Source organism: Pseudarthrobacter sp. MDT1-40-2, assembly GCF_059383595.1.
Genome location: NZ_JBWZCL010000001.1, coordinates 57,672 through 115,342, shown reverse-complemented (window position 1 = coordinate 115,342; position 57,671 = coordinate 57,672). Strand labels below are relative to the sequence as shown.

51 protein-coding genes and 3 pseudogenes (2 of these 54 cut by a window edge) are annotated in these 57,671 nt (G+C 63.9%); 44 read left to right on the top strand and 10 right to left on the bottom strand.

Going from position 1 to position 57,671, the window contains the following annotated elements; genetic code table 11:
* From AC50X5_RS00525 to AC50X5_RS00445, 17 genes and pseudogenes are all read left to right on the top strand, one after another.
* Positions 1-1,226, top strand: the 3' portion of a protein-coding gene (locus AC50X5_RS00525; RefSeq protein WP_494974259.1) for a replication-associated recombination protein A. The gene continues 208 nt to the left of window position 1, outside the view; only the last 1,226 of its 1,434 coding nucleotides appear in the window; the start codon falls outside the window, past its left edge; the stop codon is at positions 1,224-1,226.
* 189 nt (positions 1,227-1,415) lie between these two features.
* Positions 1,416-2,042: a 30S ribosomal protein S4 gene (gene rpsD, locus AC50X5_RS00520; RefSeq protein WP_463933612.1), complete on the top strand. Its 627-nt coding sequence runs from the start codon at positions 1,416-1,418 to the stop codon at positions 2,040-2,042.
* Between the two features lie 143 nt (positions 2,043-2,185).
* Complete coding sequence (locus AC50X5_RS00515; RefSeq protein WP_463933610.1) at positions 2,186-2,560, top strand: DUF948 domain-containing protein; 375 nt, start codon at positions 2,186-2,188, stop codon at positions 2,558-2,560.
* 18 nt (positions 2,561-2,578) lie between these two features.
* The gene (locus AC50X5_RS00510; protein ID WP_494974258.1) at positions 2,579-2,809 is read left to right on the top strand and encodes a hypothetical protein; all 231 of its coding nucleotides are present in this window, start codon (positions 2,579-2,581) and stop codon (positions 2,807-2,809) included.
* A 99-nt stretch (positions 2,810-2,908) separates the two neighbouring features.
* Positions 2,909-5,587, top strand: a complete 2,679-nt coding sequence (alaS, locus tag AC50X5_RS00505) for an alanine--tRNA ligase (RefSeq protein WP_494974257.1) — start codon at positions 2,909-2,911, stop codon at positions 5,585-5,587.
* Positions 5,588-5,597: 10 nt separating this feature from the next.
* Entirely contained in the window at positions 5,598-6,158 is a 561-nt protein-coding gene (gene ruvX / locus AC50X5_RS00500; RefSeq protein ID WP_494974256.1) for a Holliday junction resolvase RuvX, read from the top strand.
* The gene (gene mltG, locus AC50X5_RS00495) at positions 6,155-7,738 is read left to right on the top strand and encodes an endolytic transglycosylase MltG (protein ID WP_494974255.1); all 1,584 of its coding nucleotides are present in this window, start codon (positions 6,155-6,157) and stop codon (positions 7,736-7,738) included. The genes ruvX and mltG overlap by 4 nt, the downstream gene beginning before the upstream one ends.
* Positions 7,735-8,595, top strand: coding sequence for a shikimate dehydrogenase (locus tag AC50X5_RS00490; RefSeq protein WP_494974254.1), 861 nt, complete (start codon positions 7,735-7,737; stop codon positions 8,593-8,595). The genes mltG and AC50X5_RS00490 overlap by 4 nt, the downstream gene beginning before the upstream one ends.
* Positions 8,596-8,621: 26 nt before the next feature.
* Positions 8,622-9,821 (top strand): chorismate synthase, encoded by a 1,200-nt coding sequence (aroC, locus tag AC50X5_RS00485; RefSeq protein ID WP_463933599.1) that lies wholly within the window; start codon positions 8,622-8,624, stop codon positions 9,819-9,821.
* A gap of 59 nt (positions 9,822-9,880) precedes the next feature.
* Complete coding sequence (locus AC50X5_RS00480) at positions 9,881-10,384, top strand: shikimate kinase (protein ID WP_494975186.1); 504 nt, start codon at positions 9,881-9,883, stop codon at positions 10,382-10,384.
* Positions 10,381-11,472: a 3-dehydroquinate synthase gene (aroB, locus tag AC50X5_RS00475; protein ID WP_494974253.1), complete on the top strand. Its 1,092-nt coding sequence runs from the start codon at positions 10,381-10,383 to the stop codon at positions 11,470-11,472. Before AC50X5_RS00480 ends, aroB begins: the two co-directional genes overlap by 4 nt.
* Positions 11,472-11,990, top strand: coding sequence for a tetratricopeptide repeat protein (locus AC50X5_RS00470; RefSeq protein ID WP_494974252.1), 519 nt, complete (start codon positions 11,472-11,474; stop codon positions 11,988-11,990). Before aroB ends, AC50X5_RS00470 begins: the two co-directional genes overlap by 1 nt.
* 131 nt (positions 11,991-12,121) lie before the next feature.
* On the top strand, positions 12,122-12,685 hold the full coding sequence (gene efp, locus AC50X5_RS00465; RefSeq protein ID WP_275214236.1) for an elongation factor P: 564 nt from the start codon (positions 12,122-12,124) through the stop codon (positions 12,683-12,685).
* Positions 12,685-13,095: a transcription antitermination factor NusB gene (nusB, locus tag AC50X5_RS00460; RefSeq protein WP_493985406.1), complete on the top strand. Its 411-nt coding sequence runs from the start codon at positions 12,685-12,687 to the stop codon at positions 13,093-13,095. Before efp ends, nusB begins: the two co-directional genes overlap by 1 nt.
* Before the next feature lie 109 nt (positions 13,096-13,204).
* Positions 13,205-13,477: pseudogene (locus AC50X5_RS00455) on the top strand (FCD domain-containing protein); the annotation flags it as partial.
* Positions 13,478-13,570: 93 nt separating this feature from the next.
* Positions 13,571-13,720, top strand: a pseudogene (locus AC50X5_RS00450) (MFS transporter); the annotation flags it as partial.
* 38 nt (positions 13,721-13,758) lie between these two features.
* Positions 13,759-14,537: pseudogene (locus AC50X5_RS00445) on the top strand (triose-phosphate isomerase family protein).
* On the opposite strand, the gene AC50X5_RS00440 reads toward AC50X5_RS00445, so the two are convergent.
* A complete protein-coding gene (locus AC50X5_RS00440) occupies positions 14,509-15,780 on the bottom strand; it encodes a PrsW family intramembrane metalloprotease (RefSeq protein ID WP_494974251.1) in 1,272 nt (423 codons plus the stop codon). The pseudogene AC50X5_RS00445 and the gene AC50X5_RS00440 overlap by 29 nt on opposite strands.
* Positions 15,781-15,913: 133 nt before the next feature.
* On the opposite strand from AC50X5_RS00440, the gene pyrR reads away from it, so the two are divergent.
* The 13 genes from pyrR to AC50X5_RS00375 all read left to right on the top strand — a co-directional run bounded on the left by pyrR (position 15,914) and on the right by AC50X5_RS00375 (position 31,169).
* The gene (pyrR, locus tag AC50X5_RS00435; RefSeq protein ID WP_494974250.1) at positions 15,914-16,498 is read left to right on the top strand and encodes a bifunctional pyr operon transcriptional regulator/uracil phosphoribosyltransferase PyrR; all 585 of its coding nucleotides are present in this window, start codon (positions 15,914-15,916) and stop codon (positions 16,496-16,498) included.
* Positions 16,495-17,550, top strand: coding sequence for an aspartate carbamoyltransferase catalytic subunit (locus AC50X5_RS00430; protein WP_494974249.1), 1,056 nt, complete (start codon positions 16,495-16,497; stop codon positions 17,548-17,550). The genes pyrR and AC50X5_RS00430 overlap by 4 nt, the downstream gene beginning before the upstream one ends.
* The gene (locus tag AC50X5_RS00425; protein ID WP_494974248.1) at positions 17,551-18,903 is read left to right on the top strand and encodes a dihydroorotase; all 1,353 of its coding nucleotides are present in this window, start codon (positions 17,551-17,553) and stop codon (positions 18,901-18,903) included. It abuts the gene before it with no gap.
* Entirely contained in the window at positions 18,903-19,424 is a 522-nt protein-coding gene (locus AC50X5_RS00420) for a PH-like domain-containing protein (RefSeq protein WP_494974247.1), read from the top strand. Before AC50X5_RS00425 ends, AC50X5_RS00420 begins: the two co-directional genes overlap by 1 nt.
* A gap of 79 nt (positions 19,425-19,503) precedes the next feature.
* On the top strand, positions 19,504-20,775 hold the full coding sequence (gene carA, locus AC50X5_RS00415; protein WP_494974246.1) for a glutamine-hydrolyzing carbamoyl-phosphate synthase small subunit: 1,272 nt from the start codon (positions 19,504-19,506) through the stop codon (positions 20,773-20,775).
* The gene (gene carB / locus AC50X5_RS00410; protein WP_494974245.1) at positions 20,775-24,104 is read left to right on the top strand and encodes a carbamoyl-phosphate synthase large subunit; all 3,330 of its coding nucleotides are present in this window, start codon (positions 20,775-20,777) and stop codon (positions 24,102-24,104) included. Before carA ends, carB begins: the two co-directional genes overlap by 1 nt.
* Positions 24,097-25,005: an orotidine-5'-phosphate decarboxylase gene (pyrF, locus tag AC50X5_RS00405; RefSeq protein ID WP_494974244.1), complete on the top strand. Its 909-nt coding sequence runs from the start codon at positions 24,097-24,099 to the stop codon at positions 25,003-25,005. The genes carB and pyrF overlap by 8 nt, the downstream gene beginning before the upstream one ends.
* A gap of 87 nt (positions 25,006-25,092) precedes the next feature.
* Positions 25,093-25,410, top strand: a complete 318-nt coding sequence (mihF, locus tag AC50X5_RS00400; RefSeq protein ID WP_463933569.1) for an integration host factor, actinobacterial type — start codon at positions 25,093-25,095, stop codon at positions 25,408-25,410.
* A 49-nt stretch (positions 25,411-25,459) separates the two neighbouring features.
* Positions 25,460-26,032: a guanylate kinase gene (gene gmk, locus AC50X5_RS00395; protein WP_494974243.1), complete on the top strand. Its 573-nt coding sequence runs from the start codon at positions 25,460-25,462 to the stop codon at positions 26,030-26,032.
* A gap of 39 nt (positions 26,033-26,071) precedes the next feature.
* Positions 26,072-26,332, top strand: a complete 261-nt coding sequence (gene rpoZ, locus AC50X5_RS00390) for a DNA-directed RNA polymerase subunit omega (protein WP_463933565.1) — start codon at positions 26,072-26,074, stop codon at positions 26,330-26,332.
* 10 nt (positions 26,333-26,342) lie between these two features.
* Entirely contained in the window at positions 26,343-27,608 is a 1,266-nt protein-coding gene (gene coaBC / locus AC50X5_RS00385; RefSeq protein WP_494974242.1) for a bifunctional phosphopantothenoylcysteine decarboxylase/phosphopantothenate--cysteine ligase CoaBC, read from the top strand.
* 79 nt (positions 27,609-27,687) lie between these two features.
* Positions 27,688-28,923 carry a methionine adenosyltransferase gene (metK, locus tag AC50X5_RS00380; RefSeq protein ID WP_494974241.1) on the top strand — a complete coding sequence of 412 codons (1,236 nt, stop codon included), beginning with the start codon at positions 27,688-27,690 and terminating at the stop codon, positions 28,921-28,923.
* Between the two features lie 86 nt (positions 28,924-29,009).
* Positions 29,010-31,169 carry a primosomal protein N' gene (locus tag AC50X5_RS00375; protein WP_494974240.1) on the top strand — a complete coding sequence of 720 codons (2,160 nt, stop codon included), beginning with the start codon at positions 29,010-29,012 and terminating at the stop codon, positions 31,167-31,169.
* Here AC50X5_RS00375 and AC50X5_RS00370 read toward each other — a convergent pair.
* From AC50X5_RS00370 to AC50X5_RS00355, 4 genes are read right to left on the bottom strand one after another with little or no spacing between them, the layout of a single operon-like run.
* Positions 31,166-32,263 (bottom strand): glycosyltransferase family 4 protein, encoded by a 1,098-nt coding sequence (locus AC50X5_RS00370; protein WP_494974239.1) that lies wholly within the window; start codon positions 32,261-32,263, stop codon positions 31,166-31,168. The two genes, AC50X5_RS00375 and AC50X5_RS00370, sit on opposite strands and share 4 nt — an antisense overlap.
* Positions 32,260-33,168 (bottom strand): alpha/beta fold hydrolase, encoded by a 909-nt coding sequence (locus AC50X5_RS00365; protein ID WP_494974238.1) that lies wholly within the window; start codon positions 33,166-33,168, stop codon positions 32,260-32,262. The genes AC50X5_RS00370 and AC50X5_RS00365 overlap by 4 nt, the downstream gene beginning before the upstream one ends.
* Before the next feature lie 13 nt (positions 33,169-33,181).
* Positions 33,182-34,051 carry an aldo/keto reductase gene (locus tag AC50X5_RS00360; RefSeq protein WP_494974237.1) on the bottom strand — a complete coding sequence of 290 codons (870 nt, stop codon included), beginning with the start codon at positions 34,049-34,051 and terminating at the stop codon, positions 33,182-33,184.
* A gap of 10 nt (positions 34,052-34,061) precedes the next feature.
* The gene (locus AC50X5_RS00355) at positions 34,062-35,036 is read right to left on the bottom strand and encodes a sugar-binding transcriptional regulator (RefSeq protein WP_494974236.1); all 975 of its coding nucleotides are present in this window, start codon (positions 35,034-35,036) and stop codon (positions 34,062-34,064) included.
* A gap of 140 nt (positions 35,037-35,176) precedes the next feature.
* On the opposite strand from AC50X5_RS00355, the gene AC50X5_RS00350 reads away from it, so the two are divergent.
* The 8 genes from AC50X5_RS00350 to holA all read left to right on the top strand — a co-directional run bounded on the left by AC50X5_RS00350 (position 35,177) and on the right by holA (position 47,186).
* The gene (locus AC50X5_RS00350; RefSeq protein ID WP_494974235.1) at positions 35,177-36,925 is read left to right on the top strand and encodes a glycerol-3-phosphate dehydrogenase/oxidase; all 1,749 of its coding nucleotides are present in this window, start codon (positions 35,177-35,179) and stop codon (positions 36,923-36,925) included.
* Positions 36,926-37,022: 97 nt separating this feature from the next.
* Positions 37,023-37,772, top strand: coding sequence for an MIP/aquaporin family protein (locus tag AC50X5_RS00345; protein WP_494974234.1), 750 nt, complete (start codon positions 37,023-37,025; stop codon positions 37,770-37,772).
* A 52-nt stretch (positions 37,773-37,824) separates the two neighbouring features.
* Positions 37,825-39,339 carry a glycerol kinase GlpK gene (glpK, locus tag AC50X5_RS00340; RefSeq protein ID WP_494975185.1) on the top strand — a complete coding sequence of 505 codons (1,515 nt, stop codon included), beginning with the start codon at positions 37,825-37,827 and terminating at the stop codon, positions 39,337-39,339.
* A gap of 397 nt (positions 39,340-39,736) precedes the next feature.
* Positions 39,737-42,259 carry a leucine--tRNA ligase gene (gene leuS, locus AC50X5_RS00335; protein ID WP_494974233.1) on the top strand — a complete coding sequence of 841 codons (2,523 nt, stop codon included), beginning with the start codon at positions 39,737-39,739 and terminating at the stop codon, positions 42,257-42,259.
* A gap of 57 nt (positions 42,260-42,316) precedes the next feature.
* A complete protein-coding gene (locus AC50X5_RS00330; RefSeq protein ID WP_494974232.1) occupies positions 42,317-43,315 on the top strand; it encodes a DegV family protein in 999 nt (332 codons plus the stop codon).
* A 48-nt stretch (positions 43,316-43,363) separates the two neighbouring features.
* Complete coding sequence (locus AC50X5_RS00325) at positions 43,364-44,236, top strand: helix-hairpin-helix domain-containing protein (protein ID WP_494974231.1); 873 nt, start codon at positions 43,364-43,366, stop codon at positions 44,234-44,236.
* Entirely contained in the window at positions 44,233-46,383 is a 2,151-nt protein-coding gene (locus AC50X5_RS00320) for a ComEC/Rec2 family competence protein (protein ID WP_494974230.1), read from the top strand. Before AC50X5_RS00325 ends, AC50X5_RS00320 begins: the two co-directional genes overlap by 4 nt.
* Positions 46,293-47,186 (top strand): DNA polymerase III subunit delta, encoded by an 894-nt coding sequence (holA, locus tag AC50X5_RS00315; protein ID WP_494974229.1) that lies wholly within the window; start codon positions 46,293-46,295, stop codon positions 47,184-47,186. Before AC50X5_RS00320 ends, holA begins: the two co-directional genes overlap by 91 nt.
* A gap of 107 nt (positions 47,187-47,293) precedes the next feature.
* Here the strand turns inward: holA and rpsT are convergent, their stop codons facing one another.
* Both rpsT and AC50X5_RS00305 read right to left on the bottom strand, forming a co-directional pair.
* The gene (rpsT, locus tag AC50X5_RS00310) at positions 47,294-47,554 is read right to left on the bottom strand and encodes a 30S ribosomal protein S20 (RefSeq protein WP_463933537.1); all 261 of its coding nucleotides are present in this window, start codon (positions 47,552-47,554) and stop codon (positions 47,294-47,296) included.
* 169 nt (positions 47,555-47,723) lie between these two features.
* On the bottom strand, positions 47,724-48,308 hold the full coding sequence (locus AC50X5_RS00305) for a type II toxin-antitoxin system PemK/MazF family toxin (protein ID WP_494974228.1): 585 nt from the start codon (positions 48,306-48,308) through the stop codon (positions 47,724-47,726).
* A gap of 140 nt (positions 48,309-48,448) precedes the next feature.
* Between AC50X5_RS00305 and lepA the strand changes: the two genes are divergently transcribed.
* Both lepA and hemW read left to right on the top strand, forming a co-directional pair.
* A complete protein-coding gene (gene lepA / locus AC50X5_RS00300; protein WP_494974227.1) occupies positions 48,449-50,302 on the top strand; it encodes a translation elongation factor 4 in 1,854 nt (617 codons plus the stop codon).
* 48 nt (positions 50,303-50,350) lie between these two features.
* Positions 50,351-51,577 carry a radical SAM family heme chaperone HemW gene (gene hemW / locus AC50X5_RS00295; protein ID WP_494974226.1) on the top strand — a complete coding sequence of 409 codons (1,227 nt, stop codon included), beginning with the start codon at positions 50,351-50,353 and terminating at the stop codon, positions 51,575-51,577.
* Between the two features lie 34 nt (positions 51,578-51,611).
* Here hemW and AC50X5_RS00290 read toward each other — a convergent pair whose 3' ends face one another.
* Both AC50X5_RS00290 and AC50X5_RS00285 read right to left on the bottom strand, forming a co-directional pair.
* Positions 51,612-52,031: a DUF4870 domain-containing protein gene (locus tag AC50X5_RS00290; RefSeq protein ID WP_493985440.1), complete on the bottom strand. Its 420-nt coding sequence runs from the start codon at positions 52,029-52,031 to the stop codon at positions 51,612-51,614.
* Positions 52,032-52,108: 77 nt separating this feature from the next.
* Positions 52,109-52,963, bottom strand: a complete 855-nt coding sequence (locus AC50X5_RS00285; RefSeq protein WP_494974225.1) for a DUF3097 domain-containing protein — start codon at positions 52,961-52,963, stop codon at positions 52,109-52,111.
* 168 nt (positions 52,964-53,131) lie between these two features.
* Between AC50X5_RS00285 and hrcA the strand changes: the two genes are divergently transcribed.
* Genes hrcA through AC50X5_RS00270 form a run of 3 tightly spaced genes read left to right on the top strand, consistent with a single transcriptional unit; the run spans position 53,132 to position 56,094 of the window.
* On the top strand, positions 53,132-54,145 hold the full coding sequence (gene hrcA / locus AC50X5_RS00280; RefSeq protein WP_494974224.1) for a heat-inducible transcriptional repressor HrcA: 1,014 nt from the start codon (positions 53,132-53,134) through the stop codon (positions 54,143-54,145).
* A gap of 51 nt (positions 54,146-54,196) precedes the next feature.
* A complete protein-coding gene (gene dnaJ, locus AC50X5_RS00275; protein WP_494974223.1) occupies positions 54,197-55,324 on the top strand; it encodes a molecular chaperone DnaJ in 1,128 nt (375 codons plus the stop codon).
* A 2-nt stretch (positions 55,325-55,326) separates the two neighbouring features.
* Complete coding sequence (locus AC50X5_RS00270; RefSeq protein WP_494974222.1) at positions 55,327-56,094, top strand: 16S rRNA (uracil(1498)-N(3))-methyltransferase; 768 nt, start codon at positions 55,327-55,329, stop codon at positions 56,092-56,094.
* A 14-nt stretch (positions 56,095-56,108) separates the two neighbouring features.
* Here AC50X5_RS00270 and AC50X5_RS00265 read toward each other — a convergent pair whose 3' ends face one another.
* Positions 56,109-57,059, bottom strand: a complete 951-nt coding sequence (locus AC50X5_RS00265; RefSeq protein ID WP_494974221.1) for a GerMN domain-containing protein — start codon at positions 57,057-57,059, stop codon at positions 56,109-56,111.
* A gap of 345 nt (positions 57,060-57,404) precedes the next feature.
* Between AC50X5_RS00265 and AC50X5_RS00260 the strand changes: the two genes are divergently transcribed.
* Positions 57,405-57,671 carry the start of a PhoH family protein gene (locus AC50X5_RS00260; protein WP_494974220.1) on the top strand. 819 nt of this gene lie beyond the right edge of the window, so only the first 267 of its 1,086 coding nucleotides appear in the window; its start codon is at positions 57,405-57,407; its stop codon lies beyond the right edge, outside the window.

Sequence of the window (57,671 nt, the reverse complement as noted above, 5' to 3'; positions counted from 1 at the left end):
TGGCCGAAGGCAGCAGCGCCGGGGGACCGGCAGGACCCAGCTCGGTGATTCTTTGGGGTCCGCCCGGGACCGGGAAAACCACCTTGGCCCACGTTATCGCCAGAGGTCCGGGCCGCAAGTTCGTTGAGCTCTCAGCCATAACCGCAGGGGTAAAGGACGTCCGGCGGGTGATGGACGAGGCCCTGACAGCCCGCGATCTGTACAAGACCACCACAGTCCTGTTCCTCGACGAGATCCACCGGTTCAACAAGGCCCAACAGGACGGACTGCTCCCCGGCGTCGAAAACCGCTGGGTGGTGCTGGTGGCTGCCACCACCGAAAACCCCTCTTTCTCGGTGGTCTCCCCGCTGCTGTCCCGTTCTTTGCTGTTGACCCTCCGGCCACTCACCGACTCCGACATTGAAGGACTGATCCTGAGGGCCGTCGAGGACGAGCGCGGCTTCAACGGCACCGTCGTCCTCGACGACGAAGCACTGGAGCATCTGGTGCGGCTGTCGGGGGGAGACGCCCGCCGCGCCCTGACGGCACTCGAGGCGGCGGCCGGCGTCGCTTTCGGTGATCCGGGGGAAGAAAAGTCCGACGGCGGCCGGATGCGGCTGCAGCTGCGCCACACCGAGCAGGCGGTTGACGCTGCGGCGGTCCGGTATGACCGGGCAGGGGACCAGCACTACGACGTCATCAGCGCCTTTATCAAGTCGATCCGCGGTTCCGATGTTGACGCTTCCCTGCACTACCTCGCCAGGATGCTGGAAGCGGGGGAAGATGCCCGGTTCATCGCCCGCCGGTTGGTGATTTCGGCATCTGAAGACGTAGGCATGGCCGACCCCACAGCCCTGCAGACCGCCGTGGCCGCAGCCCAGGCCGTGCAGCTGATCGGCATGCCCGAGGGCCGGATCATCCTGGCTGAAGCTGTGGTGCACCTGGCAACGGCTCCTAAATCCAATGCCGCCTACATGGGGCTGAACAAGGCCGTGGCGGACGTCCGGGCCGGCCTGGGCACCGGGATCCCTGCACATTTGCGCGACGCTCACTATCCGGGAGCCAAGCAGTTGGGCCATGGCAAGGGCTATGTCTATGCCCACGATGCTCCCCATGGTGTGGCCCCGCAGCAGTACCCGCCGGACGACCTGGTGGGCAAGGACTACTACACACCAACGTCCAACGGAGCTGAACGGGAGATTGCGCCCCGGCTGGAACGGCTGCGCAGGATTATCCGGGGCAAGTAGCCGCCGTGGTAGGATTGATCCTTGTCTGGCAAGGCACAGGCGCACATTTCCCCACTTGTTTCGGTGTTCAACCGGATTGCAGTGGTGGACGTATGCCCTGCGCCCAGTAGCAAAAGGCAGCGGTTGGCCCATGCTCTCCATCGTGGAGGCCAGTAACACTGACACACCGCAGATATTGGAAGGACACAAGTGGCTAACAACACTCGTGCTCGCCGTACCGCACGCCTCTCGCGTGCACTCGGCATTGCTCTGACCCCCAAGGCCGCCAAGTACATGGAGCGCCGTCCGTACGGCCCCGGTGAGCATGGCCGTGCCCGCAAGAAGCAGGATTCCGACTACGCCGTACGTCTGCGCGAAAAGCAGCGTCTGCGCGCCCAGTACGGTATCCGCGAAGCACAGATGACCCGTGCCTTCGAAGAAGCCCGCCGCACCAAGGGCCTCACCGGTGAAAACCTGATCGAACTGCTTGAGATGCGTCTTGACGCCCTCGTGCTGCGTGCAGGCTTTGCCCGCACCATCGCCCAGGCCCGCCAGCTGGTTGTCCACCGCCACATCATGGTAGACGGCGTCCGCGTGGACCGCCCGTCCTTCCGCGTTGGCGAAGGCCAGCTCGTGCACGTGCACAGCCGCAGCGAGTCCATGGCTCCGCTGCAGGTTGCTGCTGCCGGCGCGCACCGCGATGTCCTGCCTGCCGTTCCCGCTTACCTGGACGTCAAGCTCGAAGCCCTGCAGGCCCGCCTTGTGCGCCGCCCCAAGCGCTCCGAGGTTCCGGTGACCTGCGAAGAGCAGCTCGTCGTCGAATTCTACGCACGCTAAGCATCAGCAGCGTCTGCAAAGAAGCCCGTGGCAAGCGCCGCGGGCTTCTTTGTATGTAAGGTACTTGGGGGACACCTTCGGGAGGCATCGTTGCGCCCGTGGGGAATGACAGGAACACCAAGGTTTCAAGGAGAAGAACGTCTATGTCTGGTGGCGATATCGCCGGCCTGATTGCTGCCGGAGTATTTGCGATCCTGGTGCTGCTGCTCGCTGTGCCCATCCTCAAGTTAGGCCGTGTGCTGGATGAAGTCAGGACTTCCATCCGTTCCCTCAGCGACGGCGCAACACCCCTGATGGACGAGGTCACAGCGACCGTCTCCACCACCAACCAGCAGCTGAAAAAGGTGGACGGCATCGCGTCGAACGTTTCGGACGCCTCCGCCAACCTGTCGGCCCTGTCTTCCCTGATGGCTGCCACGGTAGGTTCGCCGCTGATCAAGGTCGCCGCCTTCAGTTACGGAGTCCGCTCGGCCCTGGGGAACCGTAAGAAACCCGCCGCCGGCCGTCGCAGCCGCTGAGACCCCGGAGAATCCGCAATGAAGAGAATTATCTGGATGGGCATTGGCGTCACCATCGGCGTTATCGCAGTCCGTAAAATTAATGACACCCGTGCCACGCTTGGACCCCATGGGCTCAACAGGGCTGCAGCCATGGTGGCCGATGGCCTCTATGAGTTTGCTGACGCTGTCCGCGCCGGAATGAACCAGCGCGAAGGTGAGCTCCGCTCAGCGCTTGGCATCGATGCCCAGGATTCTGCCCAAGGCTGACCTGCCCGCAGTGGGATTCCGGAACCCCATCAGGGTTCCACGTTAGAAACATGCTCGCGCGGCACCACGCGTGAACCGAGAAGGGTAAGTAATCAGCTCATGAAGTCGCAGGAGATCACCAAGCGCTGGATCGACTTTTTTGTCAGCAAGGGCCACACTGCGGTGCCTTCGGCGTCGCTGGTCTCCAGCGATCCCTCCCTGCTGTTCACCGTCGCCGGCATGGTGCCTTTCATCCCGTATCTGACTGCCCGGGAAGAAGCGCCCTACCCGCGGGCAACCAGCGTGCAGAAGTGCATCCGCACCGGAGACATTGAGGAAGTGGGCAAGACCGCCCGCCATGGCACGTTCTTCCAGATGTGCGGCAACTTCTCCTTCGGTGACTACTTCAAGGAAGACGCCATCAGGTTCGCCTGGGAGCTGCTGACCAAGAGCACTGAGGACGGCGGCTACGGCCTGGCGCCTGAACTCCTGTGGGTGACTGTCTACGAAGAGGACGACGAAGCCAAGGAACTCTGGTTGAAGAACACCGGAGTCCCCGCCGAGCGCATCCAGAAGATGGGCAAGGCAGACAATTACTGGCACACCGGACAGCCCGGACCGGCCGGCCCTTGCTCAGAGATCTACTACGACCGCGGCCCGGCATACGGAGTGGAAGGCGGTCCGCTGGCTGACGAGACCAGGTACATCGAAATCTGGAACCTGGTGTTCATGCAGTACCAGATCGACAATGTCCGTTCCAAGGAGGACTTCGATGTTGTGGGCGAACTGCCCAAGCGCAACATCGATACCGGTCTGGGCATGGAACGCCTGGCCATGATCCTCCAGGGTGTCGAGAACATGTACGAGACCGACCAGGTCCGGCCGGTCATCGACAAGGCAGCTGAACTTTCCGGCCGGGAATACACCTCTGCTGAGACCCCCGAGGATCCGCACCACACGGACGATGTCCGGATGCGCGTCGTCGGTGACCACGTCCGTTCGGCACTGATGCTCATCGCGGACGGCGTGACGCCCTCGAACGAAGGCCGAGGTTACGTGCTGCGCCGCCTGATCCGCCGCGCCGTCCGCTCCATGCGGCTCCTCGGCGTCGAAGAAGCCTGCCTTCCGCACCTGCTTCCGGCTTCCCGCGACGCCATGAAGGGTGTCTACCCGCTGGTCGAGACGGATTTTGCCCGCATCAGCCGCATTGCCTACGCCGAAGAGAAGGCGTTCCTGCGCACCATCGCCTCCGGAACGGCAAGACTGGAAGACGCAGTCAAAGAATCCAAGGCTGCCGGCCAGCCGCTTTCCGGGGCCGATGCCTTTGCGCTCCATGACACCTATGGCTTCCCGATTGACCTCACCCTCGAGATGGCCGAAGAAGCCGGGCTGAAGGTCGACGAGCAGGGCTTCCGTTCGCTGATGCTGGAACAGCGCCAGCGTGCCCAGGCTGATGCCAAAGGCAAGAAGGGTGCACACGCGGACGTCACCGCCTTCCAGGAACTCCTGGCAAAGGGCGAAACCGTCTTCACGGGGTACACGGAGTTGGAAGGCGAATCGCGGGTGCACGGCATCGTCAGCGGCGGTCGCCCGGTCCAGCAGGCCTCAACCGGCGATGAAATTGAGCTGGTCCTTGCCGAAACTCCCTTCTACGCGGAAGCGGGCGGCCAGGCCGCAGACACCGGGCTGATTACCGGCGACGGTTTCGTTGTCGAAGTCCTTGACGTGCAGCGGCCCATCAAAGGGCTCAGCGTCCACAAGGCCATTGTCCGTGAGGGTGAGATCGCATCCGACGCTGTGGTCCGTGCCGCTGTGGACCGGGAACGCCGGCATGCCGCCGAGCAGGCCCACACGGGCACCCACATTGTGCACGCGGCACTCCACCAGATCCTGGGCCCGGACGCCACCCAGCGGGGCTCCTTCAACAAGGCAGGCTACCTGCGCTTCGACTTTGCCTGGGGTGAAGGCCTGAGTACCGCCACCCGTTCGGAGATCGAAGAGGTCTCCAACATCGCCATCCGGAATAACTACGAGGTCGAAACAAAGGTTATGGCTCTGGCTGAAGCCAAGGCCCTCGGCGCCATGGCGCTTTTCGGTGAAAACTACGGCAATGAAGTCCGGGTGGTGGAGATCGACGGCGCGTGGTCCCGCGAGCTGTGCGGTGGAACCCATGTGGCCAATACATCACTGATCGGCAGCCTGTCGCTCTTGGGCGAACAGTCTGTCGGATCCGGAAACCGGCGTCTGGAGGCATTTGTTGGTATGGAGGCATTCCGCCACCTTGCCGCCGAGCGTGCCCTGGTCACGGAACTGACCGAGATGCTGAAGGTGCCTTCGGGCCAGCTCACGGACCGCATCGCAGCCACGTTGAGCAAGCTCAAGAGCGTGGAGAAGGAACTGGAACGGCTTCGCAAGGAACAGCTCGCCGGTGCCGCCGTCCGGATATCGGAAACCGCCAAGGATGCCGGTGGGGTCCGGGTCATCGCGCACGATGCCGGCCAGGTAGGCGGAGCGGACGATCTCCGTGGCCTGGCCCTTGACCTGCGTAACAGGCTGGGCGCCGAAGCCGCAACCGTGGCAGTTGCCGGCGTCAGCAATGACCGTCCGGTCATTCTTGTTGCCACGAACGAGGCTGCCCGCGCTGCCGGCGTCAAGGCTGGTGCACTGGTACGCCTAGCAGCCGGGATCCTCGGCGGTGGTGGCGGCGGCAAGGACGACGTCGCCCAAGGTGGTGGCACCGACGCATCAAAGGTCGGACAGGCCCTGACCGCCGTCGTAAGCGCCATCAGTGGACGCTGACGGAGGCCTGGTGACTCTGCCCCCCTCGGCATCAGCTGACCCCGGGAACTTTCCGCGGGGCGTAAAGCTCGGTGTTGACGTCGGAACCGTGCGGGTTGGCGTAGCCGTCTGTGACCGGGACTCGATCCTCGCCACTCCGTTAAGAACGCTGCAACGGAATCCCAAAAAGAACATCGACGTGCGGATACTGGCCAGCTTGGCAGAGGAATATGCGGTAGTCCAGATTATCGTGGGCCTGCCGCGTACCATGAAAGGCGAGGAACATGCTTCAGCCCGAATGGCCGGAGAATACGCTGAACTGTTGGTCCGTGAACTCCAGAACCGTGGACTTGACATCCCGGTCCACCTCGTGGATGAGCGGCTCAGCAGCGTCACCGCGCACCGCAAACTGCATGAGGCAGGCATGAGCAGCAAGGACCACCGCCAGGTGGTGGACCAGATGGCTGCAGCAGGAATACTGCAGCACGCCATCGATATCCAGAAAGCCCGTGGAGCCGACGTCGGAGAGCGCGTTCGCGTGTCCGACGCCACCGGGGCGGATCCTACTTCAGGAACGGGAGGGCCTGTATGAGCCCCGCGAGTAGCCAGGACGACGGCGAGAAGCTGACGCGCAAGGAGATCCGGGCACGCGAGCGTGCCCGGCTTGAAGCGGAGGCCAACGCAGCCGGCGCAACGTCCGCCGCTCCGGAGCAGGAGCCGGAGCCGCACGTTGAGCCGGAGCCGCACGTCGAGCCGGTCCATCACGCAGAGCCGGTCCATCACGTCGAGCCGGTCCATGACGCAGAGCCGGTCCATGACGTCGAGCCGGTCCATCACGCAGAGCCGGTCCATCACGTCGAGCAGGAGCAGTACTTCGATTCCGGGCACGTCGTGCCGGAGCCGGTGCATGCGCCGGCAGAACATTACTACGTCCCCGCCCATGAGGGTGAGCAGTACGTTCCGGTCCATCAGGGCGAACATGAGCAGCACTATGCGCAGGACGATCACTACGGGCAGCCTGTGCATGCGGACGCTGGCCACTACGTCTACGACGATGCCCCTGACCACGAGGACCAGGGGGCGTTCCTCGGTGCGACTGCCGTGCCGGCACCCTCACGGAAGGTCCGTGTCCGCCGTCGTTTGCTTGCCTTGCTGCTCACGCTGGCAGTATTCGTGACCGCGATCGTTGTAGGCGTGCAGTTCCTCAAGCCATTGCTGGGCATGGATAAGGTGGCCGACTTCCCGGGCCCGGGAACCGGCCAGGTGCAAGTGGCAGTGGATGCCGGGGAAGGCACCCGCTCGTTTGCAGCGAAGCTGGAAGCTGCCGGTGTCATTGCCGACGCCGGTACGTTCGAAGGCGCTTTCACGTCTTCGGGAAACACCCTCAGCCCCGGTGAGTACACTTTCCGCCAGGAAATGAGCAGTAAAGAGGCTGTCCAGGTGCTTGCGGGTGAAGGCAGCGCCGGCGTCGTGTACTTCGCACTGAATGCCGGGCTTCGCATCAATGAATCACTTACCCAGATTGCAGACGGCGCACGGGTGAACTTCTCCGAACTGGAGGCTCTCAGCAATGACCCGGCGCAGTTCGGACTGCCGGCCTCCGCCAAAAACCTTGAGGGATTCCTGGCTCCCGGAGAATACCGCTTTGAGGTTGGCACGCCGGCCAAGGACATCCTTCAGGAATTGGTGAACGTCACCGTGAACGAGCTGGTTGCCCAGGGAATCAGCGATCCCGCCAAGCAGTACGAGGCAGTCATTGTCGCCAGTATTGTGCAGGCGGAGGGCGGTCTGGCCGACTACAGCAACGTGGCCGGTGCTATCTACAACCGGCTTGAGCCCAACGATGAAACCAATGGCTACCTGCAGGTGGATTCAGCAGTCACCTACGGCCTGGGCACCAAGAGCTTCAACTTCACCGATGAACAGCGTGCGGATAAGTCCAATCCGTACAACACCTACGCAAACCCGGGCCTGCCGCCGGGGCCCATCGGGTCGCCGGGCAAAACCGCCATTGACGCTGCCGCAAAGCCTGCCGCCAATGACTACCTGTACTGGGTAACGATCAACCTCGATTCGAAGGAAACGAAGTTTTCCAGCACGCTTGCCGAGCACAACCGCTACGTGGAGCAGTACAACACGTGGTGCCGTGCCAACGCGGGACGCTGTACGTGACCCGATTCGCGGCTGTCCTTGGGCATCCGGTCGGCCACTCGAAATCCCCGGCTATGCATCAGGCCGCCTACCGCGTGCTCGGAGTGGACATCGATTACGCGGCTATTGACGTCACGGAGGAAGGCCTCCCGGCGTTTATGGGACGGGTAGCTGAGGAACCCGGCTGGACCGGCTTGTCCGTGACCATGCCCCTGAAGACCGCGATGATTGCGGAGGTTCATGAGGTCCGTGGCGTAGGCAGGACCCTGGGCGTGGTGAACACCGTTGCTTTCGAAGGCAGTGCAGCAGGAGTCAGGAGAATTGCCTACAATACTGACGTTGATGGCATCGTTAACGCGGTGCGGCATGCCGGAATTCAAAACGCCCGGGGGGCCGTGGTGATCGGAGCCGGGGCCACATCGGCCGCGGCGGTAGCAGCCCTCAGCTCCCTGGGTGCACGCTCCGTGCAGATATTTGCCCGCGATACCGGACGGGCCGCCGATGCACGTGCGGCCGCGGCAGCACTTGGCCTGGCTTTGGAAGTACGCCCGTTGGCCGCTGCCGCGCAGAGTGCTGCGGCAGCCGACGTCGTGATTTCCACAGTGCCGCCCAGGGCGGCAGACGACCTTGCCGCGCAACTGGAACAGCAGGGTATCGCCACTCCGGGAGTGCTCCTGGATGTCGCTTACGATCCGTGGCCGAGCCGTATGGCCGAAGCCTGGCGCAAGGGCGGCGGAGCAGTGGTTCCGGGACTGGAAATGTTGCTGTACCAGGCAGTTGAACAGGTGCGTCTCTTTACCGGCAGGGGCGAGGACGTTAATGCGTCTGTCATAGATGTGATGTGTGACGCAGTCGGCCTACCCCGACGGGCAAACTGACCGCCATACATGGCAGGATGGAAGTTATGTTGCGTTGGTTGACTGCCGGTGAATCCCATGGCCCGGCTTTGATGGGAATTATCGAAGGCGTCCCCGCAGGTGTGGAGCTTTCGAGCAAGCAAATTGCGGACTCACTGGCCCGGCGCCGCCTGGGCTACGGCCGCGGTGCACGCATGAAGTTTGAACAAGATGCCGTTACCATCCTTGGCGGCGTCCGCCACGGCATTACCCAGGGCGGTCCCGTAGCCATCCAGGTCGGCAACACCGAATGGCCCAAATGGGAGCAGATCATGTCTGCTGACGCCGTGGACCCTGCACTGCTGGCGGAACAGGCCCGCAACGCCCCGTTGACCCGCCCCCGGCCCGGCCACGCTGACTTCACCGGGATGCAGAAGTATGGATTTGACGAAGCCCGGCCTGTCCTGGAGCGTGCCAGTGCCCGCGAGACGGCCACCCGCGTTGCCCTGGGCACGGTGGCGGCGCAGTTCCTGAAGCAGTTGGGTATCGAACTGGTAAGCCACACGGTATCCATTGCCAGTGTCACCGTTCCCGAAGGGCGCCCACTGCCGCTTCCGTCCAACGTCCTGGCCCTTGACGCGGATCCGTTGCGCTGTTTCGACCGGGAAACCTCGGATGCCATGGTCGCCGAGGTAGACGCCGCCCACAAGGAAGGCGAAACCCTGGGCGGCATCGTGGAGGTTCTGGCGTACGGGCTGCCGCCAGGACTCGGCAGCTACGTGCATTGGGACCGCCGCCTCGATTCCAGGCTGGCTGCCGCCCTCATGGGCATCCAGGCCATCAAGGGAGTGGAGGTCGGCGACGGCTTCCTTACTGCGGCCCGCCGTGGTTCCGCTGCCCACGATGAGATTGTCAAGGACGCAGACGGCCGGATCATCCGGACCAGCAACCGTGCCGGCGGCATCGAAGGCGGCATGAGCATCGGCGATGTCCTGCGCGTCCGGGCCGCCATGAAGCCGATCGCTACCGTTCCACGCGCCCTCAAGACCATTGACGTCAGCACCGGTGAACCCGCCAAGGCCCACCACCAGCGCTCAGATGTCTGCGCAGTCCCGGCAGCCGGGGTCGTGGCCGAAGCCATGGTTGCCCTGGTTCTCGCGGACGCCGTCAAGGAGAAGTTCGGCGGCGATTCCGTCGCGGAGACCTCACGCAACATGAAGGGGTACCTCGAAAACATCCCCGCGGCACTGGACTCGATCGGCCTGTAGTGTCCTTCAGCAATAGTGCCGGCGGGTCCGGAGCAACGCCCGTTGTGCTGATCGGGCCCATGGCCGTTGGCAAGAGCGCCATCGGGTACCAGCTGGCGCAGCGCCTGGGCCGCGCGTTCGTGGACACGGACGTACTGATCGTGGCAGCACATGGCAGCATCCCCGGGATATTTGCGGCCCGGGGGGAGCATGGCTTCCGGGAAATCGAGGCCAAGACTGTAGCTGCAGCGATTGAGGAAGGCACCGGCCGGGTTATTTCCCTTGGCGGCGGTGCCGTGCTTGATTCCGGGACGCAGCAACTGCTGGAACCATGCACCGTGGTGTACCTGGAAGGCGACGTCGACACCGTGGCGGCGCGGATCGCCAGGACTTCCGGGCGCCCGTTACTGGCCGGCGATGCCGTCGAGAGCTGGAAAGCGCTGTTTGCTGCCCGCCAGCCGGTCTACGAACGGCTGGCGGACATCGTGATGGACGTCCGGCAAGGCACGGTGGCAGAGCTGGCAGGCCGCCTTGAAGACACGCTGCGGAAGTATGCAGCGGCCCAACAGGAAGTGGAACATTGAATAAGCCATCGACAGTCATCAAAGTCACCGGTGACGGTACGGGACAAAATTACGACGTCGTCGTAGGCAACGGTCTGCTGGGCAACCTGTCCGGTGTGCTGGGGGAGCGCGTCCGGCGTGTGCTTGTTATCCACCCCCGGGCACTGCGTTTGACCGGTGACGCCGTCCGCGCATCCCTTGAGACGGACGGCTTCACGGCCCTGACGGCCGAAATTCCGGATGCCGAAGAAGGCAAGCACATCCAGGTGGCCGCGTTCTGTTGGCAGGTCCTGGGCCAGAACGACTTCACACGCTCGGACGCCATTGTTTCCGTCGGCGGCGGGGCCGTTACCGATCTCGCCGGATTTGTGGCCGCAACCTGGCTGCGCGGCGTCAAAGTAATCCATATGCCCACCAGCCTCCTTGGCATGGTGGACGCCTCTGTCGGGGGCAAGACCGGAATCAATACGGCGGAAGGCAAAAACCTGGTAGGCGCCTTCCATCCTCCGGCCGCCGTGCTGGCAGACCTGGACACGCTGGCCACCCTTCCCAAAAACGAACTCATCTCCGGCATGGCCGAAGTGGTCAAGTGCGGATTCATCGCCGATCCCGCCATTCTGGATCTGGTCGAGAAGGACCCGGCAGCCGTCACTGACCCGGAGTCCGCCGTACTCCGTGAGCTTATTGAGCGGTCCATCAGCGTCAAAGCAAAGGTTGTTTCACAAGACCTCAAGGAATCCGGCCTGCGCGAGATCCTCAACTACGGCCACACCCTGGGCCATGCGATTGAACTCGTGGAACGCTATTCCTGGCGCCACGGGGCCGCGGTCTCGGTGGGGATGATGTTCGCGGCGGAACTGGCCCGCAGTGTGGGCAGGCTCAGCGATGCGGACGCCGACCGGCACCGCAGCATTCTTGAATCGCTCGGGTTGCCCGTTACCTACCGTCGGGACCGGTGGCAGGGACTCCTTGACGGGATGAGACGGGACAAGAAATCACGAGGTGACCTCCTGCGCTTTGTGGTCCTGGACGGCATCGCGCGCCCGGGAATCCTCGACGTCCCGGATACCTCCCTCCTGTTCGCCGCCTACCAGGAGATCGCCTCCTGATGTGGGATTCCGCTGCAGCCACTATTGAATGGCCGGACGCCGGATTCCCGGGCGTCCGGATCAACCCGCTCACCCTGGTTCCGGAAATCACCAACGAGGAAGAATGCCAGGCGGCCCTTGAGGCCAGCAACGATCCCTCTGACCGCATTTTTGTGCTCCTGGTCCAGGGGGACGCTGCCAATGCCGCAGAGCTCCTCGCCGAGGCCCGCTACACAGATCCCGAGTCCCTCCGGCTGAGGACTTATGAAGCCGAAGTCCTGCGGATCTCGCACCGCTATGACAGGGCCATTGAGTTGTACAGGCAGCTTCTGGCGGAGGTTGCAGGGACCGCCCGGGAAGCACTGATCCTCCAGTGCCTCGGGACCACCCAGTATGCCGCCGGGCACGTCGGTGCCGCCGTCGAAGCTTTCACCCGGGCCTTGGACCTGCAGGTCGCCGGAGCGGCGGAAGCCGCCCAGATTTACACCTCCACAGTGGCCCTTCAGCGCGCCAGGGACGTCCTGGAACTGGCATCCTGACCGGTTCCCTGAATTTACCGGTAGAATGGTCTTTGGATTTTTGACAAAAACAGACTGGCGGGCCGTGCGCACGCCTGCCTGGCATAACCAGCTGGCAGCGCAGACCAGTCAGAGAAACCCAGAGGGAACCAGTGGCAACCACTAACGACATCAAGAACGGAACCGTCCTTAAGCTTGAGGGCCAGCTCTGGAACGTCATCGAGTTCCAGCACGTCAAGCCAGGCAAAGGCGGCGCATTCGTCCGCACCAAAATGCGCAACGTGATGTCCGGCAAGGTAGTGGACAAGACGTTCAACGCCGGACTCAAGATCGAAACCGCCACCGTGGACCGCCGGGATTACCAGTACCTGTACCAGGACGGCGCCGACTTCGTTTTCATGGACACCTCGGATTTCGATCAGATCACCGTCTCCGGCGCCACCGTTGGTGATGCCACCAACTTCATGCTCGAAAACCAGATGGTCAACATCGCCATCCATGAGGGCAACCCGCTCTACATTGAGCTGCCGCCAAGCGTAGTCCTCGAAATCACCTACACCGAGCCGGGCCTGCAGGGCGACCGCTCCTCGGCCGGCACAAAGCCTGCCACTCTGGAGACGGGCTACGAGATCCAGGTGCCTTTGTTCGTGGAGAACAACACCAAGGTCAAAGTGGACACCCGTGACGGCAGCTACCTTGGCCGGGTCAGCGAGTAGTGAGCGCACGCGGTAAAGCCCGTAACAGGGCGCTGGACATACTTTTCGAAGCCGAGCAACGCTCCCTTTCGGCCTTCGATGTGCTCCGGGCGCGCCGGGAAAAAACTGACCAGGTCATCAACCCCTACACCGTGGATATTATTGAAGGCGTTGTCTCGCAGCAGACTGCCATCGACGAATTCCTGGAGACCTACTCGCAGGGCTGGTCGCTGGAACGGATGCCGTCGGTGGACCGCATCATATTGAGGATCGGCACCTGGGAACTTCTGTTCAACGACGACGTTCCGGACGGCGTGGCCGTCAGCGAGGCAGTGGCCCTGGCCAAAACGCTGTCAACTGATGAATCGCCGTCTTTCATTAACGGCCTTTTGGGCCGCCTGCAGCAGCTCAAACCGTCGCTGCTGGCCTAAGCCGTCCACAGCATCCGATCCAGCCCCGTCCAGAGCACCGATCTGGACGGGGCTTTTTCGCGTCCGGCGTGCAGGTGTGTCGGAAATGGGCCGACAGCCACCGCACCCCTACCTGGAAGCTGACGAACGGTTCCATCAGCTCATTGCCCGGCAGACGGGGAACCAGTTCCTGGTCGCTGCCTATTCAGCGTTAGGCGGCCAGGTGCAGCGGTTCCGGCTCTTCGGGGGAGTGGGAATCACAGATGCTGAATTCGCCATCGCCGAGCACCGGGCGATTTTGGACACGGTGTCTACTGAAGATCCGGACAAGGCCGGTGCCGCGATGGCCGAGCACATCCGGAAGGTCCGTTCGCGGGCCATTGCCGACGCACCGGAAAGCTGACCGTCATCACGGTTGAGTAAACCGGAATAGTCATTTCGCGTGCCTCGACAGCACGCATTGCCGGGCGGACGGAACGCACTGCGATCTTGACAGCTTCTTCGCGATACTAATGAGATCACCGCGTCGGACACCGGCACTATGGGCGTCTACGCGCTGGGTGTCCTGCCATTTGTTGCCGCCGTCATGATGTATGCCACCAAGCGGTTCCGCAACAAGGCGGACGATTTGCTCGAGGAGAAGTGAGCAACTTGCAAGTGCTCTATGTGGGTGTCAGCACCAAGATGTACCTGGGGTACCGGGAGAGCCTGGACTGGTTGGCCGGTATACGGCGCGAAGTGGACTCCCGTCCGGCCCTTGCGGCCGGCCAAGTGGTCCCGTTTGTCACTCCTTCCTTCCCGGTGCTTCCGGCGGTCCCACCATGGTTGCAGGATCACCGCTGGTGCTGGGTGCGCGGGACGGCGGATGGGCCGATGGTCCGTGGACAGGTGAGGTCTCGCCGTCGATCCTGGCCGAACTGGGTGTGGGCCTGGTAGAGATCGGGCATGCCGAACGGCGGCAGCATCTCGGCGAAGACAATGCCATGATCGCCCGGAAGGTTCGGGCAGCCGACAATGCCGGTATCACGCCGCTCCTGTGTGTTGGCGAGGACACTGCAAATGCCGGCGGCAGCGAAACGGAAGGGACGCGAGGGGCGGAAGGTGCAGCCGGTTTCGTCCATCAGCAGATCGAGGAAGCCGTAGACGGCGACTGGGCGCTGGCGTCCCGGGCAATCATCGCCTACGAACCCGTCTGGGCCATCGGCGCTCCGGAACCTGCCGCTGCAGGGTACAACACCGCCGTCGTACATCACCTGCGAGAATTGCTTGGCGGACACGGGCAGGGCGCGGGCAGCGCAGGGGAGCTGCGGATCATTTACGGTGGCTCGGCAAAGCCAGGGCTCCTGCTCGACGGCGTCTCCGGACTTTTTCTCGGGCGCTTCGCCCACGATCCGGCGAACTTCGGCAAGGTGCTGGACGAAGCCCTCGCCGGCGTCAGCGGGCTACGGCCGCCCGTAGCCTGAGGATCTCCTGCAGTGCTCGTTGTTCATCGAGCTGGTGGACGGCTACATCCCGGCCGGCCAGGATCCGCTGGCGGGTAAAGGCCAGCTGGGTGGCGGCCCGGATGAACGCCTTCATGTAGCCACGGCGGTTGGAACCGCTGGCCCAGGCAAGCGCAGCCCGCCGCCCGGCCCCCGTGGCCAGCATGTCCACCTCGGCGGGAGTGAACCAGCCTGCTGCGGCATACTCGCGGAGGCGCTGCCTGGTCAGCCGGTTTTCGGCAAGGCGGACGAGGACGACGACGACTGCCACCAGCAGGAACATCGGCACCTGGAACGTGAGGTACTGCAGCAGGAAGTCCTGGCCCATGCTGTTCCACCTGTTGTGCAGGAACATGGCCGGCAGGAGTCCCACAAAGAAGGCTGCCACCGACAGGCCGTTATGCCAGCGCCGTGCGGCGAAGCCCATGATCAGGCCTGTAGTACCGGTAAAGACTGCATGGGCAAAGGGAGACATGATGCCCCGCAGGAAGAAGATTGAGACCAGGTCCGTCGCCGGGCTGCTGGAGTCGGCGACTGCCCGGCCGAAGTAGAGAATGTTCTCCGTGAACGCGAAACCGCCGGCGATGGTGAACGCGAAAACCACGCCGTCCACCGGGCCGTCGAAGTGCTTCCTTGCAAGGAGGAGGAGCATCAACAGCCCCAGCGACTTCGCAAACTCCTCGACGATAGGTGCCTGGATCGTGGCCATGAAGGTGAAGTATTCCGCGTTCGAGGAAAACTCTCTGGATAGTGCGAACAGCGGCTGGATCAGCAGCGTCACAGCGATGGAAACTGCAGCTCCCCAGGTGAACGCAAAAAGCAGGAGCCGCTTGGGCTCAGGCTCCCAGCGGTCTATCAGGAAAACCGTGAGAAGCACCACAGACAATGGAACCAGTGAGGCGATGAAACCGATCAGGAAACCCGCCGGTCCAGTGCTGGAGAGCAGGAAAGGAACCACCAGGAACAAGCTGAGGAACGCCAGAGCGGCGCCCCCCAGGACGAGTACCAGTACTCCGGCGCTCCGCCCGGTCCGGGCTGCAACAGCAGGCGGAATGATGGACTGTACGCCGCCGGACGGGCCTCCTGGCGCCGGCCGGTAGTCGCCAGGATCGACGTGCCCCAGCCAGGTCGGGTTGGCCTGGCCTCCGCCGGGACCGGCAAGCCCACCCCGCCGGTGCTGTCCGCCGCCGGAAGGATCGGGGTACTGTGATTGATTTGTCGGCATGCCGAAAGCCTATGGGGCTGCAGGCCGGGGGCCAAGAAACCGCGCGGGCGTCGGGTCTGCGTGTGGTAATTTGAAGAGTCAAATATTCCTTTTTTAATTCCGTCCTGTGAGGCGGGGAAAGGGGAGACGAGCGTTGACTTCTGTCACCAATGTGCCTGTTCCGGCCAGGGTTGTACTCAACCAGGCGGACATTGACCGGGCACTGACTCGTATCGCCCACGAGATCCTTGAGGCTAACAAGGGCTCCCAGGATCTGGTGCTGCTGGGCATTCCGCGCCGCGGTTATCCGCTTGCCCTCCGGCTCGGCCGGAAAATTGCTGAAGCCGATCCCGCTGTTGATGCTGCCGCCATTGTCGGCCAGCTTGATGTCACCATGTTCCGGGACGATCTTTCCCACCAGCCCACCAGGCCGCCGCATCACACCCAACTGCCGGCGTCAGGCATTGACAACAAAGTCGTGGTGCTCATCGACGACGTCCTGTACTCCGGCCGGACCATCCGTGCTGCCCTTGATGCCCTGGTGGACCTTGGCCGCCCCCGCATTGTCCGGCTCGCCGTCCTGATCGACCGCGGCCACCGTGAGCTCCCCATCCGGGCGGACCACGTTGGCAAGAACCTGCCTACCGCCTCCTCGGAAAAAGTCAGGGTGCACCTGGCCGAGACTGATTCCGTCGATGGCGAACCCGTGAACGAAGTGGTCATCGAGGCAGGAGCGTGAAACACCTCCTCTCCACCCAGGACCTCAGCCTGGCCAATGCAGTACGGATCCTCGATACCGCGGAGGAAATGGCGGCAGTAGGCGAGCGTGAGGTCAAGAAGCTCCCCGCCCTCCGCGGCCGCACAGTGGTCAACCTCTTCTTCGAGGACTCCACCCGCACCCGGATTTCCTTCGAGGCGGCCGCCAAGCGGCTCTCCGCGGACGTCATCAACTTCGCGGCCAAGGGCTCCTCGGTGTCCAAGGGCGAGTCGCTGAAGGACACCGCGCAAACGCTGTCCGCCATGGGCGCCGACGCCGTCGTCATCCGGCACTGGGCCTCCGGGGCGCCGCACCGCCTCGCGGCTACTGACTGGATCGACGCTGCCGTCATCAATGCCGGCGACGGAACCCATGAACACCCCACCCAGGCCCTCCTGGATGCGTTCACCATGCGCCGCCACTGGGCAAAACTCAGCGGTTCGGCCTCCATCGGCGCCGATCTGTCCGGCATGCGCGTTGCCATCGCCGGTGACGTCCTGCACTCCCGCGTGGCCCGCTCCAACGTCTGGCTGCTTCGCACTCTCGGTGCCGACGTGACGCTGGTGGCGCCGCCCACTCTGCTGCCCATCGGCGTCGAATCCTGGCCCTGCAGGGTCAGCTACAACCTGGACGAAGTGATTGAAGGGGGAGTGGACGCGGTTATGATGCTCCGCGTCCAGGGCGAACGGATGAACGCCTCCTTCTTCCCCTCCACCCGTGAATACTCGCGGCGCTGGGGATTTGACGACAACCGGCTCCGCTCATTGGACACGCTTGGCCTCAAAGACACCATCATCATGCACCCCGGTCCCATGAACCGCGGCCTGGAGATTTCCTCCGCTGCCGCGGACTCGCCGCGGTCCACGGTGCTCGCGCAAGTGCGCAACGGCGTGTCGGTACGGATGGCTGTGCTGTACCTGCTGCTCTCCGGGGACACCCGGGAGCCGGTCACCGCCGGCACAGCCCGCACCGACACAACCCGCACCGATACTGCCCGGACCAGCGCAGCCCCTTCCACTAAGGAGAGCAACTAAATGGCTGAGAACAACGGAACCTATCTGATCCGCGGTGCCGCAATCCTGGGAGCCGGTGCCGAAGACCTCCTGATCCGGGGCGGCTTGATTGCCGCCCGCGGCGCCGGTGCCTCCTCTGCTGACGGTGCCGAGGCCGCTACTGTCATTGACGCTGTTGGTCTCGTTGCGCTGCCCGGCATGGTGGATATCCATACCCACCTCCGCGAACCCGGCCGCGAAGACGCCGAGACGGTGGAAACCGGAACGCGTGCTGCGGCACTGGGCGGCTATACAGCAGTCCACGCCATGGCCAACAGCAACCCGGTGGCCGATACCGCCGGCGTGGTGGAGCAGGTCCACAGCCTGGGCCGGGCCTCCGGCTGGGTGGACGTCCGCCCGGTGGGTGCCGTCACCGTTGGCCTGGCCGGGGAACAGCTGGCCGAACTCGGTGCCATGGCTGACTCGCGTGCACAGGTCCGCGTCTTTTCCGACGACGGTATCTGCGTCCACGATCCCGTCCTCATGCGCCGGGCTCTGGAATACGTCAAAGCCTTCGACGGCGTCGTTGCCCAGCACGCGCAGGAACCGCGCCTGACCGCCGGTGCGCAGATGAACGAAGGAACCGTATCCTCGGTGCTCGGCCTGGCCGGCTGGCCTGCCGTCGCAGAGGAAAGCATCATTGCCCGCGATGTCCTGCTGGCGCAGCACGTGGGCTCCCGCCTGCACGTCTGCCACGTCTCCACGGCCGGTTCGGTGGAGATCATCCGCTGGGCGAAGGGCCGCGGCATCAACGTCACCGCCGAAGTGACCCCGCACCACCTGCTCCTCACCGACGAGCTGGTGCGCAGCTACGATCCGGTCTACAAGGTCAACCCGCCGCTGCGCACCGATGCGGACGTCCAGGCCCTTCGGGAAGCCCTCGCTGACGGAACCATCGACGTCGTCGGCACCGATCACGCTCCCCACCCCAGCGAACACAAAGAATGCGAGTGGGCGCAGGCGGCGATGGGCATGACCGGCCTGGAAACCGCGCTTTCGGTGGTGCAGCAGACCATGATCGACACCGGTCTGATGGACTGGGCCGGTTTCGCCCGGGTCACGTCCACTACTCCGGCAGCCATCGGCAGGGTTGCTGACCAGGGCCGGCCACTGGAGGCCGGCGAACCGGCAAACGTCATTCTCGTAGATCCGGCTGCACGCTGGACCGTGGATCCTTCTAAGATGGCAACCATGGGCCGGAATTCACCTTTCAAGGGCAGGGAACTGCCCGGCAAGGTGATGGCCACTTTCTTCAACGGACATCCCACGGTCCTGGAGGGCCGCCTGAACACCCCCTTCAGGCACGCCGCCGCAGCGGCAGCAGGTGCTTCCTGATGGACACGCGGCTTCTCTCGCTCGTTATCACCCTCGCCCTCATCGCCGTTGCCTTCGCCCTGATCGGCCTGGGCTGGCGGAACCGGCTGAGGCGGCAGGCCGACGTCGGGGTGTTGCCCGGGATGCCACCGGCACTGGGCGAGCCGGTAGCGGCAGCCGAGGGCCAGTACGTCTCCACCACCACCTCGGGTGACTGGCTGGACAGGATTGCGGCGCACGGCCTCGGCATCAGGACCAATGCTGAACTGGCCGTTTACCCGCACGGCGTGGTCTTTGACCGCTCCGGGGCCCCACCGCTGTACATCCCGGCGGCCAGCCTGGTGGACGTGCGGCAGGACAGCGGCATGGCCGGAAAGTTCGTCGAGAAGGACGGCCTCCTGATTGTCAATTGGCAGCATGGTACCCGCGGCCTGGACACGGGCTTTCGCACCCGGCGTGCCGCGGACAACGAAGTCCTCTTCGAGGCCCTCCAGGAATTGATTTCGTCAGCCCCCTCGGCTGGTGCCCATAGTGGAAAGTAAGACAGTGACGGAAACCCGCACAGCGCACACGAGCGTGACAGACACAGCACAGACAGAACCAGCAGCGAAAGCGAACCCAGTGACAGCAACCTCCGCTCCGGCACGGCCCGCAGCATCCACCCCGGCCGCCCTGGTACTGGAAGATGGCAGGATCTTCCGTGGCCAGAGTTACGGCGCCATTGGCACCACCCTGGGCGAAGCCGTCTTCGCCACCGGTATGACCGGCTACCAGGAAACCATCACGGATCCTTCCTACGCCCGCCAGTTGGTGGTGCAGACCGCGCCGCACATCGGTAACACCGGTGTGAACAACGACGACGCCGAGTCCCGCCGCATCTGGGTGGCCGGCTATATTGTCCGGGACGCCGCGCGGCGCCCGTCCAACTGGCGTTCGGAGCGGAGCCTGGACGAGGAACTGGTGGCGCAGGGGATCGTCGGGATCCAGGGCGTGGACACCCGCGCCATCACCCGTCACCTGCGCGAGCATAAGACCATGCGTGCCGGCATCTTCTCCGGCGACGCAGCAGCGGCAAGTGACAAGGACCTCGTCGACGCCGTCCTGGCCAGCGCACCCATGGAAGGTGCCCGCCTGGCCGAGGAAGTCAGCGTCAGTGAGGCCTACGTGGTTGAGCCCAAGGACTACGGATGGGACGGTGACGCCCGTTTCACCATCGCAGCGGTAGACCTCGGCATCAAAGCCATGACCCCGGTCCGTTTCGCCGAACGCGGCGTGCGGGTCCACGTGCTTCCTGCCACTGCCACGCTGGAAGACGTCAAAGCGGTCAATCCGGATGGCTTCTTCATGTCCAACGGCCCCGGCGACCCTGCCACCGCAGACGCCCAAGTCAACCTGCTGCGCTCAGTCCTGGATGAAAAGCTGCCCTACTTTGGCATCTGCTTCGGCAACCAGATCCTGGGCCGGGCCCTGGGATTCGGCACGTACAAGCTGCGCTATGGCCACCGCGGCATCAACCAGCCTGTCATGGACCGCCGCACGGGCAAGGTGGAAATCACCTCGCAGAATCACGGTTTCGCCGTTGACGCACCGCTCGACGGCGCCACCCAGGCCCCCGAGGAACGGTACGGCCGCGTGGAGGTCAGCCACATCAGCCTCAACGACGACGTCGTCGAGGGCCTCGCCTGCCTGGATATCCCGGCTTTCTCCGTCCAGTACCACCCCGAAGCGGCGGCCGGCCCGCACGACGCCGCCTACCTCTTTGACCGCTTCATCGACCTGATGGAAGGCACCCGCGACGGCCGGACGGCCAACCTGTCCGGTGAGCCCGTCGATTCCGTACACCCTGCCGGCGCAGAACACAAAAACGCCAACAAGACTGAGGACAAGAAGTAATGCCGAAACGTACAGATCTCAAAAGCGTCCTCGTCATTGGCTCGGGCCCGATCGTCATCGGCCAGGCTGCCGAGTTCGATTATTCCGGCACCCAGGCGCTGCGGGTGCTCAAGGAGGAGGGCCTGCGGGTCATCCTGGTGAACTCCAACCCGGCAACCATCATGACGGACCCCGAGTTCGCCGACGCCACCTACATCGAGCCCATCACCCCCGAGGTGGTGGAGAAAATCATCGCCAAGGAACGCCCTGATGCCATTCTGCCCACCCTGGGTGGCCAGACTGCGCTCAACACCGCGATCGCGCTAGACAAGAACGGCGTGCTGGAGAAGTACAACGTGGAGCTGATCGGCGCGAACATCGCGGCAATCGAACTCGGTGAGGATCGTGAGAAGTTCAAGGGCGTGGTGGAACGCTGCGGCGCCGAGTCCGCCCGCAGCCACATCATCCACACCATGGACGAGGCGCTCACGGCCGCCGAGGACCTCGGCTACCCCATGGTGGTCCGGCCCTCCTTCACCATGGGCGGCCTGGGATCGGGCCTGGCCTACGACGAAAACGACCTCCGCCGCATCGTGGGCCAGGGCCTCCAGTACAGCCCCACCAGTGAGGTTTTGCTCGAAGAGAGCATCCTCGGCTGGAAGGAATACGAGCTCGAGATGATGCGGGACAAAAACGACAACGTCGTGGTTGTCTGTTCCATCGAGAACTTCGATCCGGTAGGCGTCCACACTGGCGACTCCATCACGGTGGCACCGGCACTGACCCTGACCGACCGTGAGTACCAGCGCCTCCGCGACATTTCGATCGCCGTGATCCGTGAAGTCGGCGTCGATACCGGTGGCTGCAACATCCAGTTCGCCATCGATCCGGCCACCGGCCGCGTCGTCGTGATCGAAATGAACCCGCGGGTCTCGCGCTCCTCGGCGCTGGCATCCAAAGCCACCGGATTTGCGATTGCCAAAATCGCCACCAAGCTGTCGCTGGGCTACACCCTCGACGAAATCCCCAACGACATCACGCAGAAGACTCCCGCTTCCTTCGAGCCCACGCTCGACTATGTGGTGGTCAAGGTCCCACGGTTCGCCTTCGAGAAGTTCCCGGCTGCGGACAACACCCTCACCACCACCATGAAGTCGGTGGGCGAGGCCATGGCCATGGGCCGCAACTTCACCGAAGCCCTGCAGAAGGCGCTCCGGTCCCTGGAGCAGAAGGGCTCGCAGCTGGACTTCACCAGCGTTCCCGAATGGGAGGTCGCCGAGCTCATTGAGAAGTCAAAGCGTCCCACCACCGAGCGCCTGCACCAGGTGCAGCGCGCCATGCTGGGCGGTGCCACCGTGGAGGACCTCTTCGAGGCCACCAAGATCGATCCCTGGTTCCTTGACCAGTTGCAGCTGCTCAACGAGATCTCGCACGAGATCCGCCAGGCCCCGGCACTGACCTCCGAGATGTTGAAGCGGGCAAAGCGTCACGGCTTCTCCGACGAGCAGATCGGCGCCCTGACCCACAACTCCGAAGCCGTGGTCCGCGGCGTGCGGCAGGCCCTCGGAATCCGCCCGGTCTACAAGACCGTGGACACCTGCGCCGCCGAGTTCGCCGCGTACACCCCGTACCACTACTCCGCCTATGACGAGGAGGACGAGGTTGCGCTGCACGCCAAGCCCTCCATCCTGATCCTGGGCTCCGGTCCCAACCGCATCGGCCAGGGCATCGAGTTCGACTACTCCTGCGTGCATGCCTCCATGGCGCTGCGCAAGGCCGGCTACGAGACCGTGATGGTCAACTGCAACCCGGAAACAGTCTCCACTGACTACGACGTCTCCACCAGGCTCTACTTCGAGCCGCTGACCCTCGAGGACGTCCTGGAGGTCATCGCGGCCGAGGAACGCACAGGCGGCGTGATGGGTGTGTTCGTCCAGCTGGGCGGCCAGACCCCCCTCAAGCTGGCCCAGCAGCTCGCCGACGCCGGTGTCCCCATCCTGGGCACCTCCCCGGAAGCCATCGACCTGGCCGAACACCGTGGCGCGTTCGCCCGCGTGCTGGACCAGGCGGGCCTCATCTCGCCGAAGAACGGCACTGCGGTGTCCTTCGAGGACGCGAAGAAGATTGCCGATGAAATTGGCTACCCGGTCCTGGTCCGCCCGTCTTACGTGCTGGGCGGCCGGGGCATGGAAATCGTCTACGACGAACCTAACCTTTCCCGCTACATCGCCAACGCCACGGAGATCACCCCGGACCACCCGGTGCTGATCGACCGGTTCCTTGAGGACGCAGTGGAGATTGACGTCGACGCCCTGTTCGACGGCAAGGACATCTACGTGGGCGGCATCATGGAGCACATCGAGGAAGCCGGCATCCACTCCGGCGACTCCGCCTGCGTCCTGCCTCCGATCACTCTCGGCGGCAACGTCCTGGAGCGGGTCCGCACCGCCACCCGTGCCATCGCAGAAGGTGTTGGCGTGCGGGGCCTGATCAACATTCAGTTCGCCCTGGCCTCGGACGTGCTGTATGTCCTGGAAGCAAACCCGCGGGCATCACGGACTGTGCCGTTCGTCTCCAAGGCCACCGGCGTCCAGATGGCGAAGGCTGCGGCCCTGATTGGTACCGGCGTGACCATCCACCAGCTCCGCACCGCTTACAAGATGCTGCCGGAAACCGGAGACGGCTCCAGGTTGCCCCTGGACGCGCCCGTCTCCGTCAAGGAAGCTGTCCTTCCGTTCAGCCGCTTCCGCACGCCGGAGGGCAAGGTGGTGGACTCGCTGCTTGGCCCGGAAATGCGCTCCACCGGCGAGGTCATGGGGATCGACAAGCACTTCGACACGGCCTTCGCCAAGAGCCAGGCAGCCGCCAACAACGCGCTGCCCACTGAAGGTAAAATCTTTGTCTCCGTGGCAAACCGCGACAAACGCTCGGTCATCATGGGCGTCAAGCGGCTCTCCGACCTTGGGTTCGAAATCATTTCCACCGGTGGTACCGCAGACGTCCTGCGCCGCAACGGCATTCAGGCCACGCCGGTCCGCAAAGTGGCTGAAGGTTCCAGCGCCGAGGGCGAAGGCACCATCGCGGACCTCGTCATCGCCGGCGACATCGACATGGTGTTCAACACTCCCTCCGGCGGCGAGGCCCGCAGCGACGGATATGAACTGCGCGCCGCAGCTACGTCGATCGGCATTCCCTGCATCACCACCGTTGCGGAGTTCAACGCCGCCGTGCAGGCGATCGAGGCCATGCGCACTTACGAATGGTCCGTCACCAGCCTGCAGGAACACGCTGCCGCCCTGGCCGCATCGCAGCTGGCGGACGCACAGAGAATTGCCCTGCAGAATGCCTAACGGTACGCCCGGCAATGGTGAAACGGCTGGCCGGGAACCCTTCGGTGCCCGGCTGGCCGCGGCCATGGCCGCACGCGGCCCGCTGTGCGTGGGTATCGATCCGCATCCCGCGCTCCTGAAGCACTGGGGGATGAACGACGACGTCGACGGGCTGAGGCGCTTTTCGCTCACCGCCCTGGGGGCCGTCAGTTCCCTTGCTGCCGCCGTAAAACCGCAGGTCGCCCTGTATGAACGCCACGGTTCGGCGGGGATGGCGGTCCTGGAAGAGGTCCTGGCCGCCAGTGCCGATGCCGGCGTCCTCAGCATCGCCGACGCCAAACGCGGCGACATCGGGTCCACCATGGCTGCTTACGCTGATGCCTGGCTTCGCGACGGTTCCTCCCTGGCTGCGGATGCCGTGACGCTCAGTCCTTACCTGGGCTTCGAATCGCTCCGACCGGCGCTGGACCTCGCGGTGGAGTATGGCCGGGGAGTGTTTGTCCTGGCACTGACCTCCAACCCTGAGGGTGCCTCGGTGCAGCATGTGGGTGCCGAAGACTCCGTCGCCCGCCGCATCACCGAGGCTGCTGCTGCCGAGAATCACCGCGCTGCTGCTTCAGCGGCAATGACGGCGGGAACTCGGGGAGGGGTAACCATGGGTTCTGTGGGACTGGTGGTAGGCGCCACGGTGGGTTCCGCCGTCGAACGCCTCCGCCTGGACCTGACGGCCATGGCCGGTCCTATCCTGGCACCGGGCCTTGGCGCGCAAGGCGGCACGGCACGGGAAATGCGCTCCACCTTCGGCGCGGCGTATCGCCAGGTACTGGGAACCTCCAGCCGGGAAATCCTCGCTGCAGGGCCGGACACCGCTGCCCTGCAGGACGCTTCCCGGCGCACCTTGGATCTGCTGCGCATTGATTAACCGGCCCCGGCGGGGGTAGGTTCAGGAGCAGTCGAGGGCGCCGGTCCTGGACGCTTCCTGACCCTACAAGCACGGGGAGAGCAAACAGTGAGCCTTCGACCCCTGACTGCCGAACAACGCACTGAGGCTTTGAACAAGGCTGCCGCCGCCCGGGCAGCGCGCGCTGCGGCAAAAGAACGACTGAAAAACGGTGAGTTGAGTGCTGCTGAGCTGCTGTCCGCAGCGAGCGAGGATGATGCCCTGGCCAGGATGAAAGTGGCCGAGCTTTTGGAATCAAGGTCAGGAATCGGCAAGGTGCGCGCTGCAGCCATTATGAAACAGCTGGGGATTGCGGCATCACGGCGGCTGCGGGGGCTGGGCGTTCACCAGCGCCGGGCACTGGTAGATTTTATAGACGAAAAGTAGTGGCGGGGTCTAAAGGCCCATCCACCCGCATACCGCCGCAAAGGAATACGTGAGCAAGTTACCCGGACTGACAGTCCTCGCCGGCCCGACGGCCGTCGGCAAAGGCACCGTATCCACTTATATCCGGGACAACTATCCCCAGGTCTGGCTGTCAGTTTCAGCCACTACCCGCGCCCCACGGCCCGGTGAGCAGGACGGAGTGCACTACTTTTTCAAGTCGAAGGAAGAGTTCGAGTCCCTGGTGGAGGCCGGCGAATTCCTGGAATGGGCCGTGGTCCATGGGCAGAACACGTACGGCACCCTGAAAAGTACGGTAAACCAGGCCATCGCTGAAGGCCGTTCGGTGCTCCTTGAAATCGATCTGCAGGGCGCCCGGCAGGTAAAAGAGGCCGTTCCGGACGCCCAGTTCGTCTTCCTGGCCCCGCCCAGCTGGGAAGAAATGGTTCGCCGGCTGGTGGGCCGTGGCACCGAAACACCGGAAGAACAGCAGCGCAGGCTGGAAACCGCTAAACTGGAACTTGCTGCTGAGCCGGAGTTCGACCACACAGTCATCAATGACGACGTTCGCCGGGCAGCGGACGAGCTTGTTTCACTCATGGGGCTGGCACCGAACCCGCGCTGAGCGCCGGAACGTACCCGCCCGTTAGAATTTGGAGAATTCGTGTCCACGAACCTTGAAGGCATCATCAACCCGCCGATCGACTCCCTGCTTGAGGCAGCGGATTCCAAGTACGGTCTGGTCATTTTCGGTGCCAAGCGTGCACGCCAGATCAACGCCTACTACGCCCAGCTGCACGAGGGCCTGTTTGAGTACGTTGGCCCGCTGGTAGACACCAAGCTGAACGAGAAATCGCTCTCGATCGCACTGCGTGAGATCAACGAAGGCAAGCTCGTTTCCACGCCGGTCGAAACCGCAGAGTAGCCTCCGTTCCGTGCGCATAGTCCTGGGAGTCGGGGGAGGGATAGCTGCCTACAAGGTGGCATCCCTCCTCCGGCTTTTTACTGAAGCGGGCCACGACGTCACGGTGGTACCCACCGAGGCGTCCACACGTTTCGTCGGCGTCGCTACGTGGGAGGCGTTGTCCGGGCATCCGGTCACCAACAGCGTGTTCGACGACGTCGACCAGGTCCGGCACGTCCGGCTGGGACATGAGGCGGACCTGATCGTCGTCGCCCCGGCCACCGCGGACCTGCTGGCGCGGGCTGCGGCCGGCATGGCCAACGACCTTCTGACCAACACTTTGCTGATGGCCCGCGGGCCCGTGCTGTTTGCCCCGGCGATGCACACGGAAATGTGGCAGAACGCGGCTACCCGCGCCAACGTCGAGACCTTGCGCAGCCGTGGCATCACGGTCCTGGAGCCTGCCACCGGCAGGCTGACCGGCTCAGATTCAGGCCCTGGACGACTGCCCGAACCCGAAGCGATCTTCGAGGCAGCGCTTGCACTTGCCGCACCGCCGTCGGACTATATCTCTCCGGCGCCGCTGGCTGGGGCGCTGTCCAGTGGTTCCCTGTCCGGGAGGACGGTCATTGTCAGTGCAGGCGGTACCCGCGAACCCCTGGACCCCGTACGCTTCCTGGGCAACCGTTCCTCCGGGAAGCAGGGGGCGGCCTTGGCCGCAGCAGCCCGGGACGCCGGGGCGATCGTGACTCTGGTGGCCGCATACATGGAAGTCCCGGCGCCCGTTGGCGTGGAGGTTGTCCCCGTGGAGACCGCGCTGGAGCTGCGGAAGGCCATGTTGGCGGCCGCTGCCCAATCAGACGTCATCGTGATGGCCGCGGCCGTGGCCGATTTCAGGCCCGCAGCGGTATCGGACACCAAGATCAAAAAGCGGGACGACGCCGATGATCCCGTGATCACCCTGGTCCGTAATCCGGACATCCTGCATGAACTGGTCCAACAGCGCGGGGAATCCGGTCGGACCCAGCTGATCGTTGGATTCGCAGCGGAAACAGGTGACGAGCGCGGTGACGTCCTGGCCTACGCCAAGGCGAAACTGGAGCGCAAAGGTTGCGATCTGCTGGTGGTTAATCAGGTGGGCCAAGGCAAAGTCTTTGGCCAGGATTCAAACTCCGTGGTCATCCTTTCAGCGGCAGGCGCCGATCCCGAATCTGCATCCGGAAGCAAGGATGAAGTATCGGCAGCGGTGATCGATCGCATTGGCTCTGAACTGAGCCGTGTCGTTCCGCACATCTGAGACGCATGGCTGGTCATTCCCAGGTCACTGGGGGACATCCGCTGCCGCTCCCGCGAATTCCAACCAGTAAGGTAGTTGAGTGACTTTACCCCTGCATATTCCCCACACCACCGGGGATGCCCCCGCCGCGCTCCGACTGTTCACCTCGGAGTCGGTTACTGAGGGGCACCCGGACAAAATCTGCGACCAGATCAGCGATGCGATCCTCGATGCACTGCTGGCCGCTGATCCGGAATCACGTGTTGCCGTGGAGACCATGGCCACCACCGGCCTGGTCCACGTCGCCGGGGAAGTCACCACCGACGCCTACGTCGAAATTCCGCAGATCGTCCGCGAGACCATCCTGGGCATCGGCTACGATTCTTCGGCAAACGGCTTCGACGGTGCCCGGTGCGGTGTTTCCGTCTCCATTGGCCAGCAGTCCAATGACATCGCCGGTGGCGTCTTCAACTCGCTGGAAGCGCGTGAGGGCCGTCAGGAAGACGACTACGATCTTCAGGGCGCCGGGGACCAGGGCCTGATGTTCGGCTACGCGAGCGACGAAACTGCCTCCTATATGCCTACGCCCATCTGGCTGGCACACCGCCTGTCCGAGCGCCTCACCGAGGTCCGCAAGAACGGACAGCTCCCTTACCTGCGGCCGGACGGCAAGACCCAGGTCACCGTTGGCTACGATCGCGACACCCCTGTTTCGGTTGAGACGGTGGTGATTTCCAGCCAGCACGCCGAAGGCGCAAGCCTTGATCAGCTGCGGGCAGACCTTGCAACGTTCGTGATTGATCCGGTGCTTGCCGCTGCCGAACTGGATATTTCAAGGGCGCACAACATCCTCAACCCGGCCGGCGAGTTCGTGATAGGCGGGCCGGTGGGTGACGCCGGCCTGACCGGCCGCAAGATCATTGTGGACACCTATGGCGGCTTTGCCCGCCACGGCGGCGGTGCCTTCTCCGGCAAGGATCCCTCGAAGGTCGATCGTTCGGCAGCCTATGCCATGCGTTGGGTAGCAAAGAATGTCGTGGCCGCCGGCCTTGCCAAGCGTGCCGAGATACAGATCGCCTACGCAATTGGCCAGGCCCGCCCGGTGGGCACCTACGTTGAGACTTTCGGCACCGAGACCGTTGACCCTGCACGGATCAGCCAGGCCATTGCGGAAATTTTCGACCTCCGCCCCCGCGCCATCATCGACGCCCTTGACCTGAAGCGGCCCATTTATGCGAAGACTGCGGCGCACGGCCACTTCGGCCGGGATGAGCCTGACTTCACCTGGGAACGCCTGGACCGTGTGGAAGACCTCAAGGCCTTCTTCAACGCCTGAGTCCATGTCAGTGGTTCCTGGTTGACTGGCTCTGTGGCAGGGTTCCGGCCGGTTGGCGGCAGCGGAAGTTCGGCAAGGAGAAGGAGGTGGTCAAAGTGGTCAGCTCGCGGGCAGGGCAGGGTGAGAGTATTCAGCTGTCCCTTCTCCAAGGCTTCCCGCCAAGTGCGGCCTCGGCTCCAGGCATCGCCCTGGCCCCTGTGAATCCAGTGGCCCGCGTCCTGGTGGAATCGGGGGTGCCACACCTGGACAGGCCCTTCGACTACAGCGTTCCGGCGTCCCTAAATGCAACAGCCTTGCCGGGCGTGCGGGTGAAGGTCACCTTCAACGGGCAGGAACTGCCCGGCTACCTGTTGGAGCGCCGGGATACTACCGACGCCGGGCACACCCTGGCTCCGCTGCACAAGGTTGTTTCCGCAGTGCCGGTTTTGACTCCGGCCATCCGCCGCCTGGCTGAGTCCGTGGCGGCGCGCTACGCCGGTACAGTCAGCGATGTTATCCGCGTAGCTGTTCCGCCCCGGGTCGCGCGGCTGGATAAGGAATTCCTGGCGCGACATGCCGGGGCAGGTACCGCGTCCCTGGCTGCTTCCGGAGCAGGCGGGCCGGAAGACGGCGGACACGCTCCTTCTGCATCGCCCGGCTCCGTCTGGGCGGGTTACCGCAGTGGCAGCCCATTCCTGCTGCATCTGGCGGCAGGCGGGTCGCCGCGGGCCGCCGTCAATGCACTCCAGGGATACGGGCCCAAGAGCTGGCCGGTTCTTCTGGCCGAGGCGGTAGCTGCCGTCCGCGCGTCGGGCCGTGGCGCCGTCGTCGTGGTTCCTGACTACCGCGACCTTGACCGCCTGGAAGACGCATTGTCCGCCGTGCTCCCGGCGGCGGACGTCGTCAGGCTCTCTGCTGACGACGGCCCGGCCGTCCGGTACGGTAATTTCCTGCGGCTCGTGGAAGGTTCGGCGCGGGTGGCAATCGGTACCCGGTCCGCTGCCTATGCTCCCGTGATCCGGCCAGGGCTGTTTGCCTGCTGGGATGACGGCGACGACCTCCACATCGAACAACGCGCGCCGTACGCACACACCCGTGAAGTCCTCCTGCTGCGCGCGGAGCAGGAAGACGCTGCCTGCTGTCTTGCTGGCCATTCCCGCAGTACAGAGGTCCAGCGCCTTGTGGAACAGGGCTGGGCCGTCGCTGTTGAACCCGATCGTCCTGCCACCCGGGCAGCTGCACCCCGGGTGGTGAACACTGCTGACAGTTTTGAGCAGGAACGTGACCCCCTGGCCCGCGTTGCACGGCTGCCCGGGGCCGCCTGGAAGGCTGCCCAGGATGGCTTGCTGCGCGGGCCCGTACTGGTGCAGGTGGCCAGGGCAGGCTACGCACCATCCCTGGTGTGTGACTCCTGCCGCGAGCCCGCACGCTGCAATTCGTGCCAGGGTCCGCTTGCGGTAGCCGGCAGTACCGGCTCCGCGTCCGTCCCGCAGTGCCGTTGGTGTTCCACACCTGCACCTACCTGGGAGTGCGGGCACTGCGGGGGCCACCGTTTGCGGCGCGGTGCCACGGGGGTCATCCGCACTGCCGAGGAACTGGGGAAAGCCTTCCCGGGCAGGCCTGTCATTACGTCCTCGGGCGATCACGTCAAGGCGTTGGTAGGCGATTCCGCGGCCCTGGTGGTAGCCACAGTAGGAGCAGAGCCCGTGGCGGCCGGCGGCTATGCGGCTGCACTCCTGTTGGACGGCGATTCGCTGCTGCGCCGCGAGAACCTGCGCGCGGGCGAGGACACCGTGCGGCGGTGGTTTAACGCTGCTTCCCTGGTGCGGCCGGCCAAAGATGGCGGCCTGGTGGTGGTCACGGCGGCGGATACTTCCGCCGTCGGAGCACTGCTGCGCTGGGACCCCTCCGGCTATGCCGAACGTGAGCTGGCGCTGCGGCGGGAACTCCACCTGCCGCCTGCGGTCAGGATTGCGTCGGTCACCGGGCCCGCAACTGATGTGGCGTACTACGTGGATGCTGTGCAGCGGCAGCTCAAGGCTGCCGGCGTCAACCTTCGCACGGCCGGACCTGCGCCCGTGGTCCTGGGGCGGCCAGCAGGCAAAGAGGCGCCTCCCGGCGAGGCTGACGTCAGGACGCTGCTGTTCATTCCTTATGCCGACGCCGCGGAGGTAACCAGGATCCTGCGCGCCATCAAGGCCTCCAGTGCGGCGAAACGGAGCGCCGGCCCGGTCCAGCTCCGGCTCGACGGCACCGACGTGCTCTAGGTCCCTGCCTTCTGCCGTGCCGCCGAACGGCGGGCCACGATTTCCTCTGCGAGCGCCACAAGCTGGTGGGCGGAGTGGTCCCAACTGAACTGGCCTGCGCGCATAACTGACAGCAGGGATGCCTCCCGCCACTGTGAGTCGTCGTCGAGCTCCCGCACGGCGGCTGCGAAGGCCGCCGGTGAGCCTGGATCAACGTAGCGCACAGCATCGCCGCCCACTTCACGGAAAATCGGGATGTCGCTGGCAATGACCGGGGTACCCACTGACATGGCTTCCACCAACGGCAGCCCGTAACCCTCAGCCCGCGACAGGCTCACCAACGCGGTGGCCCGGTGGAGCATCTGCATGTATTCGGGGTCCGAGACTCCGTTGTGGAAGATGATGTCCGCCCCGGGTGGCACCAGCACCTCCAGCTCGGCCAGGCGCTGGGGAGTGATCCTGCTAAGCAGATGCAGTGTGTAGCCGGGCAGCGAGGCCATCCCGGCAATCATGGTCTCCACGTTTTTGTACGGCATGAAGGAACCCATGTACAAGAGCGAGCGGTCAGCACCGTCGTCAGGACTACGGGGTTCCTGGTCCGGCTGCGGGGCATTGCCCACGATCCGGACAGGGCGGTGCGTCAGCCGGTACTTGGCCATCAGTGCCTGGGTGGTGTGGCTGATGGTAGCGACGGTATCCGCGCGGTTCAACAGCACTCGCTGCGGCCAATACGCCTTGTGGTACAGCCTCCACAGCAGCCGCACCGGCGAGGGGAGGAAGCCCGGCGGTGTGGGGTTCTCATAGTAGATGAGGTCGTGCAGGGTCAGCACCAGGCCGTACTTGCGCCCCCAGCTGCCCATTGTTTGCATAGGGCAGACCACGACGTCGGCGCTCAGCCTGTTCACTTTCCGCGCCACGAAAAGTTCCAGTGGGGAGAGCGGGCTGTTGATCAGTGTGTACGGCACATCAGGGAGAAGGGCCAGCTGCCGGGGATCGCTGATGAGCATGGACACGTCCGCCAGCTTGGCGGTGGCCGCAATCAGGCTGGCGCCATAGCGGCTGATGCCGTCGTGGTGGTCGGTACGGGTGAAGCGTGCGTCGATGACGATTCTCATGCGGTGGGACCTGCCAGGAAGTCGTTGATATATTCTGCGGCAGCCTGAGGCGTTTCGTAATGGATCAGATGCCCGACGCCGGGGATGACCTTCAGTGTCGCGTCCGGGAGCCGGGCGAGCAGGCGGTACTGATCCCTGAGTTGGGCGATTTCGTCCATCTCGCCGGCAATAAGGAGAACCGGCAGCGCCAGGGCAGGCGCAACGTCACCAACATTCGAACTGACGGACGCCCGGAAGGACTCGAGCAGGCTGTTCCGGTCCGCGAAGGCGCTGAAGTAGGAATGGTGCTGCCCGTGGATGAAGCGCCGCAGGTCAGGATCACGCGTTTTGGCCATGGCTTCGCTCATCACCCTGACGATCGCGCGATTTCGCAGCAACGCCAGGCCCAACCGCTCAGGGAGCCGGGCAGACAGTTGATAGTAGAGGACAGCCAGCCGGGTCATCAGGCCCTTGGGTCCTTCCAGCGCCGGCGCTGCAATCGGATTGATGAGGATGAGCCGCTCCACCGCCCCCGGATGTGCTGCGACGAAGTGGGAGGCCACGATCGAACCGAAAGAGTGGCCCAGCAGTACCGTGTCCGGTCCCAGCCCCAGGACGGCCATGAAGCCGCTGATGAACCGGCCATAGGCAGGTACGTCGTGGGGACTGGTTGGGAAAGCTTCTGAACTGCCAAAGCCGGGAAGGTCCGGCATGATGATGCGGTGTCCCGGAAGCTGGTCCGCCACCCGCAGGAGCCCATGATGGTCTCCGCGGAAGCCATGGATCACCAGGACGGTCCGGGTCTGGGGCCCAGGGCTGGCTGGTTCATACGTCCAGTACGCGGTACCGGTGCCTTCCACGCGTACCGTCGAGGCGGTAGTACGCGCTGCGAGTCCGGCGCTGTACCAGGATGTTGATGATGTCATAGGGCGGGCGCTCCTAACGGACCTGGTCAGGATGGGAACCTGTGCGTTCGCCGCGGTCCAGGGATTCAAGTGCGGCGAGGTCCTTGGGCGTCAGTTCGAAGTTGAACACGTCGAAATTTTCCCGCAGCCGTGCTTCGGAACTGGCTTTTGGAATGACGATGTTGCCCATTTGCACGTGCCATCGCAGGATGACCTGGGCAGCAGTCCTTTGGTGTTCGGCAGCGCAGGCAAGCACTACGGGATCTTCCAGCACCCGGCCCCGGCCAAGCGGGCTCCAGGCCTCGGTCCGGATGCCCGATTCGTCATGCTTTGCCCTGAGTTCGTGTTGCTGAAGCCATGGGTGGAGCTCGATCTGGTTGACGGCCGGCACTACTTCTGCCGTATCCAGCAGCCGGTCCAGGTGGTCCGGCTGGAAGTTGGAAACCCCAATGGCCCGGACCTTGCCCTCCCGGTAGAGCGTCTCCATGGCCTTGTACGTCTCCCCGAATAGTCCACGCCCGGCACATGGCCAGTGGATCAGATACAGGTCAACGTACTCCAGTCCCAGGTTCACCAGGGAGTTGTCGAAGGCACGCAACGTGGAATCGTAGCCCTGCTGGTCGTTCCAGACTTTGGTGGTGATGAAAAGATCCTCGCGCCCGTTGCCCGGAGGAGTCTCACCGGACCCGCCCGGCTCCCGTGGCGACCCGGCAAAAGCGCTGACGGCACGTCCCAACGCGCTTTCGTTGCCGTACATCGCCGCCGTATCGAAGTGCCGGTAGCCCGCGGTCAGGGCCATGCTCACGATATCTGAGGCCTCGGCTGGCGGAACCTTATACAGTCCCAGCCCCAGCTGCTCGATCAGTACACCGTTGTTCAGAGGAATCCGGGGCGGGTTTTTCATATCACTGACTCTACCGATTGGATGACGGCAGTCCATCCAGGCTGACCAGGCGTCGTGCGGTGGCTTCATCCAGGATGAGATCCGTGGCCAGCCCGGCGGCGAGCGTGCCCTGAAGTCCGTTGATTTTTGACGCACCGGAGACCACGCAGATCCGGCGTCGGGCCTGACGCAGCTGGGCCAGGGACGGGCCGGTGGACCGTTGGTTCAGGGTGATGCCGTCAGCGGAACCGTCACGCCGGAAGAACACTGTGGCCACGTCACCCACCACGTCCGAGGTGGCCAGGGTGCGGAGATCGTCCTGGTCCAGGTAACCTCCGGCGTACACGTGACTGGGATAGTCGGCATCCACCGAGCCCACGCCAAAAATAGCGATGGACATCCTGGCCTGGAGATCGAGGATCCGTTGTACGCTTCGTTCGTTCCACATCGCCCGCTTGGTGGCGGCATGGTCAAAAAAGGCCGGTACGGGGAACTGCTCCACCCTGGCGCCGTAAGCGCTGCCAAACCTGCGCATAATGTCGCTTGCATAGGTGATGCCGGTGGTATGCATATTCCCGGCGCCGTTGAGCTGGACAATGATGCTGTCGTGGGTGATCTTCCGCGTGAGATGACGGCTGACCGCGCTGAGGGTGGACCCCCATGCCACGCCGATGATCGCGTTCGAATCAACCAGCGGTCCGATGGTCCGTGCTGCCTGGATGGCCACACGGTCCAGCGTCTCTGCCTCGTTCAGGGTGTCGAGCACTGGCACCACGTGGACGTCCACGTTGTAGCGGTGCCGGATAATCCCTTCCAGCTCAGGGCCGGTGTCTGTGGGATTCCTGATCTGGACCTGGACCAGTCCGGAATCCCGGGCCGCCGAAAGCAGCCTGGATACTGTGGACCGGGATGTCCCCAACTCGCGGGCAATTGCGTCCATGGTGAGGTCCTGCAGATAGTACATCTGTGCAGCTCGAAGCGATTGTGAGGACGTTGAACGCGGCATATCGGATCCGTTCTGCACGTTTGTGCATAGCGCTTGACTCCATTTTCCATTACTCCAAAGAATAGTTGAAGAACTGCGGCCGCCTGTCGAAGCGATGGCAGCAGTCAGACACGTCGGATCAGCCAGGCAAGGGAGAAGTTTTGAGTTCCACACACCGAAATTCCGTTGAAGAGCTGCGCAGTCGGCCCACGGCGAAGGTGCTGATCATCGGAGGCGGGATCAACGGCGTCGGAACTTTCCGAGATCTTGCCCTCCAAGGCGTCGACGTAGCCCTCGTTGAACGGGGAGACTATTGCCAGGGTGCCAGCGGAGCATCGTCGCACATGATCCATGGAGGCATCCGTTACCTCGAGAACGGTGAATTCCGTTTGGTGCGGGAATCTGTGGTGGAACGCAACCGGCTCCTGAACATCGCCCCGCACTACGTCAAGCCGCTGCAGACCACCATCCCGATCTTCAGCACGTTTTCCGGCATCCTGTCCGCACCGGCCCGCTTCCTGACACACAAGCAGGGCAAGCCGAAGGAGCGCGGGGCGTTCCTGATCAAGCTCGGCCTATCCATCTACGACTCCTTTTCCCGTGACGGTGGCAGCGTGCCGCGTCACCAGTTCAGGGGCCGGGACAAGGCGCTGGCCGAGTTGCCGAAGCTGCATCCCGGGATCAAATATGCAGCCACGTACTTTGATGCATCGGTGCACAACCCCGAACGACTCACGCTCGATGTCCTGCAGGACGGCGAAAAGGCAGGCCGCAGCGGTGGCACCGCGCTGGCACGGGCCAGCAACTACGTCTCTTTGGTGTCCATGATGTCCTCCTCCGAAGGCAGCAGCCGCCCCACCGTTGTTCTGCGTGACGAGCTGACCGGCGAAACCTTCGACTTCAGCGCAGACGTCATCGTCAACACCGCCGGCGCCTGGGTGGACGACACCAACACCGCCTTGGGTTCGGCGTCGTCCTTTATGGGCGGCACCAAGGGTTCGCACATCGTGCTGGACCACCCGGAGCTCCTGGCAGCCTGCAACGGCCGGGAGATTTTCTTTGAGCACACGGACGGCCGCATCGTCCTGATCTACCCGCTGGGTGACCGCGTGCTGGTGGGCACCACCGATATCGACGCCGATATGGCCCAGGACGCTGTGTGCACCGACGCCGAGATCGATTACTTCTTCGAGCTGATCGGGCATGTTTTTCCCACCATCCCGGTGACCCGGGAGCAGATCGTCTACACGTTCTCCGGCGTTCGCCCGCTTCCGCGCCACGACGACACCCAGCCGGGCTTCGTTTCACGCGACTACCGCATCGAACGCCGTAGTGCCGGCGGGGCTGAAGGAACTGGTGTGGTGCTCAGCCTGGTTGGTGGCAAGTGGACAACCTTCCGCGCCCTCGCCGAGCACCTCAGCGATGATGTCCTCACGGAACTAGGCCTGGAACGCAAAGTTTCGACAGCGAAGCTCTCCATCGGCGGCGGCGCGGGATTCCCCTCGGACGAGGCGGGAATCCAGCAGTGGATCAAGTCCTACATGGTCCCGGGCCGGGACGCCGACCGGACGGCTGTCCTCCTGACCCGTTACGGTACCCGGGCGGTCGACGTCATGGCGTACCTGGACGAGGGCGTGGACCATCCTCTCCGGTCTACCAGGGAACTGTCAGTCCGCGAGCTCCAATTCATGGCAGCGCATGAACAGATCGGCCACCTTGTTGACGTCCTCATCCGCCGCACTTCGCTGGCGTTCCGCGGACTGGTCACCGGTGAGCTGCTCAACGAGGCGGCCGAAATCCTCGCCGGACCACTCGGCTGGGACCGCAACCGTTGCGCCGCCGAAATCAAGCATGCCCAGGAAGTGCTCCAGCGCCTCCACCGGGTACAGATCGACAGCCTCGTAGCCTAACGGCACGCTGGCTGCGGCTGCCTCCGGCTCACCGGTGGCAGCCAAACGGTTCTTCGCACCGGGCAGAACCGATCCAAATAAATAGATGGAGTCAAAGATGTCTCTTGGAATAGTGTTTCTCTCCGAGGTGTTCGGCACGGCGATGCTGACCCTCCTGGGTTGCGGCGTTGTAGCCAACGTGGCGCTGAAGGGAACCAAAGGCAACAGCGGCGGGTTCCTCATGGTGACCTGGGGCTGGGGTATTGCCGTCTTCTCGGGTGTCTACGTCGCGGCACAGTCCGGCGCACACCTCAACCCGGCAGTGACGCTGGGCCTTCTGGTCAACGGCAAAGCCGAATATGCTCCGGGTGTCGCCGTCGATTTCGCTTCCACCCTGACGTATTTCGGTGGCGAGCTGCTCGGCGCCTTCCTTGGTGCCGTTGCCTGCTGGCTCGCTTACAAGCAGCACTTCGATGCCGAGCCCGAGGCCGCCAGCAAGCTGGGTGTCTTCTCCACCGGCCCCGCAATCCGCTCCACGCCCTGGAACCTCGTCACGGAAATCATCGGAACCTTCGTACTGGTGTTCGTGATCCTCACCTTCGGCGGGACGCCCTCGGGCCTTGGCCCGCTGGCGGTGGCGCTCCTCGTCGTCGGTATCGGTGTTTCCCTCGGTGGACCCACTGGCTACGCGATCAACCCTGCCCGTGACCTCGGCCCCCGCATTGCCCACGCCCTCCTGCCCATCAAGGGCAAGGGCTCCAGCGACTGGAGCTACTCGTGGATCCCGGTTGTTGGGCCGGTCATAGGCGGCGTGCTGGCCGGTTTGGTAGCAGCTGCCGTTCCCATCATCGCCACCGCAGGGTCCTGATCCTGCCGCACCGTTCCAAGCAAACTTCTTGAGCACAGACAAGGACGTCACCATGAACCAGTATGTAATCGCCATCGACCAGGGAACCACCAGCAGCCGCGCAATTGTTTTCGACCACAGCGGCAGCATCGTCTCCACCGGCCAGCTGGAGCACGAGCAGATCTTTCCCCAGGCCGGCTGGGTGGAGCACAACCCAGCTGAGATCTGGAACAACACCCGTCAGGTGATCGGTACGGCGTTGTCCAAAGCCAATCTCACCCGCCACGACATTGTCGCTGTCGGCATCACGAACCAGCGCGAAACGGCAGTGGTATGGGACAAGACCACCGGCGAGGCCGTCTATAACGCGATCGTGTGGCAGGACACCCGGACCCAGCCCATTGTTGATGAGCTCGCCAGGGACGGCGGCGCAGACCGTTTCAAGCAAAAGGTCGGCCTTCCGCTGGCTACCTACTTTTCAGGCACCAAGATCAAATGGATCCTGGACAACGTGGAAGGTGCCCGCGAGAAGGCCGAGGCAGGAGACCTCGTGTTTGGCAACACGGACGCCTGGGTCCTGTGGAACCTGACCGGCGGCGTTGATGGCGGCGTTCACGTCACGGACGTCACCAATGCTTCGCGCACCCTGTTCATGGACCTGGAGACACTGCAGTGGGACGAAGAGATCCTGGGCATCTTCGGCGTGCCCCGGTCCATGATGCCGGAGATCAAGTCCTCCTCGGAGGTCTATGGCACCGTGCACACCTCGCAGTTGCTGCGGGAAGTGCCCGTGGCCGGAATCCTGGGCGACCAGCAGGCCGCAACATTTGGTCAGGCGGCCTTCCAGACCGGTGAAGCAAAGAACACCTACGGCACGGGCTGCTTCCTGATCTTCAACACCGGCGAAGAGATGGTGCACTCCAAGAACGGGCTGCTGACCACTGTCGGTTACAAACTAGGCGACGCAGCGCCGCACTACGCGCTTGAAGGTTCCATCGCCGTCACCGGTTCACTGATCCAGTGGCTGCGGGACAACCTTGGGATGATCAGTACTGCGCCCGAGGTGGAAACGCTCGCTGCCTCCGTGGAGGACAACGGCGGCGTCTACATCGTGCCGGCTTTCTCGGGCCTTTTTGCGCCGTACTGGCGTTCGGATGCCCGCGGCGCCATCGTGGGTCTCACCCGTTTCGTCAACAAGAGCCACATCGCCCGTGCAGCCCTTGAAGCCACAGCGTTCCAGACCCGGGAAGTACTCGACGCCGTCAACGCGGACTCGGGCGTTCCGCTCACCGAACTGAAGGTCGACGGCGGGATGGTCGCCAACGATGCGCTGATGCAGTTCCAGGCAGACATCCTCGGCGTTCCAGTCATCCGGCCGAAGGTTGTGGAAACCACCGCCCTTGGTGCTGCCTACGCTGCAGGGCTGGCCGTCGGTTTCTGGAAGGACCTGGGCGAGCTGTCCGCCAACTGGTCTGAGGACAAGCGCTGGGAACCGCAAATGGACCAGGCCGAACAGGAACGGCAGATGCGGCTGTGGAAGAAGGCCGTGACCAAGTCCATGGATTGGGTCGATGAGGACGTGAAGTAGGCCAATAAGAAAGAATTCGTGGCTGAGATGTGCGTTCATCTCACCATGCAAGGACGGCGGCCCCTGCCCCGCCCGCTCCGCGGTGCCCACCACACCCGGGCGAGGGGCCGCCGTCCTTGCTTTTCCGTACCGCCCCATAACAGCTCGTACTGTCCCCGGGCAGCCATTGAGCCGCTAAATGTCGACGTGGGGCCAGGGGAGTGCGCTAAAGTAGGTTTATGCGTGCGATCCTCCTGCTTAGCTAGCCGCCCGGTGTCCGGATAACCCGATTGCCGAGCGGCCGCCCCTCCATTGTGAGGGGCTTTTGTGTGTCCGGGCCGGATGGCCGGGACCGCAGCGAATAACGAGCAGGAGCCAGGGCCGCACCAGGTGCGGTACAGAACAGAAGAGGGCAGCAGTGAGCGTTCAGCCGGAGACCGAAACCGGAGCAACAGCAGGGGCCGGCGTCCCTGAAGAAGGTACCTACAGCTTTGCGGCGATGGAGGCCAAATGGCCGCAGGTGTGGGAGGACCTCAAAGTGTTCACGCCAGTCGATGACGGCTCGCGCGAACGGCGCTACGTGCTGGACATGTTCCCCTACCCCTCCGGTGACCTGCACATGGGACACGCCGAGGCGTTCGCCATGGGCGACGTAGTGGCGCGCTACCTTCGCCAGCAGGGCTATGACGTGCTGCATCCGATTGGCTGGGACTCATTTGGCCTCCCGGCCGAAAACGCCGCCATTAAACGTAATGCGCACCCGAGTGAGTGGACCTACGCCAATATCGAAACGCAGGCGGCGTCCTTCAAGCGCTACGCCATCTCTGCTGACTGGTCCCGGCGCCTGCACACCTCGGATCCGGAATACTACCGCTGGACTCAGTGGCTGTTCAAGCGGTTCTACGAGCGCGGTCTCGCGTACCGTAAGGACTCGCCCGTTAACTGGTGCCCCAAGGACCAGACTGTGCTGGCTAACGAGCAGGTCGTCAACGGCGCCTGTGAGCGCTGCGGGACGCCTGTGACCAAGAAGTCGTTGAACCAGTGGTACTTCAAGATCACCGACTACGCCGATCGCTTGCTGGATGACATGGAGCAGCTCCGCGGCCACTGGCCGGAGCGTGTGCTCGCCATGCAGAAAAACTGGATCGGCCGCTCCGAGGGCGCGCACGTCACCTTCGTGATTGAAGCCGACGCCGGGCGTCCCGCCAAGGATGTCACCGTTTTCACCACCCGCCCGGACACGCTCTACGGCGCAACGTTCTTCGTGGTGGCCGCAGACGCGCCCCTCGCCGTCGAACTCGTCACGGATGAGCACGCAGACGACCTGGCCGAATACCGTGAACAGGTCAAGGCGTTGTCCGAGATCGAGCGCCAATCCACCGAGCGGGAGAAGACCGGCGTTTTCACCGGCCGTTATGCCATCAACCCGCTGACAGGAGAAAAGCTGCCGGTCTGGGCTGCAGACTATGTCCTGGCTGACTACGGCACCGGCGCCATCATGGCTGTTCCGGCGCACGACCAGCGCGACCTCGATTTTGCGCGGAAGTTCGGGATCCAGGTCCGTGCCGTGCTGGACACCGGGGAAGAGGACCCCGCCGTTTCCGGCAAGGCCACCACCGGCGAAGGTACCTTGATCAACTCCGGCGAGCTGGACGGGCTCCCTAAGGCTGAAGCAATTCCGGCCGCCATCGGCATTTTGGGACGCCAGGGGACCGGTGAGAAATTCGTGAACTTCCGGCTGCGGGACTGGCTGCTGAGCCGCCAGCGTTTCTGGGGCACACCTATTCCCATCATTCACTGCCCGTCCTGTGGCGAAGTTCCGGTACCTGACAATCAGCTGCCGGTGACACTGCCTTCGGACCTCCGCGGCGAGGACCTGTCCCCAAAGGGCACCTCCCCGTTGGCTGCCGCCGAAGCCTGGGTCAATGTGGAATGCCCGGAATGCCATGGCCCTGCCAAACGTGATACGGACACGATGGACACCTTCGTGGACTCGTCCTGGTATTTCCTCCGGTTCGTCTCGCCGCAGTACACAGAAGGTCCCTTCGATCCGGTCAAGATCAACGACTGGATGCCTGTTGGCCAATATGTGGGCGGCGTCGAGCACGCCATTTTGCACCTGCTGTACTCTCGCTTCTTTACGAAGGTCATCAATGATCTCGGCCTCATTGAGACTAATGAGCCCTTCAGTGCCCTGTTGAACCAGGGCCAGGTCCTCAACGGCGGCAAGGCTATGAGCAAGTCCCTGGGCAACGGGGTTGACCTGGGGGAGCAGTTGGACAAGTACGGCGTTGACGCCGTCAGGCTGACCATGATCTTCGCTTCGCCTCCTGAGGATGACGTCGACTGGGCGGATGTGTCGCCGTCGGGCTCTGCGAAGTTCCTTGCGCGCGCCTGGCGCCTCGCACAGGATGTCAGCAGCGAGCCGGGCACGGAGGCCGCTGCCGGGGACCGGGCACTGCGTTCCGTTACCCACCGCACCATTGCCGAATCTGCCGAGCTGCTGGACCACAACAAGTTCAACGTCGTGGTTGCCAAGCTCATGGAACTGGTCAACGCCACCCGCAAGGCGATCGACTCCGGTGCGGGCGCGGCGGACCCCGCGGTGCGTGAAGCGGCGGAGGCGGTAGCCGTGATCCTGAGCCTCTTCGCCCCCTATACGGCGGAAGACATGTGGAACGTGCTGGGCCACCCGGCTTCCGTGGCCAATGCCGGCTGGCCGGCGCACGACCCGGCGCTCCTGGTCCAGGACACGGTCACCGCCGTCGTTCAGGTCCAGGGCAAGGTGCGGGACAGGCTCGAAGTTTCGCCGGGCATCACGGAAGAGGCGCTCCGGGAGCTGGCCTTGGCATCGGAGAACGTGCAGCGTGCCATGGATGGCCGCGGCATCCGGACGGTTATTGTCCGTGCGCCTAAGCTGGTCAACATCGTTCCGTCTTAGAACGGCACGGCCGCCGGGGTAGTCCCGGCGGCCGTATGAGCACCAGGAGGCAATTCCATGCCCGAGCGTGACACTGCTGCATGGCTGTGGCTCAGGCAACGCCTGGCTTCGGTGCGCGGCGGACGCCAGGGAAAGCCGCCTGCCGCCGGCCCCGTCCAGCTGACGACGGCGGTAGTCACCGATTCCGCGTCAGCGCTGCCGTCCGCCTGGGTTCAAAGGTGCACAGCCGATGGGCTCCTGACTGTCGTGCCGATGCCGGTCATGGTGGGGGATGAGATTTACGGTGAAGGCGAAGACGATATCTCGGAGACCATCGCCGTTGCCCTCGCCACCGGGAGTGCGGTCAAGACGTCCAGGCCCTCGCCCGGGCAGTTCGAACAGGCGTACCTTGCTGCGGCACGACGTGGATTCACTGCCGTGGTGTCAATCCATATTTCCGGTGAACTGTCAGGAACTGCGGAGGCCGCGCGGCTTGCGGCGTCACGTGTGCCGTTGTCAGTGGAGGTTGTGGATTCTCGGACAGTGGCCATGGCGCAAGGCATGGGCGTGCAGTCAGCGGTGCTGGCCGCCGCGGCAGGTGCCGGCCCCAAAGAGGTGGCCGCCGCCGCTGCAGCCACACTTTCGGACGCCCGCGTGTACTTCTACGTGCCAAGCCTGGAACAACTTCGCCGTGGCGGCCGCATCGGTGCTGCAGCATCCCTGCTCGGAACAGTGCTTGCCATCAAGCCCATCCTGGCTGTCCAGGGAGGGCGGATAGTACCGCTGGAAAAGGTCCGTTCCACGGCTAAAGCCATTGCGCGGCTTGAAGAACTCGCCGTGACCGACGCAGCCTCCCGCCCGGACGGCCGCGCCCGGCTGGCCGTGCACCACTTCGGGAACCCGGAGCAGGCGGCCGGACTGGCCCGCCGGCTGGGCGTTTCCCTCCCCGGCTGCCCGCCGGCACAGGCCAGCGCGTTGCCGGCAGTCCTGGCGGCCCACGCCGGGCTGGGCGTGCTGGCCGTCATTGTGGGGGAAGAGAAGGCCTCGATACCCGGCATCACGGAAGTTTCCACATAGCCCAAGAGCTGTCTTCCGGTGGCCCGGCACGCTGCCTAGCCTGAGGTCATGTCACGTCGGAGATTAGGAGACGCCGGAGGCCGGCATGCCGGCGAGCGGCTGTTGTCCACCCTCGGCGGCCGCGTGGAAAGTTCCATGGAACAGCCGGGCGCACAGGCCCAGGCCGTCTTCGTCTACACAGATCCTTCCAGGGCGCCCGCACCGGCACGGTCTCCTCGCACCTCGGCCCTCAGGTTCCGGACCGGTCTTCGTGCAGCGCTGCTGATCGCTGTGCTTTCCTTGGTGGCTGCAGGCTGTTTCTGGTGGCAGGCCCTCGGCGCCCGGACGGATGTTGTGCCCTTGAGCGCCGGCCAAGCCCAGAAAGACGCCCTGGAAACAGCGGAGCCGGAGCATCCTGCTGAAATGCAAACGCCCCCCGTTGTTCCGGGGGCGCGCCCCGGCTCCGGGGGAACGGCCGACGCTCAGCCTGTTGCGGTCGTGCACGTGGCAGGTGCAGTAAATTCTCCCGGGGTAGTAACGCTCCGCGCGGGAAGCCGCATTAACGACGCCATCGCAGCCGCCGGTGGTCCCTCAGCTGAGTCGGATCCTGGAGTTTTGAATCTGGCGGCGCTGGTGACGGACGGCCAAAAAATATACGTGCCGCGGCCGGGGGAGGGACTGCCGGCAGAATCCGCAGGGGCGCCACCGGCGGCGGGAACTTCCGCACTACCCGGCGGTGGCGCGGACGGCGCCAAAGTGAACCTCAACACTGCCACTCCTGACGAGCTCACCACCTTGCCGAAGGTCGGTCCCGTCCTCGCCCAGAACATCATCGACTGGCGGCTTGAGCACGGACCTTTCGCCGCAGTTGAAGAGTTGGATGCCGTGGACGGTGTTGGACCCAAGCTGCTCGAAACGCTCCTGCCGCTGGTGACGCTGTGACGCGGCGCGCACCCTGGCAGGGGTTTATTGACGCGGCGGTCGGCGCGGAGGCCGCCGCGCAGTCGATGAATGACCTGCCGTCATCACACGCACCGACATCACCAGCGCCGACCGGGCCCCAGCGAAGGCGGATCCGCTGGAAGGAAGCCGTCGCGGACCGGCGGGCGGAGCAGCTTACCGCAAGGGCCGGAACGCCCGAAAACACCCTCCCTGTTCGAAGGACTGACCTTCGGCTGGTGCCGGCAGCCGGCCTCGTCTGGGTTTCTGCCGCAGCCGGGGGATACCTTCCGCCTGCCGTACTCGCAGCCGTGTGCGTTGGTCTGCTCGGAATAGCCGCGGCCCTGATCCGTGCCAGGATGCGCCATAGCCGCCGGCCGCAGGGGAATCATTCCGGCCCTGAACTGCGCCTGCCCCGACCCCGGAGCCTGGGCCTGACCATAGCTGTTGCCTTGCTGCTTGCTGCAGTTGCTGCGGCACATTCTGCTGTGGCGTCCAACGCGCGGAGCGGGACCCCCTTCGCGGCACTGGTGAATCAGGAAGCCGGCGTTGTCGCGATCGTCGAAGTCATGGGAAGTCCCCGCCAGCTCGGCAAGGAGCCGCTTGGAGGGACACCCGCAGGGGGAAGCTGGGCGGTGGCTGCCATCATCAAGGAAGTGACAGCTGCCGGCAGCACACTCCGCAGCGTCTCGGGGACGGTCCGAATCACGGTAGTTGGCAGCGGCGCCTGGAGTACTGTGGGGCCGGGCCAATTGGTCCGTGCAACCGGCAAACTGTCCGCATCCAGACCAGGTGACGCCGAAGCCGGCATCCTGTCCGCAGCAACCGCCGTAGCGCAGGAGGGAATGGGTCACGAAGCGGACGTGACATCATGGGCGCCGAACCTGCAAACGACGCTGCAGGGTATCCGGAGCAGTTATGTAGCCTCCGCCGGTTTCCTGCCGCCCGATGCGCGCGGCCTGCTTCCGGGCATGGTTACCGGGGATACCAGCGCTTTGGACCCGGAGCTCAAGGAAATCATGCGCACGGTTGGCATGTCGCATCTTACGGCCGTTAGCGGGGCGAACTGCAGCCTCGTAATCGGTGCGTTGTTGATGTTGGCGCGCACCTTGCGCCTCGCCAGGCCTGCTGCCGCCCTGTTCTCACTGGCCGGCCTGGCTGTGTTCGTTGCGCTGGTAGGCCCGGAACCCTCGGTCATGCGGGCGGCTTTCATGGGCTGCATTGCGGTAGCTTCGCTGGCTGGAGGCAGGCCCGGCAGGGGCCTTAGCCTGCTGTGTTTGGCGGTGCTGGCACTGCTGCTGGTTGTTCCGTCACTTGCTACGGACCTGGGCTTCCTGCTGTCCGTGTCCGCAACGCTGGGAATCGTTCTTCTGGCAGGAGCGATGATGCGCTGGGCGTCCGCATGGGTGCCCCAGTGGCTTGCCGCGGTGGTGGCTGTTCCCTTGTCCGCGCAGGTGTTCTGCGGGCCTATCGTGGTTCTTCTGCAGCCGGCGTACTCCACCTACGCCCTTTGTGCCAACATCCTGGCCGCACCCCTGGTAGCACCGGTGACGGTGTTGGGTACCGCTGCCGTGCCTTTCTCCCAGGCAGCGCCCTGGCTGACCGGTGTGCTGAATGTGCCGGCGGGCCTGTGCAGCCTCGCAATTGCAACAATTGCCCGCTTTCTGGCCGGACAAACCGGCGCCTCCCTTCCCTGGCCTGAAGGTCCGGTTGGGGTCGCCAGCATGTGCCTGTTGTCCGTTCTCTCGGTGCTGGCAGTCTGGGCGGTGCTGCATCCCGGCATACTTGCACGCAAGATGTTCGTTATCCATGGCCGGATCGCGGTTCTTCTTGATGGACTGGAAAAGCACTGGCGGGCAGCGCGGTCCGGCTTGGTGGCGGCTGCGGGTCGTGGCAGTCTTGATACCTGCACATTTACTTCCGGAAGGAACCAACCGTGGCTGGTACATCGTCTAGGACGGCAAAAGGGCAGGCACAGAACCTGGTTTCGTGGCGGGATGTGGAACCGGCCTTGGTCGTCCTCATCGGTGGCCCGGAAGAATATCTGGGGATCAGGGCTATGGACTCCGTCAGGGCACACGTCCGGGCGGCCACGCCGGACGTCGAGATTACCAGGCTCAACGCTGCCGCCTACGAGCCCGGGGCCTTGAGGATGCACGTGAGCCCGTCACTGTTTGGCGAACGGAAACTCATTGAGGTCGAAGCCGTGGAGGGCATGAATGATGCCTTCCTGGCTGACGCCCTTTCCTATCTGGAACAGCCTGAACAGGACGCCGTCCTTGTGCTGCGCCATGCCGGAGGCACCCGGGGGAAGAAACTGCTGGATGCGGTGAAGGCCGGCGGCTGGCCCGTAGTGGATTGCCAGCCGCTGAAGAAGGACGCGGACAAGGCCGCGCTGGTCATGCTTGAATTCAAAGCTGCCGGGCGCAGGATTGAGCCTGACGCTGTCCAGGCCCTGGTCAGCGCCGTTGGAGCCAGCCTTTCCGAACTGGCTGCGGCCTGCAGTCAGCTCGTCGCGGACGCCACTACAGCTGTAGATGCTGCCATGGTGGATAAGTACTACGGCGGCCGGATTGAGGCCACCGCTTTCAAGGTTGCTGATGCCGCGATGGCCGGGAACGGACCTGTAGCACTGTCCACGCTCCGCCATGCCCTGGCCACGGGGGCGGATCCCGTGCCGCTGGTTGCAGCGCTGGCAGCAAAGCTTAGGACCGTTGCCAAGGTGGCGGGCGCCCAGGGCTCGTCGGCGCAGATTGCCCGTGAGCTGGGTCTTCAGCCCTGGCTCGTGGAACAGGCCCAACGGGATGTTCGACGCTGGACTCCGGAAGGCCTGGTCCGCTCCATCCAGGCAACAGCGGAGGCCGATGCGCAGGTAAAAGGTTTGGCCAAGGACCCTGTTTATGCTGTGGAGCACGCGGTCCGGGTGATCGCCACCTCTGTCAGGCAAAAGTAGGCAGCGCCCGCAAGAGCCAGCGGCGGCGCTGCCGGGACAGTGGGCTTAAACGCATGTGGCCGGCTCCGAAGAGCCGGCCACAACATCAGTTCGTGGAACTGGAAACCTTACAGTGCGTTGACCTTCTTGGAGATCGCCGACTTGCGGTTCGCTGCGTTGTTCTTGTGCAGAACACCCTTGCTGACAGCCTTGTCCAGCTTGCGGCTGGCGGCAACAAGAGCAGTAGTAGCAGCTTCCTTGTCGGTGGACTCAACGGCGGTGTTGACGGCGCGGATGGCCGTCTTCAGCTCGGACTTGACTGCGTTGTTGCGCAGGCGTGCCTTCTCGTTGGTGAGGATGCGCTTCTTCTGGGACTTGATATTAGCCACGTGTGAACTCTCTTTTTAATGCGGAAATGGTCTAGAGGGTTTTTCCGGCTGGCCTTGACTGAGCGGCGTGGGGATACCTATGGCGGCCAACCTTCAGTGGCCGTCGACCTGCACGGACACACAGCTGTCAATATTAGCAGAGTCGGCTGCCCAGTGGCCAGTTCGGGTTTCATCCCCGTGGCGCAGCCCAGCCGTGCCGCTTGGCAAGGGCTGCGGCAACCGCCTGGAACCCAGCCTTATCAAGTACCGCGCCTTCGCGCCGGACGTCATCCTCCCGGATCCGCAGCACCCTGTCCAGCTTTACTTCGCTGGGGCGGCCTTGCTTGTCCCACGCCCCGGCGCCCACGTCCACATAGTCCCCGGATGGCGCCCTGCCGCCGTCGTGGTCCTTGCTGGTCAGCATCAGTGCCAGGAGGTAACCGCTGTTGGATCCGATGATCAGCACAGGCCGGTCCTTGCCCCGGGAGAAGTCTTCCTCGTAAGGGACCCACGTCCAGACGATTTCACCGGGGTCCGGGTTGCCGTCAGGGGAGGGAGCGTACCGCAGGTGCAGCCGGTCCGATCCAACCCGATAGTCCCCGGGGTAGGGGGAGGCCGGGGAGGAGGGAATGTTCGACGACGCCGGGACCGCCGAAGCAGGGCGTCTGGCCTTACCGGCAGGTTTACTGCCGGCGGACCTGCCTTGGCTGGGTGCCGTCAGGACGCGGAGGGCCGAACGGGCGACGCGGGCCAGGGACTGCAAAGTGAACACCATGCTGCCAGCCTAATACTGCGCTGTTCCGAGGGGCACCTGCTTGCAGACTGCCCGGGCCATGCTTTCCGAATGCGCACAGCGGCCTTTGACGTGGGACACTTGAAGTTCACCATCAGAGCAGCCAACAGTAAGGACCCTGCGTGTCTCCCATGGCCCGCACCGCCCCGGTGCCCGCCGCGACAGATCCGGCCATTATTCGGAATTTCTGCATCATCGCGCACATTGACCACGGCAAGTCCACCCTGGCAGACCGCATGCTGCAGTTCACCGGGGTGGTTCAGTCGCGCGACATGAAGGCCCAGTACCTGGACCGGATGGATATTGAACGCGAACGCGGCATCACCATCAAGTCCCAGGCCGTACGGATGCCGTGGGAACTGGACGGCACCAGCTACGCGCTGAACATGATTGACACTCCGGGGCACGTGGACTTCACCTATGAGGTTTCCCGGTCGCTGGCTGCCTGCGAAGGGGCCATCCTGCTGGTTGACGCTGCGCAGGGCATTGAAGCCCAGACGCTCGCCAACCTGTACCTTGCAATGGAAAACAATCTCACCATCATCCCGGTACTGAACAAGATTGACCTCCCCGCCGCGCAGCCGGAAAAGTACGCGGCAGAACTGGCCAGCCTGATTGGCGGCGATCCCGAGGACGTCCTGCGGGTCTCAGGCAAGACCGGGGCAGGCGTCGAGGCACTGCTGGACAAGATCGTCCGCGATCTGCCGGCACCGGCAGGCGACGCCGAAGCTCCAGCCCGTGCCATGATTTTCGACTCTGTCTACGACACCTACCGCGGCGTCATCACCTACGTCCGGGTAATGGACGGCATGTTGCACCCGCGCGAGAAGATTCAAATGATGTCCACCCGTGCTACCCACGAGCTCCTGGAGATCGGCGTCAGCTCACCGGAACCCACTCCGTCCAAGGGACTTGGCGTGGGCGAAGTGGGGTACCTGATTACCGGAGTGAAGGACGTCCGGCAGTCAAAGGTGGGCGACACCATCACAAACCTTGCCAAGCCGGCGACGGAATCCCTCGCAGGTTACGCCGATGCCAAGCCCATGGTGTTCTCTGGCCTGTACCCGCTGGATGGCACGGATTACCCTGTGCTTCGTGACGCGCTCGAGAAACTGATGCTCAACGATGCCGCGCTGGTCTACGAGCCGGAAACGTCCGCAGCACTCGGGTTCGGCTTCCGTGTTGGCTTCCTGGGCCTGCTGCACCTGGAAATCACCCGTGAGCGGCTCGAACGTGAATACAATTTGGACCTGATTTCCACCGCACCCAACGTGGAGTACCAGGTGACTTTGGAGGATAAAAAGGTCATCCATGTGACCAACCCCAGCGAATACCCCACCGGCAAAGTTGCCGAGGTCCGTGAGCCCATGGTTTCTGCGACCATCCTGGCTCCCAGCGACTTTGTAGGCGCCATTATGGAGCTGTGCCAGAGCCGCCGCGGCGTACTGGGTGGCATGGATTACCTCTCCGAGGACCGGGTGGAAATCCGGTACCGCCTGCCGCTGGCGGAAATCGTCTTTGACTTCTTCGACATACTCAAATCCAAGACCCGCGGTTACGGTTCGCTGGACTGGAAAGCCGACGGCGACCAGGTGGCCGACCTGGTCAAGGTGGACATCATGCTTCAGGGCGAGCAAGTCGATGCCTTCAGCGCCATAACCCACCGGGAAAAGGCGTATGCCTACGGCGTGATGATGACCGGCAAGCTCCGGGAACTCATTCCCAGGCAGCAGTTCGAGGTGCCCATCCAGGCCGCCATCGGGTCCAGGATCATTGCCCGCGAGAGCATCCGTGCCATCCGCAAGGACGTGCTGGCCAAGTGCTACGGCGGCGACATCACCCGTAAGCGCAAGCTGCTGGAAAAGCAGAAGGAAGGCAAGAAGCGCATGAAGATGGTGGGCCGCGTTGAGGTTCCGCAGGAAGCGTTCATTGCCGCCCTGACTACCGACGAATCGAAGGACAAGGCAAAGAAGTAGTGGTCCCGCTGCACCCCCTCCTGCAGGACTTCAGGGAGCCTGGCCGGCATGCCTAGCGCCCTTCCGCTCGGAGACCCGGCGCCTGCTGACGGACTGCTGCCCGCGCAGGTTCTGGACGGCGTCGATACCCGCAGCTTCGGGCTGTACGTTCACATCCCGTTCTGTGCCGTCCGCTGCGGCTACTGTGACTTCAACACCTACACTGCCACCGAGCTCGGCGGCGGTGCGTCCCAGGACGCTTACGCTTCCACGGCCATATCGGAATTGGAGTTTGCTTCCAGAGCGCTGGCTGGCTCGGGGCTGCCGGCCCGGCCGCTCAACTCCGTGTTTTTTGGCGGCGGAACCCCCACGCTGTTGCCTGCAGAGGACCTCGCCCGCATCCTGAAGGCCGCGGTTGCCCGGTGGGGCCTGGTCCCCGGGGCTGAGGTGACCACCGAAGCCAACCCGGATTCCGTATCGCCTGAATCCCTGCAACTGCTTGCCGATGCCGGCTTCACCCGGGTGTCGTTCGGCATGCAATCGGCCGTGCCGCACGTCCTGAAGGTCCTGGACCGGACGCACACTCCCAGCCGCGTCCCGCTTGCTGTCCAGTGGGCCCGCCAGGCGGGGCTCGCTGTCAGTCTTGACCTGATTTATGGCACGCCGGGGGAGTCGCTGGCCGACTGGCGGCTGTCGGTCGAAACAGCGCTCTCCTACGGCCCGGACCACATCAGCGCCTATGCCCTGATTGTGGAGGACGGGACGAAGCTCGCGGCCCAGATCCGGCGTGGCGAGGTTCCCGGTATTGACGACGACGATCACGCCGCCAAGTACGAACTCGCTGACGAGCTGATCAATGCTGCGGGCCTGGGCTGGTACGAGGTCAGCAACTGGGCGCGCGGCCCGGAGCAGCAATGCCGGCACAACCTGGCGTACTGGCGCGGTGATGACTGGTGGGGGATTGGGCCAGGTGCCCACTCACACGTTGGTGGTGTGCGCTGGTGGAACGTCAAGCACCCCACAGCCTATGCAGGCCGGCTCGCCGCTGGTTCCTCGCCGGCTGCCGGACGGGAAACGCTCGACGCCGATACCAGGAACGTCGAGCGTGTCCTCCTGGAGGCACGGCTGGCTTCCGGGTTGGAGGTTGCCACGCTCGGAAGCGGGCGGCAGGCAATTGCCGGTCTCATTGCCGACTCGCTGATTGAGCCGGTCGAGGCTTTCGCAGGCAAGCTGGTACTGACACTTAAAGGCAGGTTGCTGGCTGACGCCGTCGTCCGGCGTATCCTGCCCGACTGACACGTGCCAAGCGAAACCGGCCCTGCGTCGATTACTACTTGATCAGGCGCAGGTTGTACTGGTAGCGGTGGGGCTGGCCCCGGTTAACGTGGATGCCGGCGGAAACCGAGAAGCATGTCAAGGTGATCCAGATCAGCGTGGCGATGACGGCAAAGAGGTTGCCGATTCCCGGAATGAACAGCAGCAGGTTGGCCAGAACGGCAGCGACTGTGGGAGGAAGCGTAAAGTTGAGGGCTTCTTTGGACTCCTGCGCCGTAAAGGGCCCACGGTCCTTGAAAATCAGGTAAATCAGCAGCGACGGAATGCAGCCCAGGATCCCGCCGAAGTGGGCGAGCGTTGCCCACTGGCGGTCCTCGTTCGCGGTCAGCGGGAGGGCGTTCGCGGGCACGCCGTGATACTCGGGACTGCCACTGGCGGGCTGGGTGTCCCTGTTGTCGCGCGCGTTCTCTGCCACGGTTATGTCCTTTTCGGTGCTGCGGAGGGTGTCAGTGCAAGAATACTTGGTGATTCACGGTTACCTTGCAGCAGCCCTCAGGGTGCCGTGAGGAAATCGATGACTTCTTCCACCCGCCCCAGCAGTGACGCTTCAAGATCGGCATAGCTGGTCACCGCGGACAGCAACTTCTGCCAGCCCAGCCCGATGTCCTCCTTGGTGGAATGCGGCCAGCCGAAAGCTGCGAGAATGCCGGTCTTCCAGTCCTGGCCGCGGGGCACCACCGGCCACGCAGGAATACCCAAAACAGCCGGCCGGATTGCCTGCCACACGTCGACATAGGGGTGGCCGACAATCAGGACGTTGCCGGCCGCGCCGGGGGAGCCCATCACGTCACTTGCGATCCGCGATTCCTTGGAGTCCGGAACCAGATGATCCACCAGGATGCCGAGCCGGCGGCCGGGGCCGGGACCAAAGGCAGTGACAGCGCCCGGGAGATCGTCAATGCCATGCAGCGGTTCGACGACGATTCCCTCTGCCCGGAGGTCATCGCCCCACACCTTTTCCACGAGTTCGGCGTCGTGCTTTCCCTCGACCCAGATCCGGCTGGCCTTTGCCACCTGGGCGCGTTGTCCGGCAACGCGTACCGAACCGGAAGCGGTTCGTTGGCTGGTTGCTGCTGCTGTTCCCGCAGTGCGGGGAGCCGGCGGGTCGAGCCTGATGGGCTGGCCCTCCAGGAGGAAGCCGTAGCCCAGCTTGAAGGATCGCGGTTTGCCGCGCCGGTCTTCCAGCACCACCAAGTGCATCCCGCCGGATTTTTCAACCCGGGTTACCGCTCCCACCCAGCCTGACTGCACGTCCTCAAGGACCATGCCCCGTTCCACCGGGACGGCGGGAAGTTCTGTCCGCGCCGGCGCGGACAGATCCTGCGGACCCCAATTCTGGTACTGCATCCTGGTTCCAGCCTCACGCCACATACCGGGCGGATTTCGCCCGGAGCGGTACCAATGCTAACAACGCGGCGAGTCATATTAGACTGGCACTTGGGCATGTCGAGTGCTAACACCTCGCAGCCATCAGCATTACACCAGTGATGAGCGACCATCGAACGGAGGTAGACAATGAGCGATCCACGCAAACTGGAGGTACTGCGGGCCATAGTGGAGGACTATGTCCACTTCCGCGAACCGGTGGGATCCAAAGCGCTGGTCGAACGCCACCACCTTGGTGTATCCAGCGCCACCATCCGCAATGACATGGCGGCGTTGGAGGACGAAGGGCTTATCACGGCCCCTCATACCAGCGCAGGCCGCGTACCCACGGACAAGGGCTACCGGCTCTTCGTCGACCAGATCTCGGCGGTTAAACCGTTGTCTCCGGCCGAGCGCCGGGCCATCCAGACGCTCCTTGAGGGCTCGGACGATCTCGACGACGTGCTGGACCGGACCGTGCGGCTGCTGTCGCAGCTGACCAACCAGGTTGCAGTGGTCCAGTACCCCCAGCAAAGCCGGGCGCAGGTGCGGCACATTGAATTTGTGCTGCTTGCCCCGCGCCGGGTGCTGGTGGTCCTGATCGCCACGACAGGAAAGGTGGAACAACGGGTCATTGATGTCGGTTCCGATATCGGTGAGGAGGGCCTCGCAGCCCTCCGGGCCGGTTTCCTTTCGGCCACCCACGGCACGCTGCTCAGCCAGCTCCCGCAGACGTTGCCTGCCGCCGTCGCTGCAGCCGCTCCCGTCCACCGCGCTGCCGCCAACATGCTGGCGCAGGGACTGGAAGCACTCGCGCAGGGCGGCAGGGAAGAACGGATGGTCATGGCCGGAACAGCGAACCTCGCCCGTTCCAACGTTGACTTTCCCCTGAGCATCGGGCCGGTCCTGGAAGCCCTGGAAGAGCAGGTGGTAATGCTGCGGCTCCTCAGCGAAATGGCCCAGGATCCCCGCGGTGTCGCCGTCAGCATCGGACGCGAGAACCCGTACGACGGCTTGGCTGAGGCTTCTGTGGTCGCTACGGCGTACGGACCCGACAGTTCGGCAAAAATCGGCGTCCTGGGACCCACCCGGATGGATTACCCCACTACCATGGCTGCCGTTCGGGCCGTGGCGCGCTATCTTTCGCGCATTCTTGGACCGTAGGGTCCGCAGCATCTTCGAAGTAAAGCTTGACAACAGGAAGAGAAATCAGACTTGAGCAGCCATTACGACGTCCTTGGGGTTTCACCGGAAGCCACGGGGGAGGAAATCAAGAAGGCTTACCGAAAGCTGGCACGGACACTTCACCCGGACGTCAACCCGGGCGAGGACGCCTCTGACCGGTTCAAGGCGGTCACGCATGCCTACGAGGTTCTTTCCGATCCGCAAAAGCGCCGGGTCTACGACACCACCGGTAACGAGAACGGCACCGACAACGGCTTTGGCGGAGGCCAGTACGCCGGCCAGGGCTTCGCGTTCCAGGACATCTTTGACACCTTCTTCGGTGCCGGTGGCACGGCCGGACCCGCCTCCAGGGTGCGTCGTGGGCAGGACGCTTTGATCAGCGTCCGCATTGACCTCCGCGACGCCGTATTCGGCGTCAACAAGAAGCTGGAAGTCGATACCGCCGTCGTCTGCCCCACGTGCGATGGCAGCTGCTGCCGCGAAGGCACCTCCCCGGAACGCTGCGACGTCTGTGGCGGCAGCGGCCAGATCCAAAGGGCTGTCCGGTCCATCCTGGGACAGGTCATGACGGCGGCACCGTGCGGCAGTTGCGAAGGCTTCGGTACCGTGATCAAGGACCCCTGCAACGAATGCAACGGCCAGGGGCGGATCAGGAGCCGCAGGTCCATCACCATCAAGGTTCCAGCTGGTGTAGCCACGGGTACCCGTATCCAGCTGTCGGGGCAGGGCGAAGCCGGTCCGGCAGGCGGTCCGGCCGGTGACCTTTATGTCGAGATCCGCGTTAATAGCGATTCCACCTACGTCCGGGATGGCGACGATCTCCACGCCACCCTCAACATCCCCATGACCGCTGCGGCCCTCGGGACGGAAATCAGCCTCGAGACCTTTGACGGCATTCAGGAGATCGACGTCAAGGCCGGTACGCAGTCCGGTGAGATCATCACACTCCGTGGACTCGGCGTCACGCACCTGCGCGGCTACGGCCGTGGTGACCTCAAGGTGCACCTCCAGGTGGACACTCCAACGAGGCTCGATGCCACCCAGGAGGACCTCCTGCGCCAGTTGGCGAAGCTTCGCGGCGAGCAGTTCACCGAGGGGAAACTCGCGGCCAGTGGAGGCGTGTTCGCCAAACTGCGTGACCGGCTGGGCAACCTCTAGCAATGACCAACCCTGTCTTCTTCACCCCGAAGGGTGCTCTTGCGGACGTCCGGCCGGGTTCGACCTTCGTCCTGGAGGGCCCGGAGGCAAGGCATGCGGTGACCGTCAAGAGGCTTGCCGTCGGCGAGCCGGTTGACCTCGCCGACGGCAGTGGCAACCGCATCAGCGGAACGGTGGCCACTGCCGCCCCCGGGGAGTTGAGCATCGACTGCCTCACGGTAACCGCTGAACCAGAACCTGCCGTCCGGCTGGTGTTGGTACAGGCACTTGCCAAAGGAGACAGGGACGAGCTTGCCATCGAGATGGCCACTGAACTGGGCATCGATGGCGTAATTCCCTGGCAATCCGAACGTTCCATCGTCCGCTGGAAGGCAGATCGTGCGGCAAAGGCTCATGCCAAGTGGGAGTCGGTGGTAGCAGCCGCGGCCAAGCAGGCGCGTCGTGCCTGGATCCCGGGCGTCGAATCAATCGTCGACACCGCCGGACTGGCCAGGCGGGCGGCGGCGGCCGACCTTGCAGTGATCCTGCATGAGGATGCCGTCCGGCCGCTACGGTCAGTTCTTGAGGACTGGACCAGCCGCACCGCGCCGACTCCCAGTGGCGAAATCCTGTTGATAGTCGGACCGGAGGGCGGGATCGCTGCCCGGGAAGTGACCCGGTTGTGCGATGCCGGTGCGGTCACTGCGCTGCTGGGCCACCACGTGCTCCGGTCCTCGACGGCAGGGCCTGCCGCTGCCGTAGTGGCCAATGACATTCTGGGCCGCTGGTAGTCCCTGGGCCGCCGCTATCCGACGTTGAACTTTCGGGTGTCCGTATACAGGGAAAGCTCCGTCGATTCGACGTCAATGCGCGAGACCCGCAGCTGGTACGTTCCCCGTTCCAAGGTCAGGTCCAGGGAGAACAGCCCGGCCGAACCGGCATCCGCCGCGCTGGTGGTTTCGCCGCTCAGATAGATGCTGGATTGTCCGTTGCTTTCCCGGAGCAGTTGCCAGCGGAGGCGGTCGCCTTGGTCCGTGCTTCGACCCGTTAATTTCACGGTGCCGCTGGGCACGTTGGCGTTTTCCTGCGGATCAATGATCCAGATTGGCGCAACGAGGCCTGCCGTCCTGGCCATTGGCGCGCCAAGCCGGATGTGGCCAAAGGCTTGATAATCAGGGTGTCCGTCCACTAACACCACAACCTGGATTTGCTGGCTGGTGTCCACCAGGCCTGAACTCGCCGCGGCTGCTGTCGCGGTGTGCACCAGTTGTTGAACGGCGAGTTCGGCCATTCCGGCATCCAGGGTGCTGTTGAAAGCGTCTTCCGAGACGTCAACGGTAATGATGTTCTGGCCGGAAATCGACGTTTCCAGTTCCTTCGGATTTTGCCAGGAGGTGAAGAAGTCCGGGTCAAGGGGCGTCTCCGACATCATCGCCCGGAGCGCCCGGGTCACGGGATTGTCCTGTTCGGGGACGTCGCGGAATTCCCTGTACAGGAAGACATGCTCACCGCTTCGGCCGATCCAGTAGATGGGCGCTTTGTTGGACGATTGCGTCGTTTCCAGCGGGGCGTTCGACGCCGGCACGGACAATGTGGAATAGCCCGGACCGGGAGCACCCGGGGAAGTTGCCGATCGCGAGGCGGGACCGGCCACACAGGAGGACATGGCCACGGCCAACGGGATCGCCGCAACCAACGCGGCGGCGCGGCGAAACAGGCCCGGGGGCTGCGTCCTGCCGGCTGCCGCCACAGGCACAGCGATGCGTCGATCCTTGATGGGAGTGCCTTTCGTTCTGCTCGTTGGTTCGTCCGGATTCGTCCACGTCCATTCACGGTGACGCAGCGATGTCCGCTCGGCCGGAAGAGACGCTTTCCAGCATTACATACACCGCCGGCCGGGACTCGTGGATTCCGGACTCTGCCAACAACTGCAACGGGAACGATATGAGGCTGATATGAAGTTGATACCTGATCACCGAATCATTTCGGCACCCGGCCCGTTGCTTCCAGGGCTGCCGGGGCCGGCTCACTGGCGTAAGATGGAGGAACGTTCCAGAGTCAGTATTCAACGGGAGGAACCCAAGGCCTGCTGGCCGTCACCATGACTGAATCATCCAACGGAAAACGCCGCAGCGTCAGCCCCGGCGAGCCAAGCACAGGGGAATTCCCGCACACCTTGCCCGGTATTCGCACGGAAGTGGTCTACTTCGAGAATTCCGACCAGATGGTCCAGTCGTTGGGCAGCCATGATGAGGCGCTCCGTTTCATCGAAGAACAGTTCCCGTCCGTCAACTTCCACGTCCGCGGCAATGAGCTCACCATTGCGGGCCCTACAGCGGACGTGCCGCGCATCATGCGCCTGCTTGAG

Coding starts and splice junctions, on each gene's coding strand:
- holA (WP_494974229.1), top strand. CDS start 46,293: ATGGACTCCGTCAGGGCACACGTCCGGGCGGCCACGCCGGACGTCGAG.
- AC50X5_RS00285 (WP_494974225.1), bottom strand. CDS start 52,963: ATGCAGTACCAGAATTGGGGTCCGCAGGATCTGTCCGCGCCGGCGCGG.
- AC50X5_RS00440 (WP_494974251.1), bottom strand. CDS start 15,780: ATGCCGACAAATCAATCACAGTACCCCGATCCTTCCGGCGGCGGACAG.
- alaS (WP_494974257.1), top strand. CDS start 2,909: ATGAAGTCGCAGGAGATCACCAAGCGCTGGATCGACTTTTTTGTCAGC.
- AC50X5_RS00330 (WP_494974232.1), top strand. CDS start 42,317: ATGCCCGAGCGTGACACTGCTGCATGGCTGTGGCTCAGGCAACGCCTG.
- carB (WP_494974245.1), top strand. CDS start 20,775: ATGCCGAAACGTACAGATCTCAAAAGCGTCCTCGTCATTGGCTCGGGC.
- AC50X5_RS00270 (WP_494974222.1), top strand. CDS start 55,327: ATGACCAACCCTGTCTTCTTCACCCCGAAGGGTGCTCTTGCGGACGTC.
- AC50X5_RS00305 (WP_494974228.1), bottom strand. CDS start 48,308: ATGGTGTTCACTTTGCAGTCCCTGGCCCGCGTCGCCCGTTCGGCCCTC.
- AC50X5_RS00510 (WP_494974258.1), top strand. CDS start 2,579: ATGAAGAGAATTATCTGGATGGGCATTGGCGTCACCATCGGCGTTATC.
- pyrF (WP_494974244.1), top strand. CDS start 24,097: ATGCCTAACGGTACGCCCGGCAATGGTGAAACGGCTGGCCGGGAACCC.
- AC50X5_RS00470 (WP_494974252.1), top strand. CDS start 11,472: ATGTGGGATTCCGCTGCAGCCACTATTGAATGGCCGGACGCCGGATTC.
- mltG (WP_494974255.1), top strand. CDS start 6,155: ATGAGCCCCGCGAGTAGCCAGGACGACGGCGAGAAGCTGACGCGCAAG.
- AC50X5_RS00515 (WP_463933610.1), top strand. CDS start 2,186: ATGTCTGGTGGCGATATCGCCGGCCTGATTGCTGCCGGAGTATTTGCG.
- AC50X5_RS00480 (WP_494975186.1), top strand. CDS start 9,881: ATGGCCGTTGGCAAGAGCGCCATCGGGTACCAGCTGGCGCAGCGCCTG.
- AC50X5_RS00370 (WP_494974239.1), bottom strand. CDS start 32,263: ATGAGAATCGTCATCGACGCACGCTTCACCCGTACCGACCACCACGAC.
- AC50X5_RS00325 (WP_494974231.1), top strand. CDS start 43,364: ATGTCACGTCGGAGATTAGGAGACGCCGGAGGCCGGCATGCCGGCGAG.
- AC50X5_RS00355 (WP_494974236.1), bottom strand. CDS start 35,036: ATGCCGCGTTCAACGTCCTCACAATCGCTTCGAGCTGCACAGATGTAC.
- AC50X5_RS00345 (WP_494974234.1), top strand. CDS start 37,023: ATGTCTCTTGGAATAGTGTTTCTCTCCGAGGTGTTCGGCACGGCGATG.
- AC50X5_RS00360 (WP_494974237.1), bottom strand. CDS start 34,051: ATGAAAAACCCGCCCCGGATTCCTCTGAACAACGGTGTACTGATCGAG.
- hemW (WP_494974226.1), top strand. CDS start 50,351: ATGCCTAGCGCCCTTCCGCTCGGAGACCCGGCGCCTGCTGACGGACTG.
- AC50X5_RS00420 (WP_494974247.1), top strand. CDS start 18,903: ATGGACACGCGGCTTCTCTCGCTCGTTATCACCCTCGCCCTCATCGCC.
- glpK (WP_494975185.1), top strand. CDS start 37,825: ATGAACCAGTATGTAATCGCCATCGACCAGGGAACCACCAGCAGCCGC.
- hrcA (WP_494974224.1), top strand. CDS start 53,132: ATGAGCGATCCACGCAAACTGGAGGTACTGCGGGCCATAGTGGAGGAC.
- aroC (WP_463933599.1), top strand. CDS start 8,622: ATGTTGCGTTGGTTGACTGCCGGTGAATCCCATGGCCCGGCTTTGATG.
- AC50X5_RS00425 (WP_494974248.1), top strand. CDS start 17,551: ATGGCTGAGAACAACGGAACCTATCTGATCCGCGGTGCCGCAATCCTG.
- AC50X5_RS00365 (WP_494974238.1), bottom strand. CDS start 33,168: ATGACATCATCAACATCCTGGTACAGCGCCGGACTCGCAGCGCGTACT.